Raw genomic sequence first — 57,671 nt, 5'->3', positions numbered from 1 at the left:
CCGCATCCTGCGAGCCGGGCAGGTCGTGGGGCTGGCACCGCTCCACGGCGGCCTGCCAGTCGGCCAGGTCCGCGACCACGGGCCGCGCCCTCGCGGCGCGGAACCGATCGACGACCACCCGGCGGGCGATGGACAGCACCCAGGCTCTGGCCGACGATCTTCCGGCGAAGCGCGGCAGGCCGCCCAGGACCCGGACGAACGTCTCCTGGGTCAGGTCGTCGGCCGACTGCACGTCGGTCAGGTAGGCCAGGAAACGGCGTACGTCGCCGTACACCGCCTCGGTGAAGGCCGCGACGTCCGCCGGCGCGCCATCGCGGGCGGCCAGGGCGAGCGCGGTCAGGCGCTGGTCATCGTCTGAGCGTTCATCGGTGACAACAGGACTCGGCTCCATCGCTCCCCGCGTCCGGTGCGTCTGCGGAGGAGGAGGAACGGGGGGATGCGGCCGAGCCGCGGGGACAGGGTCCGGCATGAAGGGCTCCCGTTTCGGGCGTACAACGGCCACCGGGCGGAGCGCATCCGTCCGGCGAAGGGAAGAAGCAGGGGGGTTCAGGCAGCCGGTGGAGCGCGCCCGCTCAGCGAGTGCTCCAGCAACACGGAGCGAAGCGGCGCGGGCTCGACGGTGCGTACGACCAGCAGCGGGCATGACTCCGGCTGTCATCTCAAGGGGCGGCGAGCCGGCACCGTCATGCCGGCTGTGCATCGTGTCGGACCGAGTGCCGCAACAGCGGCATGTCCTTCCTGGCCACGTTGGATGCCCGCGGAAGGTCCGCCCAGGCGGACAGGCGGGGCGGCCGTCAGTGAGCGGGCGACGCCACGGGCGGCCCGCGCCGTCGTATCGCCCGCACGAGCTCGGGCCCGCGCCGCATCCTCGCCTCGGCCACGAGCACGACCCGGACCGGTGCGGCGAACGGCTCGACCGCGCCGACGAGCAGCCGCCGCGGCTTCGGCAGCGGAGCCGTCCCCCACAGCCGGACCATCAGCCAGAACGCGCTCTCCCCGCGATACAGCCACCATCCGCCCAGCACCGCGACCACGAGATGAGCCACGGTCATGCCGGCGCCCGGCGTGCCCGCGTGCACGTGCTCGGCATACGCCACGGTGCCGGCGGCGCTCCTGGTGAACAGTTCATGCAGCAGGAGCTGAGCCGCCGCCGTCGCCGCCACGACGGCCTCGGGGCCGCGCTCGCGTCCGCTGAGCACGAAGGCGAGGACGAAGCTCCCCAGCACGCCGATCAGCAACGCCGGCACCGCGACCGGAGCGCCTCCGGCCAGGACGTGCCCGCCCGCCGACATGACGACGCACACCGCGGCGAAGACAGCGGCGCGTGCCAGGCGCGAGACCCGTTCCAGGGCGGACACGGCACTCATCCTTCCAGCCCGGCGTCCCGGTGAGAAGTCCGCCCGCCGGCGAGGCTTCCCTCTCCCGGCCGGGTGGCCTTGCCTCCGGCAAGCTCCCCGGGCTCCCGCTCTACCGGGCGGATCAGGCCGCGCCGGGCGTACCCGGCGTCACGGCGTCGGCACGCCGGGCCTCACCCGGAGGTTTCGCCGGGGCGGACCGTCGCGGCGGTCTGGCGGATGAGCTCGGCGAACGCGCGGACCCGAGCCGTCTCGCGGCTGACCGGCCACAGCAGTCCGTACTCGATCGGGGGCGCGTCATCGAAGGGGATCATCATGACGCCCGGATGCGAGTAATACCGCGCGGCCCTGAGGGACGCGGGCGAGACGCCCTTGCCCGCGCCGACCAGCGAGACCGCCTCCTGCCAGTAGGCCGCGCCAGGGCCGTGCGGGATGGGGAGCCCGGACGGGGTGCGGCGCGGGTACAGGGCGTCCAGCCAGTACTGCGGGATGCGCTCCCCCGCCATGGGGATCAGCGTGGCTCCGGCCAGGTCCTCGACCGATACCGAGGGGCGTTCGGCGAACGGATGCCGTGCGGGGACCATGAGCCCGCGCGGCTCGGCGAACACCACGGCTCCCACGGCGATGTCGGGCTCGCGGATGGGGAACTCGGTGAGTTGCAGATCGATCTCGCCGGCGCGCATCGGGCCCAGGGGGTCGTTGAGCTGGACTTCCCTGATGTGCACCTCAGCGTCGGGGTGGCGGCCCTGGAAGAGGTCGGCGGCCTGGATGACGGCCTCGCCCGACCAGGAGGCCGAGAAACCCACCCGGATCGGGCCGGCGAACCCGCGCGCGAGAGTGCGTGCCTGGTCGACCGCCCGCTGGATCTGCCGGTGGGCGGGGAGCAGGCCGTCGTGGAGCTGCCGGCCGATCGGGGTGAGCGCGACGCGGCGGCTGGTGCGATCGAAGAGAGAAGCGCCGATCTGGCGTTCCAGCTTCTTGATGATCTGGCTGACGCGGCCTTGGGCGAGCCCCAGCCGTTCGGCGGTGCGCCGGAAGTGCAGTTCCTCGGCCAGCGTCAGGAACGTTTCGATCTCATAGCGTTCCATGACGCCCGCTCCTCATCGGTGAGCCAGGCTCACCGGACCTGGACGACTTCTGTCTTGATTCGGACATTCTCCGGCACCGATTCTGGACACGTCCAATCACGCACCATCCACCCAGGAGACGATCATGACGGAGATCCTTGGGTTCCTGTCTGCCGTGGAGCCCGCCGCTGTGGGCGTCGGTGCCGCGAGCCCGCGGTGAGCCCGCCCGCACAGGTCGCGGCGCTGCTGCGGCACTTCGCCGACCTGCGCGACCGCACCCACGGACACGCCCCCGCCCCGGCGGCGCGCGATCGGCCCGGCAAGGACGTGCTCTTCGTGCGGACGGTGCCGCTGCTGGATCCGTTCGCCCGCCAGGCGCTGGAGGAGTTGAACGGTCCCCTGCTCCTGAACACCGGCCACGTCACCGCCTCCGGGGTGCGCCGCACCGGCGAGCGGGGACTGGAGGCGCTGTGGGAGCTGTCCTGGCCCGAGCAGCGCCTGGCCGGCATCGGAGCCGTCCGCCTGCACGCCTTCTACGGTGCCGGGTTCCATCACCCGCACCTGCAGGGCGGGACGGTCGGCCGATGGCCGCTGAACGTTTTCACCCCCGAGCAGGCGGCGGCCGAGCTGCACACGCTGCGTGCGATCGCGGCCGCCGACCTGCACAACCTGGTCGCCCAGCGCGATCACCGCGTCATTCCCGCGATGAAGCGGTGATGGGCGGTCCCGGGATCACCTTGTCCGACCCGTTCTGATGCATCCCGCCGCGAGCGGGCCTTCGCCCGCAGCGGCCCCACCACTGGAGTGACCATGACTTTCTTCACCGTGCAACGCAACGGCCGGCCGGCGACGGCCGGGGACCTGGCGCCGCTGGCCTTCGCCGGCTACGCCCACTTCACCGCGATGCAGGTGCGCCAGGGCCGGGTCCGGGGCCTCGACCTGCACCTGGAGCGCCTTCGCGGCGCCTCGAAGGAGCTGTTCGGCCGGGCGCTGCCGGACGACCGGATCCGGCACCTGCTGCGGGCCGCGATCGAGGCCGGCCCCGCCGACGTCTCGCTGACGGCGACGATCTCCTCACCGGCCGGCGAGTTCACCGCCGCCGGGGACGACCTCGAACTCGACGTGCTGATCCGTACCGGGCCCGCCTCGACCGGCCCTGCGGGACCGCTGGCGCTGGCCGTGGTCGAGCACGAGCGGACGCTCCCGGCCCTCAAGCACGTCGGCGAGGTGGCGAAGACGTACTACCTGCGTCAGGCCGTCGGCCATGGCTATGACGACGCCGCTTTCATCGATCGCGCGGGCCGGTTCAGCGAGGCCTCGATCTGGAATCTGGCCTTCTGGGACGGCACCTCGGTGGTGTGGCCGCAGGCCGAGATGCTGGGCGGAACGATGATGGGCATCGTCAGGAGGCAGCTGGACCGCCTCGGCGTCCCCCAGCTTGCCCGGACGGTCACGCTCGCCGACCTTCCGGAGCTGTCGGGCGCCGTGGTCATGAACTCGTGGACGCCGGGCATCGCGGTGCACCGGATCGGCACGGCGCCGCTGCCCGAGGCGCCGTCCTTCGTGGAGCTGCTGCACGACGCGCACCGGGCCGAACCGCTCGTCGCACCCTAGCGACGGGTTAGAGCGACGGTCGCGCCGGTTCGTGCCGGCCTGCCGCAGCCTTGACGATCGTTCCCTTTGATCCCTACTCTCCTGAAATGAGAATGGTTATCACTGCAACAAAGGGGTGAAGGTGGCCGGCGAATACGAACGGTCCGCGAAGTCCGTCGATGCGGTGCGGTCCGTCCTGCCGGCCCGGGTGAGCGAGTCCGCGGAGCTGCGCGATCGGGTGACGGTGCTCCCGGAGCCCCTTCTTGAAGCGGTGTCACCCGCCCCGGCCGGGTGCCGTCGTGATGAACGTCATCGGTCAGTTCGACGTGGCCGGACGAGCGGCGGCTCAAGGAGGAACTCGGCCGGCACGGCCTGGTGCGTCACCGCACCAGGCCCGGCCGGCTCGGCAGGCATGTGATCGGCAGAGGAGGCACTTGATGTACGAGGTGATCGTGGTCGGCGGCGGTCCCGCCGGGCTCAGCGCGGCACTGGTGCTGGGACGGCAGCGGCGCCGGGTCCTGGTGGTGGACGCCGGCAGGCCGCGTAACGCGCCGGCCGCGGAGATGCACATGTTCCTCGGCCGGGACGGCGGTTCCCCCGCGCAGTTGCTGGCCGACGGCCGTGCGGAGGTGAGCGCCTATCCGACGGTGGAGCTGAGGCAGGGGCGCGTCAGCTCGGCGGAGGGCGAGTCCGGCCGGTTCACGCTGACCCTGGAGGACGGCGGGCGGGTGGAGGCGTCCCGGCTGGTGCTGGCAAGCGGGCTGACCGACGTGCCCGTCGCGATTCCCGGGCTGGCCGAGCGGTGGGGCACGAGCGTGTTCCACTGTCCGTTCTGCCATGGATACGAGACGAACGGGAAGGTGCTCGCCGTCATCGGCAACGGCTTCGAGGCGATGCTGGCCGCCTACGTCGCCGACCGGTACAGCGATGACGTGGTGCTGTGCACGAACGGCCCGGGTGCCCTGCCCGAGCCGGTGGCCGCGGCGGTCAAGGCTCGCGGTGTTCAGGTGGTTGAGACGCCGCTGGCGGGTGTCGAGGGTGAGCTGGACGCGCTGACCTTGAGCTTCGCGGACGGGACGACCCTGGCGCGCGAGGCCGTCTTCCACCGCGCGCCCACCCGCCCCAACACCGACCTGGCGGTCCAGCTCGGCTGCGGACTGCTGCCCGACGGCTGCGTGGAGGTGGACGAGTACGGCAGGACCAGCGTGCCGGGTGTCTACGCGGCCGGGGACGCGGCCCATCTGAAGGCGGTGCCGGATCCGGTGACGCTGGTGGGGCCGAGCGCGGCCGATGGAGTACGGGCGGCGGTCTGGCTGGAGCAGGAACTGTTCCGTGCCGGGTTGCCCGTGGCGCTGGGCTGACCCCTGCCGCCCGGTACGGCGGGCCCGCGCGCCCGCCGTACCGGTGTCTCAGGATCTCGTCGCGACGAACAGGTGCTGGGCGGGCGAGGCCAGCGGGGAATCGGCCCGCGGCAGCTCCAGGATCGGGCGCAGCCCGGCCTCGGCCAGCTCCGCCGGAAGCTCCCTTCCGGTGAGGAACACCCGGCCCGTGCCGCCGCGACGGTCGCCGGCGCCGAGGCCCGGCTCCCCCTCCCTGGGGGACAGCAGGAACTGCATGGTGGCGAGCACCAGGTAGTGCTCGCGGATCGCTTCGGTGACCACCAGCAGCCCGCCGGGGGCCAGCAGCTCCCCGATCCAGCGCAGGGATCGTCCGGCATGGCGGGCGCAGTGCAGCACATTGGCGGCGATCACCACGTCGGCGCCGCCTCGGACGGCTCCCTGGGCGACGAGGTCGGCGTTGATGTCCAGCAGGGCGTAGCGGAGCCGGTCGCCGTACCGGTCCTCCGCCGCCATGGTGAAGAATCTGGACACGTCGGTGAAGAGGTAGTCCGCCTGCGCGTCGCCGAGCCCGTCCAGCGCCGCGGCGGTGCTGCCGCCCGCGCCGCCGCCGAGTTCCACCACGCGCAAGGGCCCGGTACGGGTGGCCGCGGCCCGCGCCACCAGGTGTCCCATGGCGGCGTTCAGGTAGGTGTTGCTGACGTTGTTCTGGTCCTTGCTGAGCGAGGTGAGCAGATCCCCGTCCGGGAACAGCAGTGCCTGCGCCATGATCTCGTCCCGGAGCAGCTCGGGAAGGCGGGCGAGAGCGGTGCGATAGAAGGTCGCCATCTGCGCGGGGTAGCCCAGATCGGCGCAGGCGCGATCCAGGCCGGCCGCGTCGTCCTGCGCCGCGTCGCCCGAGGTCACGGTGTCGAACCGGCCGCCGTGGTCGCGGCGGGCGGCTCCTTCGGCGGTCAGCACCTCCAGCCAGCGCCGCACGATCCATTCGTGCCGGGGAGCCACGCCGAGGGCCGCCATGATCTGCTCGGCCGTCCGAGGCGTGCCGGGGGGCGCGACGCCGGCGATCAGCCGGGTCAGCGCCCGCAGCGCGATCTCGTCGAAACGCCGGACGGCGTGCGGCAGGTGGGTGAGCGCGGAGTCGGGCACCGGTTCTGGTGTCCGCCCGATCAGGCGTGCCAGGGCGAGGCGGCCGGCCCGGTCGGCATCGGCCGCCTCGCGTGCCGCGCTGATGGCATCGTGTCCGGGGCCGCTGGGTATCCGTGCCGTCAATCGCTCCGGGATCGGCAGCCCGGCACGCCTGAGCTCCCGGCGGGCCACCTCCGCCAGCCGGGCCCGCGCGAACGCGCCGAGCGGCTCGTGCGGCCGGCCCACTCCCGCCAGCGCGTCAGGGGGCGTGGCGGCCGCCGCGGCCGGAATCGCGACCTGCAGCCGCATGGGGTCGTCCGGGTCGAGCAGCACCGCGCCGTCCCTCCCCCGCAGCGCGGCCCGCAGGCCGGCTCCCGTCGGTGCGCCGGGCTCGAACAGGCCGTTGGGGATCCCGGCCACCCGGACGGGACCGCTCTGCCGGGCCAGGGCGGCCATCGGTTCGGGCCCGAGATCGTCCCACCGGCGGATGGCGGCGGGCGGGCTCTGCGGCGGCTCGACGTGCAGCACGGCGTCGAACCGGTACCGGGTCAGCTCGGTGCCGGCCGTGAGCGTCTTGGCGAACAGGCTGATGGTGACCCGCCGGCCCGCGCTCGCGGCCACCGCCGCGAGGGTGGCGGGATCGAACAGCAGCTCGGTGTCGGCGGCGGCCCGCTGCGCGGCCCGGTCCGCCGATCCGGGTTCGAGCCGGCGGTAGTGCTCGTCGAGCAGCCCCGAGTGGCGTACGTCCCCGACGACGACGGTCCCGCCCGGGGTCACCAGGCCGATGGCGTCGTGGAGCACGGCCGCCAGGTAGTCCACGCTGGGGAAGCACTGGGTGACGGAGTTGAGGAGCACGCAGTCGGGCCGGTCACCGAGCCTGGACAGGGCGGCGCGCACGGCGCCGCCGTTGATCTCATGGGCGGCCGCCCGTACGACGGTGACACCGTCCAGGCCGAGCCCGTTCAGCCGGGTCACGACGTGTTCGGCGAGGTCGGTCCCGACATAGCCCTTGAGGTGCGGGTGGAGGCGGTGCAGCAGCATGCCGGTGCCGCAGCCGAGTTCGAGCAGGCGGGACGGCCGGTGCCGCAGGACCAGTTCGGCGGTGCGGTCGGCCCACTCGGCCATGTGGTCGGCGGGCAGCGGGCGGCCGGTGTCGGTGGCGCGCCAGCCGGACAGGTCGAGGTCGGGACGGTGTGCGCCCTGACCGGTGCGGTAGGTCCAGTCGTAGACCTCTCCCCAGTGTTCGAGGTGCTCCGTCACCAGGTCGCCGAGGACGGGCGGCCGTCCAGGCTCGTGCCGCACCGCCAGCGCCGCGGGGCCGGCCGTGACGGTGAGCCCGCTCGTTCCCGCCGCATCCACGCGGGCGATCCAGGGATGAGCGAGCAGGGGTTCATAGGACGTCAAGGGATGGCCTCCGGTGGTGAGAGCAGGGATGGGGACGCAACCGGCCTCCTTCTATCCGCAGCACGCGGCCGGCGCGGGCGGCGACGGCCGGGTCGTGGGTGACCGCGAGGACGGCGAGGCCGGTTTCGTGGCGCAGCGTGTCGATGAGGTCGAGGACCTGGGCGGCGGTCCGGGTGTCGAGGGCTGCGGTGATCTCGTCGGCCAGCAGCACGGCGGGATCCCCGGCCAGCGCCCGGGCGAGCGCGACCCGCTGGCGTTGCCCTCCGGAGAGGGTGGCCGGGTAGCGGTGCGCCAGCTCCTCCGGCAACCCGACGATGGCCAGCAGGTGACGGACGTGCGCGCGGGCGGCCCGGCGCGGGAGCCCGCGCAGGGTGCGCAGGGGGCGGGCGAGCGCCGCACCGACGGTGCGGGCCGGGTTGAGCACGTCGAGGGGGTTCTGCCCGACCAGGGCGAGGGCCCGGAGCGCGGCCGGGCTCCGCTCGGTCACGGGCCAGGGCAGCGCTTGTCCGGCCACGGTGGCCCGTCCTCGCTCGGCGGGGTGCAGGCCGGCGAGCACGCGCAGCAACGTGCTCTTGCCCGAGCCGGACGCCCCCAGCACGGCCACGCTCTCCCCCGCCGAGATCGTGAGGTCGACGTCCGACAGCAGCGGCGCCCCGCCGGGCGGCTGCGCGATGGTGAGCCCGTGCGCGTCCAGCACCACTCTGCCGCCCGGCACCGCTCTGCCGCCCGGCACCGCTCTGCCGCCCGGCGCCGGCTTTCCGCCCGGCGAGAGGATCGGCGCCTGCGGTACGCCGTCGTCCCTCCCGTCGGGGCCGAGCCGTACGACATGGTCGGCCAGTTCGCGCACCACAGCCAGGTCATGGGAGACGATGAGGGTCACCGAGCGGCTGTCGCCGCGCCGCCGCCGTACCTGCTCCAGGGCGAGGAGGAGCGCGGCCGGGTCGAGCGCGCTGGTGGGCTCGTCCAGCACGAGCAGCTCGGGATTCGCCGCCAGCGCGCGGGCGAGCGCCACGCGCTGCGCCTGCCCGCCCGAGAGCTGGTGCGGGCGGCGACGGCCGATCTCGGCGGGGTCCAGGCCCACCTCGGCGAGCGCCCGCTCCTCCGCTCCCGCGCCGCGCGCGGCTCTGGGCAGCGCCTCGCGCACGGCCGCCCGCGCGTCCAGCAGGGGATGCAGCGCTGAGGCCGGATCCTGGCCGAGGAAGCCGACGGTGCGCCGCCGCCAGCGACGCGGGGCCCGTACCGGGGCGCCGTGCCATTCGATCTGGCCGCTGACCCGCGTCAGACCGGCGGGCAGCGCTCCCAGTACGGCCCGTAGCACGGTCGTCTTGCCCGCCCCCGACGGGCCCGTCAGGGCGAGCACCTCGCCGGGCGCGATCCGCAGGCTCAGCCGATCGACGATCGACGTTCCCGCCCGGTCGGCGACCGTGAGCCCGCGAACGGTCAGCCCGTCCCGCCTCATGACCGGCCGTCCCAGAGGGAGTGCGAAAGCGCCGCCACGCTGCCGGCCAGGACCGCCAGGGCTGCCGCCGGCGCGATCGTCGCCGCGGCGTTCAGCCCCAGGCCCTGGAGGTTCTCGCGGAGCATGGCGGCCCAGTCCGGCGCGGGCGGCGCCGGCCCGAATCCGAGGACGTTGAGCGCGGCGGCGAGCTGCACGGCCAGCACCAGCCGCTGGCCGAGGTCCGCGCCGACGAGCCCGGCATGCGCGGGAAGGACCTCGCGCAGGAGTACGGCGCCGCCCCGCTCGCCCCGGGACAGCGCCGCCTCCACGTAGCCGGCGCGCCTGGCCGTGGCCGTGGCGTCGGCGACCACCCGCAGGGTCAGCGGCGTGCCACCGAGCACGGTGCCGGCGACCACCGCCGCGGGCCCCGGCAGCGTCACCACCGCGAGCAGGGCGAGCAACAGCAAGGGCAGGGCCAGCAGCAGGTCGGCGGCGCTTGCGGCGGCCCGCCCGAGCCGGCCGCGGCTCCATCCCGCCCACAGCCCGCCCGCCACCCCCAGAGCCGAGGCCGTCAGCGCGGCCGCGATCGCGGTCAGGGTCAGGTCCCGGCCGCCGGCCAGGACCCTGGCGAGCACGTCCCTGCCGAGCGCGTCGGCGCCGAGCGGCAGCCCGGGGCCGGGTCCGGACCACGGTGGCGCGACGATCGCGACCGGGTCGCGCCCGGCCACCGCCGCGCCGCCGAGCGCCACCAGGAGCATGCTCCCGGACACGGCCCCGAGGATCAGCGCAGCACGCGAACGGTGCCCGGCACGGACCTGCGGAATCGGCTCGACGGAGCCGTTCATCCGCTTCATCGGCGCTCCGTCGCCGGGCGGGAGGCGTCGGCGGCGGCGAGGCCGGCCACCACGACGGCGGCGGCCAGCAGGGCGACACTCTGCACGACCGGCACATCCCTCGTGGAGATGGCGGTGACCAGCAACTCTCCCAGCCCGGCCAATCCGAACAGGGTCTCCGCCACGGCCGTGCCCGCGACCAGGCCGCCGAGGGTGACGGCGAGGAGCCGGGTGGCGGGCGCCGCGACCATCGGCAGCACGTACCGGAGCGCGATCGCGGCCGGCGGAAGGCCGCGCAGCTCGGCGTCACGCACGTAGGGCCGGGCCATCACGTCCGCGATCGCCCCGCGGAGCAGGGCGGCGCCGTACGCGGCGATCGGGAGCGCGAGCGTGAGCACGGGCAGCGCGAGCAGATCGGGCCGGCTCCAGGCCGGCTCTCCGGCGGGCAGCATCGAGACCGGCGGGAACAGCCCCCACGCCGCCGACAGCCAGGCCACCAGCGCTGCGGCCACCACGGCCTGAGGCAGCGCCGCGCCTGCCACGATGACGGCGTTCGCCGTTTGCCGCAGCCACCGAGGGCCGCGCACGGCGGCCCAGGCCAGGGCCGCCGTGAGGGGCACGCCGACCGCCAGTGCCGCCACGGCCAGAGCGAGCGTCACGCCGGCCCGCTGCGCGACCAATTCACCGATCGGCCGGCCGGTGATGAGCGACACTCCCGGATCGCCACTCAGCACGTCCGTCAGCCAGTCCAGGTAGCGGACGTGCGGAGGGCGGTCCAGCCCCTGCTCCGCCCGCAACCGGGCCAGCTCCCCGGGAGCGGCCCGGCCGCCGCCGAGGACGTCCGCCGCGTCACCCGGCAGCGCCGCCGTGCACAGGAAGATCACTATCGAGGCGGCGGCCATCAGCAGGACACCCCTGGCCAGCGCGCGGGCGGGCCACGGCAGTCGGGCCATCTCAGCCGTCCAGGCTCACCTGGTCGATGAAGGCCGAGGCGAAGCCGATCCCCTCGGGCACGCCGCTGAGCCCGGCCTTGGCCAGGTCGAGGCGGTCGCTGAGCGCCCAGATCGCGTAACCGCCCTGGTCGCGGAGGTCGGCCTGCAGATCGCCCAGGAGCCGGCGCCTGATGGTGTCGTCCGGCTCGGCCAGGGCCTTGTCGAGCCCCGCCGACCAGGTGCGGTCCTGCCACGCCGTCTCGTTGGTCGGGGAGCCGGGCGTGAGGGCCACCCGTGCCACGTCGAGGAACGGGATGCCGCCCAGGTAGCTGACGTAGAAGGGCTTGCGGGCGTAGACGGCGGAGAAATAGGTGTCGGCCGGCTCGACGGCGACCTTCACCCGCATCCCGATCTCGGCGAGCTGCTGGGCGATCAGCGTGGCGGCGCCGTCCATGCCCGGGTAGGCGGTGGTGGTGTGCAGCGTGAGGTCGGCGCCGTCCGCGAGGCCCGCCTCTGCCATCAGCTTCTTGGCCTGGGCGAGGTCGCGGGTGCGCTGTGGCAGGGTCGCCGGGCTGGTCGGGTCCTTGGGGGTGATGAGGTCGTTGCCGACCTCGCCGTAGCCGAGGAAGACGGTGTCCAGCAGCTGCTGCCGGTCGAGGGCGAGCCGGACGGCCCGGCGTACCCGCGGGTCGTCGAAGGGCTCGGTGTCCGTGCGCATGACCAGCGGGTACAGCGTGGCGCCCGGCCGGCGCAGCAGTCGTACCGCGCTGTTGCCCTCCTGCTGCCTGGCCAGCGTGGCGGGCACTCCCCCGGCCAGGTCGACCTGGCCGGACAGCAGTGCCTGGGCGCGTGCCTGCGGGTCGGGCACCGCGCGCACCTCGATGGTCTCGGCCGGCGGCTTGGGACCCCACCAGTCGTCGTTGCGCTCGTACACCACGGCTTGGGCGCCGCCCTTGCCGGTGGGGCGGAACGGGCCGGAGCCCGGCACCGGCTTGCTGAAGTCGTCGCTGCCCTCCGGCACGACGAACGTCGCGCCCTCCAGTGCCTTGCCGACCTCGGCGTAGGGCTTCGTGGTGACCAGCTCGAAGGTGGTGTCGTCGATCACCTTGGCGGCTTCGAGGTCGAACATGGCCATGCGGCCGAAGTTCTCCGCCGCCTTCTTGCCCATCCGTCGCAGCGAGAACAGCGCGTCTGCCGCCTTGACCGGGCGACCGTCGGAGAAGGTGGCGTCGCCGCGGATGGTGATGCGCCACTTGGTCAGGGTGGCGTCGGGCCGCCACTCGGTGGCCAGGCGCGGCTTGGTGGCGCCGTCGGCGCCGGGAACGGTGAGGACGTCGTAGGTCAGGGCCATCCTGACCACGTCGCTCTCACCGGGCAGCAGACCGTGCGGGTCGGTGACGGCGTTGGACGGCGAGCCCGGCGCGGCATAGCGCACGGTGGCAGCCGCTGTGGTGGCCGATGGAGAGGCGGTGGTGGCAGGTGCGGTGCCGGGCGCGGTCCCGGAACAGCCCGCCAGGAGGGCGACCGCGGTGACGACCGCCGCTGACCGGCGGCGGAGCTGGGTGTGCATGGTTACCTTTCGCGAAGTCGCGCCAGCGCCCTGTCGAGCGCGGCGTTGATCAACCGGGCCACGGCGGGCAGCACGGGAGGATGCAGCAGGCCGTAGTGATGGGCCTCGACGCCGGCGGCCTCGACCGGGCCGGCCAGGTAGCGTCCCCAGCCGAGGTCGGGCCGGTCCGGCGGGGTGTCATCGACGCCCATCCCGATGCCCGAGTTGCGAGGTGCGGGCCGCTCCGCACGGATCAGCAGGGTGACCGTGTCCGGGTCGGCCAGCCGCCGCGGGGTGTGGGCGGCCAGCGCGCGCAGGTGCCTGGCGAACACGGCCACCCGCCCCGCCAGGTCCTCGCCGCGGCCGAGCAGCCGGTGCTCGCGCAGCCGGTCGGCGACCGCGGCCATGCGCCGCTCCTGCGGCACGTCACCGATGCTCAGGTCGATGCCGAGGTACGCCTCCAGGGCATGCAGGTGCCGGAGCGTCACCTCCCACTCGATCTCGGCGGCGTCGCGGCCGGGAACCTCGCGGATGAGCGCGGGGTCGTTGGAGTCGAGCAGCGCCAGCAGCGCGGTGCGCCGGCCGCCGGCGTGCAGGTGCCGGGCCATCTCCTGGGCCACGGTGCCGCCCATCGACCAGCCGCCCAGCAGCCAGGGGCCCTGTCCCGGGCCGCCGGAGGCGTCGATCGCGCGCACGTACTGCTCGGCGATGCCCTCGACGGTCTCCGGTCCCGGCCCGTACGCGCCGGCCAGCTCGGGGTCGGCGAGCGCCACGACGTCCACGCGGGGATCCAGCAGCCGCGACAGCTCGGCGTAGCACAGCACGTCGCCGCCCGAGGGGTGGGCGAGGTACAGAGTGGGGCGGGCCGGGCCGCCCGGCTCGGCCCGCAGCGGCAGGACGATGTCGCGCACCGGACTCGCTTCGGCCACCGCCGCTCGGGGAGCGGGCTCGTGGCCCGGAGGTGGTGAGGCCGCGCCGGGTGACGGTGTGACGCGGCCGGACGAGGGAACGGCGTGCCCGGGCTCGCCGTGGGTCCAGGCAGCGGGAGATCCGGCCAGCTCACGCACCCGGGCCACGTGCCCGGCGATCGCCGCCTCCAGCTCGTCGCCGGGCAGGACGCCGTCCAGCGCGTCCCATTGCAGGCGCAGCTCGCCGTCGTGTTCGAGCACCTGGTGGTCGAGCCAGGTCTGCGGGGTCTGCGAGAGCGCGTACACCTGCTCGCCCGCCCACTCCAGGTGGCCGCCGCCGTCCACCATGTCCGTGATGCCGAGCGCGCTGGTGAACACCACGGGCACCGGCCGCACCCGTCCCGTCCTGGCGGCCTGCTCGGCGAGCACGTCCAGTGCGGAGAAGCCGCGGTGGTCCAGGTCGTCGAACATCCTCTCCTGGGTGGCGGCCGCCCGGTCGGCGAAGGTGGCGGCGGGCTCGGCGGGCACCTCGTGCAACAGCAGGGAGGTGAAGTCGCCGACGACCCGGTTGACGTGCGGGTGGATGGCCGGGCGGTCGAAGAGGGTCAGGGTCACGCAGAACCCGGCCGAGCCCGACCAGCGCGCCAGGACGTCGGCGTAGACGGTCAGCAGCGCCGCCGCCGGAGTGACCCGGTGCCGGGCGGCGGCCTCGCGGAAGGCCGCCCATTCCTCGTCGCCGAGCCGTGCGGACCGGCGTACGAACCGGGGAGGCTTCCCGTCCGGGTCGCGGACCGGCAGGCGGGGCGGGCCGGGAAGCGTTTCGAGGCGTTCGCGCCAGTAGCGGGCGGCGCGCTCGTCGCCCCGGCGCTCCAGGGCGGCGGAGCAGGCCGCCGGATGCAGGTCCAGCGGGGGCAACGGGACGCCGGGGCCGGTGTAGAGGGCGTGCAGCTCGGACTCGATGATCCACCAGCTGGCGGCGTCGCAGATGAGTACGTCCACCCCGATGAACAGCCTGATCACGTCGCCGGGCAGCCGGGCCGCCTGGATCTGCGCCAGCGGCCAGCGGTCGGGCGGGCCGGGCTTGGTGGACAGCCGCTCGCGCAGGACCGCCAGCCGTTGCGCCCGGCGCTCCGGGGGCATGGCGGTCAGGTCGTGCGCCCGGATTCGATAGCGCGGGAGGTCGTCCAGCACGCGCAGCCGTCCCTCGGGGGTGGCCACGGCGCGGAGCATGGGGTGGCGGTTCACGACCTGGTTCCACGCCTCCTCGAAACGGGCGAGGTCCAGGCCATGGCAGTCGTACTCCAGGTAGAAGTGGCAGGGCAGGTCTCCCCACTGATAGCCGCCGTCCCGTCCGATCCAGTAGGCGTGCTGGACGCGGGTCATGGCAAAGGTGCCGTCGCCGTCGAGAACGTCCTCCTCCAGCGTGGCCTCCTGCTCCGGCCGGGTGCCCGCCGACTCGATCAGCTTGGCGATGCCGGCCACCGTGGGCGCGCTCAGCAGGTCCCGCATTCCCGGCCGTACACCGAAGCGTTCGCCCAGCGCGGCCAGCATCCGCACGCCCAGCAGGGAGTGGCCGCCGAGCGCGAAGAAGTCGGCGTCGCGGTCGGTCACCGAGACGCCGAACAGCTCCGACCACAGCCCGGCCACCACCCGCTCGGCCGGGGACAGACGCGCCACGTCGCCGCCGGTGGCCGCGACCGTCCTGGGCCGGGCCGCCTCGGCGATGCGCGGGTTGAGATCGGTCGCGGCGACCGACACGATCGGGGGCAGCGTGCCGTGCTCGCGCGCGGCCAGCAGCCGGTCCAGCGCCTTGGCGCCGGTGGCGGCGTCCAGCGCGCCGGCGAGGACGACGGTCGCCTCGGCGCCGTCCTCGGCCACCCGCCATCCGTCCCAGACCGCGCTCACCCATCGGGTGGGGCCGGGCGCGGCGAGGCCGAGCGCGTCCATCGCGGCGTTGGCGGCCGCGTAGGGGCCCATGCCGACGCCACCGACCAGCGTGGTGACCGAGGACATGAGCAGCACCGTCCGGGGACGGCGCTCCGCCGGCAGCGCGGCGATCGCGTCCCGGAGCGCGAGCACTCCCCCGGCCTTGGCCCGTACGTGCTCGGTGGCCTGCTCGGCGTCGAGCGCTCGCAGCGGGTCCAGCCTCGCCCCGGCGACCACGCCTGCCGCGTGAACGACGAGCTCGATCGGCCCGTCCGCGGAAAGCTCCTCGATCAGGGCCGCAGTCGCTTCGGGATCGGTGGCGTCGCAGACCCGTACGTCCGCCCGCGCGGTTCCGCGGCGATCCGCCGTACGTGACGTGACGACCACACGATGCCCGCGGGCGGCGAGGTGTCCGGCGAACAGCTGACCGACCGCCCCGAGGCCGCCGGTGATCAGCACGGTGCCCGGCGGTGTGGCGCCGTCTTCGGTGACGGGCGGGGCCCACGGTGCCAGGTGTCGCCGCCACCTGGAGGCGCCCCGCAGGACGGTCTCCGTTCCCGCGCCTTCCCCGCTCACGAGGGCGGCGAGCTCACCCAGCACGGTGCCTGCGTCGGCGGCGGGATCGGCCGGCGTGCCCAGGTCGAGCGTGGCCCACCGGAGGCCGGGCTGCTCCTGGCCCAGCACCCGCGGGAGCACGCGGACGGCCGCCTGGACCGGGTGGGGTGGTGGGTCGCCCCCCACCTGTTCGCCGTGGCGGGTGACCAGGAGCAGGCACGGCCCGCCGGGCTGCTCCGCCGCCGTGGCGGCGACCTCGCCGAACGTCAGTACGGCGGCGGAGAGGGCGTCGACGTCCGGCTCGGCGGCCGCGGCCACCACGACCAGCCCGGCCAGGGGACCCGGGGGATCGGCCGCTTCCAGGCGGTCACGCAGCTCGTCCGCCAGCGCGCCGGCGCCGATCACCGCCCAGCGCCCGGCCGGGATCGGGGCCGGCCCGGTGGGGACGATCTGGGTCCAGACCGGGACCTGCAGCGGCTCGTCCGCATCGATCTCCGACGACGTGTCCGGGGAAGGCGGGTCGATCCACAGGCGGCGGCGCTGGAAGGCGTACCCCGGCGCGTGCACCCGCCGCCGTCCGGCACCGGGCAGTGCGGCCAGGTCCACCGGCCGGCCATGGGCCCAGAGCGTGCCGGCGACCGCCCGCAGGCCGGTCGACTCCGGCTCGTCGGCCGGCAGGGTGGTGGCCACCGACCGCACGCCGGGCAGGGCGTTCCTGCGGGTGAGAGCGGACAGGGCGCTTCCCGGTCCGACCTCCAGGACCACGGTTTCGTCCGCGCGGCCGAGGGCCGCCCGCAGGGCCCGCGCGAACCGTACGGGCTCGCGCAGCTGCCGCGTCCAGTGGCCGGCGTCCGCCAGCTCGGCGCCGATCGAGGCGCCGGTGACCGTGCTGAACACGGGCACGGTGGGGGCGCCGCCCGTCAGCCCGGCCAGCGCCGCGCCCAGGCCGGGCAGCTCCGGCTCCATCAGCCGGGAGTGCATCGCCGCGTCCACCCGCAGCCGCGTGCCCCTGATGCGACGTCCGCGCAGCTCGTCCGCCAGCCGGTCGATGGCCGCCGCGGGCCCGGACACCACGCACGCGGCCGGGGCGTTGACGGCGGCGAGATCGAGGTCGCGGTGGTGCGACAGCAGCTCGCCCACCTCGTCCTCGCCGAGCGGCACCGCGAGCATCGCGCCGCCGCCGGCGGCTCTGGCCGCGGCGGCGCACCGGGCGGCGACCAGCCTGGCGGCTTCGGAGAGCGGCAGCGCGCCGCTCACGGCCGCGGCCGTGCACTCGCCGAGACTGTGCCCGACGAGGGCGTCGGGCACGATGCCCCACGACGCCAGCAACCGTGCCGTCCCGTACGACACGGCGAAGACGGCCGGCAACCCGAATCCGGCGTCGCGCAGGCGTGACTCGGCGATCGCCGGATCCATGGCGTCGCGGACGTCGGCGCCGAGCAGCGGGCGCAGCAGCTCCGCGCACTCGTCCACGGCCTGGGCGAAGACCTGCTCGTCCCGGTAGAGCTCGCCGCCCATCCCCGGATAGGCGCTGCCCGCGCCGGGGAAGGTGAACACCAGGCGCGGGGCGGCGGCCCTGACGGGGGCCGCCGCGGCCAGGCCGGCCCGGCCCACGCCCGCCACCCGGTAGGCCAGCTCCACTCGTCCCGTGGCCAGCGTGTACGCGAGATCGGCCGCGTCGGGCTCGTGCCGGGACGCGACGGCGCGGGCGGTGGCGAGCGCCGCTTCAGGGGTGGCGGCCGAGACGGCCAGCAGCTGGGGCCGCCGATCGGCGGGGGCGGGCGGACGCTGAGGGGCCGGCCCGAGCACGGCGTGGCAGTTGGTGCCGCCGATGCCGAACGAGCTGACCCCTGCCAGGGAAGGCGTGTCCCAGTCCCGGGTCTCGGTGACGACGTCGAACGGCGAGTCCTCCAGGCCGAGCAGCGGGTTGAGCGGCTGAGCGTGCAGCGACGCGGGCAGCACCCGGTGCCGTACGGCCAGGACGGCCTTGATGAACGAGGCGATGCCCGCGGCCGAGTTGGCGTGCCCGATGTTGCCCTTCACCGAGCCGAGCCCGCACCAGGCCGGCCCGGCTTCGCCGAACACCCGCCGCAGCGCGGCCACCTCGATGGGATCGCCGAGCGCGGTGGCGGTGCCGTGCGCCTCGACGAGACCGATCTCGCGCGGTGAGGCTCCGGCCACCGCGAGCGCTTCGGCCACCGCCCGGGCCTGCCCGCGCATGGACGGCGCGGTGAACCCCGCCTTGTCGGCCCCGTCGTTGTTGACCGCCGAGCCGTGCAGCACCGCGAGCACGGGGTCGCCGTCGGCCAGCGCGTCGTCCAGGCGGCGCAGCACCACCACGCCCACACCCTGGCTGTAGACGATGCCGGTGCCGTCCGCGCTGAAGGGCCTGGTCGTCCCGTCCGCGGCGTACACGCCGCCGGCGACGTGCACGTATCCCTGGCCCTGCGGCACGATCAGCGACACCCCGCCCGCGAGCGCCGTGTCGCACTCGCCGGACAGCAGCGACTGCGCGGCCAGGTGCACGGCGACCAGCGAGGTCGAGCAGCTCGACGCCACCGCCACCGCGGGGCCCGTCAGGTTCAGCCGGTAGGCCGTCTGCAGCGGCAGGTAGTCGGCCTGGGTGGAGATCGCCGTCTGCAGGCTGCCGAGCGGGTCCCGTCCCGCGCCGGTCGGGTTCCAGCGGCCGGCGAGGTTGCTCGCCAGGTAGGCGCTCTGCATGGCGCCGGCGAAGACGCCGACCGCGCCGGCTCCGCGTCCGCCGCCGTGACCGGCGTGTTCCAGCGCGTGCCAGGCGCATTCGAGGAACAGACGGTGCTGGGGGTCGAGCAGGGCCGCCTCGGCGTCGGTGAATCCGAACGGCTCGGGGTCGAAGTCCGCCTGCCCCTCGATGAGCCCGCCCACCGGGACGAAGCCCGGGTGCGCCCGTAGCCTGCCCGGCACGCCCCTGGCGGCCAGCTCGTCGTCGGTGAACCTGGTCAGCCCTTCGCGGCCGTCCCGGAGCAGCTCCCAGTACGCTTCGGCGTCGGGCGCGCCGGGGAAGCGGCAGGCCAGGCCGACGACGGCGATGCGATGGTGCGCGGCGGTCATCCGGCGAGCTCCGCCGCACGCGCCCGGGCCGCGCGGCGGGCGGCGGCCTGGTCAGAGGCCGGCCCGGATGCCGGCGGCGACATGTCCGGCCGCGACATGTCCGGCGGCGAGGTGTCCGGCGGCGGAGGGGCGGCGTCGCGGGAGGCCTCTTTGCGGGCGGTGATGAAGGTGGCCAGTTCCCTGACCGTGGGCCGGGCGAACATGTCCACCACCGTCAGTTCCTCGTCGAGCTCGGCTCTGAGGGTGCGGTGGGCGAGCACCATGGTCAGGGACGAGGCTCCCAGCCGGAAGAAGGGCGTGTTCACGTCGACCGGCGTCTTGAGCAGCTCGCTGAAAACCCTGGCCACGGCCCGCTCCACCTGCGGATCGGAGCCCGCCTGCGGCGCGGCCGGGGCGGGAGCCGGCGGTTTCCGCCGGGACGCGGGCCGTGAGCCGGCGCCGGGTGTGGCGGGCGGCATCGTCGTGGCGAGATCACGCGTGAGCGGCTTGCCGGCGCCACCCCCGGCGTCAGGGGCGGGCTGCCCCTCTGCGCCACCCTCGGCGTCAGGGGTGGGCTGCCCCTCTGTGCCACCCTCGACGACGAGCTCCATCACCCCGTCGGGCGACACGGTGAGGCTGATCCGCAGCCCATGGGTGACCGTGGCACTGATCGTCTTCGGCTGCGGCGGCGTCGCAGGAGGCTCCTGCGCATGGAGCCCGCCATCCGGCACGAGAACCTCAGCCGGGCTCCCGGAGGGCCGGTAGGGGTTGGCGAGCGCCGCGTAGTCGATCTTGCCGTTGTCGGTGATCGGCAGGGTGTCCATGAGCAGGAATCGGTTGGGCACCATGAAGCCGGGCAGGCTCGCCCGCAGGGTCTCGGCCAGTTCGTCGTCCGACGGCGGCGCCGCGGGGTCGGCGGGCACCACGTAGCAGACCAGCCTGGGCCGGTCGTCGGGCCCGGGCACCGCGCGGGCCACCGCCTGCCGCACGGCGGGGTGCCGGTCGAGCGTGGCCTCGATCTCGCCCAGCTCGATCCGGTGGCCCCGGATCTTGACCTGCCGGTCCAGCCGGCCGAGGAACTCGATCGTCCCGTCGTACCGCCAGCGGCCGAGGTCGCCGGTGCGGTAGAGGCGGCGGCGCAGGATCGGGTGCGTGATGAACCGCTCGGCCGTCTGCCCGGGATCACCGACGTAGCCGCGGGCCAGCCCGTCTCCGCCGATGTGCAGCTCGCCGGGCTCGCCCACGGGGCAGGGCCGGCCGTGCTCGTCGAGGATGTGGAAGGACTGGCCACCCAGCGCCCTGCCGTACGGGATGCTCGGCCAGGACGGATCGACCTGTCCGATGGGGTGGCAGATGGACCAGATCGACGCCTCGGTCGCCCCGCCCAGGCTGACCACCTCGGCGTCCGGCGCGAGCGCCCGCAGCCGGTCGGGCAGCGTCACCGGGATCCAGTCGGCCGACAGGAACACCAGCCGCAGCGTGGCCAGCGCCTCGCGCACCGCCTCCGGTTCCAGCTCGGCGTACTCCACCAGCATCTCCAGCAGGGCGGGAGCGGTGTTCCACACGGTCACGCGGTGGCGGGCCATCAGCTCCAGCCAGTGGCCGGGGTCGCGCTGACGGTGGGCGTCGGGCAGGACGACGGCGCCGCCGGAGCCGAGCACCGAGAAGATGTCGTAGACCGACAGGTCGAAGCTGTACGCCGACAGTGCCAGCACCCGGTCGTCGGGGCCGAGGGGGAAGCGGCCGTCGAGGTCGTCGAGGGTGGTGCGGGCGGCGCGGTGTTCGATGGCCACGCCCTTGGGCCGCCCGGTCGAGCCCGAGGTGAAGATGGCGTAGGCGAGGTCGTCGGGCGCGGGCCGGCGCGGCTCCGCGGAGCCGGGGTGCCGGAGCACGCCGTCGGGATCGAGCCGGTGCACGCTGATGTGTTCCGGCCAGGCGGTGTCGTCGGCGTCCGCCGCCAGCAGCGCCGTCCGGATCGACGCCTGCTCGCTCAGGGAAGCCACCCGGCCGGCGGGCCAGGACGGTTCGACGGGCACGTACCCCGCTCCGCTGGCCAGCACCCCGAGCAGCGCGGTGACCTGGGCGACGCCCTTGTCCGCCACGACCGCCACCAGGTCGCCCGGCCCGATCCCGAGCGCGGCCAGCGCGCGGCCGGTGCGCAGGGCTCGCCCGGCGAGATCTCCCGCTGTCACTTCGCGGGCCGGATCGAGCAGGGCGGGCGCGGAGGGGGCCCGTTCGGCGGCGGCGCGCAGCGGGTCGTCCAGGAGTGGACCGGCCCCGTCGAACGCCCCGCCCGCCACGTCCTCGTCGGCGCGGAACGACGGGTCCCAGCCGAGCGCGGGGTCGGTCCACAGTTCCGGCTCCGTGGCCAGCCGCCGCAGGAGGCGGACGTGCGCGGCCAGCATGCCGTCGACGAACCCGGCCGGCAGCGCGCCGTCCACGGCGTCCCACGCGATGCGGAGCCGGCCGTCCTCGTCCCAGACGATGTGGTCCAGCATGACCTGGGGCGTCTGCGAGACACCGAAGACCTCGGTGCCGAGCCAGGCGGCCGGCGGCTCGCCCGGGCCTGCCAGGCCGATGCCGCTGGTGAAGACGACGGTGTGGGTGGGCACGGGCAGGCCCGTGGCCGGGTCGGTGACGCGGGGGCGCTCCCCCGCCTCGATCGCGGCGCGCAGCGCTTCCATCCCGGAGACCGCCCGGTGGTCGAGATCGGTCCAGAACTGGCGGTTGACGGCCGCGGCGTAGCCGGCGAAGCCGTACCAGCGGCCGGGGTCGGCGACGGGGATCTCCACCAGGACGGTGCTGGTGAAGTCGCCGACGATGCCGTCCAGGCCGGGGGTGTCATCGCCGCGGGCGAGGTCGTCGCGGTCGAAGAGGGTGGTGTTGAGGCAGAAGGGGTCGCGGGCGCCCCAGCGCTGCAGCACCAGGCCGAAGGCGGCCAGCAGCAGGCCGGTGGGGCTCAGCCCGTGCGCCGCGCCCTGCTTGCGCAGCTGCGCCCACTCCTCGGCGGGCAGCTCCGCGGCGTGCCGGACGAGGCGGTGGCCGCTGAACTCGGCCGGACCTCGGGTCCACGGCAGGGCGGGGCCGTCAGGCAGGCCGGGAGCGCGGCGGGCCCAGTAGGCGGAGTCCAGCTCGCGGCGCCGCAGCGCGGCCGGGTCCGTCAGCCGGCGCCGTACGAGGTCGGCGAAGCCGAGAGGCGGCGGGGGCAGTTCCAGCTCGGGATCGGCCGTGTACCGGCCCCACTCCCTCATCAGCCGCATCCAGCTCATGAGGTCCAGGGCCAGCACGTCCACCCCGACGAACAGCCGGGTACGGCCGTCCGGCAGGAACGCCGCCCGCAGGTCGAACAACGGCCACCGGTCGGCGGGCAGCACCTGATGCGAGCACTCCGCGCGCAACGCCTCCAACGCCTGCCCGGCCCGTTCCGGGCTCTCACCGCGCAGGTCGGTACGGGCGATGACGTAGTCCGGCACCTGGTCGAGCACGGTCTGCCTGGCCTCGGCGGCCACGACCATGCGCAGCATCGGATGCCGCCGGACGAGCCGGTTCCACGCGCTCTGCAAACGGTCGAGGTCGGCTTCCTGGGAGCCCGGTGGCACGCGGTCGTACTCGAAGTAGTAGAAGGTCGCCACTCCCCCGAGCGGGAACGCGGGATCCCGGCCGACCAGGTAGGCGGTCTGGATCGGAGTCAGCGGGAAGGACTCGCCGCCCTCGGCGGGCTCGTCCGCGACGATGCCGGCGGCGACCGTCCGCGCGGTCGCGGAGCCGAGGAAGGCCGTCAGCGGGAGTTCGAGCCCGGACTCCTCCAGCAGCCGCCGGCGCAGGCGCACAGCGGTGAAGGACTCCAGCCCCAAGGCGGTGAGCGGGGTGTCAGGGTCCAGGTCGGAGGGCCGGAGTTCCAGTACGTCGGCCAGGCAGGCGAGCACGTCTTCGACGGTGGCGGAACCCAAGGGTGATCCCTTCCCCAAGTACGGCAATGGAAACGGTTTTCATTGCGACACATCTTCGCCGATTTGTCTAGATCTTGAAAATGATTACCGTTATTTCGTACGATCTCGCCTCATGTCGCCGTTGAACGACCGTGCCGACGGCGCGGGGCACGCTGCCATCGCCGGTGCCGACCTGAGCGGCACGGCCGGAGCCGTCGCTGACCTGGATCGATTGATCCTGCTCGGCCTCTCGGCCCACCTGCACCGGCACAGCCGTCTGGGCCGGAGCGCGGCCGGCCTGCCCGCCGGGCCGGGCCAGGACCCGGCGCACGAGGCCGACACCATCGCGGGCGATCTCGGAGCCGCACCGCGGCACCGCTGGATCGCCGGCCACTGGCTGGGCGCGCTCCACGAAGCCGGCCTGGTCGGCAGGGACGCCGCAGGCCGCTTCCACGACCTGCACGCCCCCCGCCGCGCCGAGCTCGTCACCGCCCGCACCCGCATGGAAGCCGCGCGGCTGGCGCTCGGCTATCCAGCCGAGCTGGCCGAACTCATGCTGCGCTCCCTGCGCCTGCTGCCGTCCCTGCTGAGCGACGAGGTCGGCGTGCAGGCACTGCTCTACCCGGACGGCGAGCCCGCCACCGCCGAGGCCGTCTACCGCGGCAACCTGATCAGCCGCTACCTCAATGCCGCCGCGGCCGAGGTGATCAGGGATCTGGCCGGGCGTTCCACCCGGCCGCTGCGCATCCTGGAGCTGGGCGCCGGCATCGGCGCCACCACCGCCGACCTGCTGCCGGCGCTGGCGGGCAGGCCGGTCGAGTTCTACCTGTTCACCGACCTGTCACCGTTCTTCCTCGACACCGCGCGCCGCCGCTTCGACGCCGGATTCCTGCGCTACGCCCTGCTCGACATCGCCCACGACCTGCCACGCCGCCCGGACGAGCTGGACCTGATCGTCGCGGCGACCATGGCGCACAACGCCCCGCACGTCGGCCGCCTGCTCGGCCGGGCCGCCGCGTTGCTGGCCCCCGGCGGCCGGGTGCTGCTCATCGAGACCGTCCGCGAGCACCCCCAGTCGCTCACCTCGATGCCGTTCGCCCTGTCCACTCACGACGGGCCGCCGCGCCGGCTCGACGGCCGGGCCGGCACCACCCGTACCTACCTCAGCCGCGAGGAATGGCTGAGCGCGCTGGAAGGCGGCGGGCTGCGGGTCGAGGTGGACCTGCCCCGCCCCGCGGACCCGCTGACCGCGCTGTCGCAGCGCCTGTTCGTCGCCACCCGCTGATCACTCGACCATGGGAGTACACGTATGAAGGAACTGGCCGAGATCTGGTCGGAGCTGCTCGGCCTGCCGCCCGGCGAGATCCCGCACGACGTCGGGTTCCTGCGCCTGGGCGGCGACTCCGTGCTGGCCGTCCGCATGTCGGCGCTGGTCCGCAAGCGGCTCGGCGTCGCGCTCGCCCTGTCGGACGTGCGGGTCGAGACCACGCTGGACGACCTGGCCGAGCTCGTACGCCGGCACACCTCCGGCGGCGCGCCCGCGACCAGGGCGCTGCCGCTCACCGTCACGCCGCGCCCCGACCCGCACGCCGAGTTCCCCCTGCTCCCCCTCCAGCAGGGCTACTTCGTCGGCCAGCAGGACGGCTGGGAACTGTCCTACGACTCGGCCCACTACTACCTCGACTACGCGCTGACCGGCGTGGACGGCGACGAGGCCGCCGACGCCCTGGCGGACGCGGTCGGACGGCTCGCCACTCACCAGCCCACGCTGCGGGCCCGGGTCACCCCCGACGGCCGCCAGCACGTCCTGCCCGCCGACGCGCCCGGCGCGGTGCCCCAGGTCCGGGTGTACGACCTGCGCGAGGCCGGCCCGGCCGAGATCGCCACCGCGCTGCGCGACGTACGGCAGGAGATGAGCACCAGCGGTCCCGACCCCACCCGCGGCCCCGGCATCGACGTCCGGCTCACGCTGCTGCCCGGGGACGAGGGCCGGTTGCACCTCGGCCTGAGCCTGCTGATCTTCGACGGCTGGTCGTCCAGCGTGCTCAGCCGCGACCTGCTCGCCTTCGTCGCCGACTGGAACGCCGCCCTGCCGCCCCTGGACATCCACTTCGGCGACTACGTCACCTCGCTCGCCGACCTGCCCGCCACCGAGGCATGGCAGGCCGACCGGGACTGGTGGTGGTCCCGGCTCGACACGCTGCCGGGACCGCCGGCGCTGCCGCTGGCCGCCGACCCGCAGGAGGTGCGGCCGGTCACCATGGGCAACCGTGAACACCGCTGGCGCGCCGAGAGCTGGGCGGCGCTGCGCCGGCAGTGCACCGACCGGGGCGTGACCCCGTCCACCGCCATGCTGACGGCGTTCGGCGTGGTGCTGGCCCGCTGGGCCGGGCACCGCCGGATGTTGCTGAACTCCCTCCAGCTCAACCGGCTGCCGATCCACCCCGAGGTGCAACGCGTGGTGGGCGCCTTCGCCGCGACCATGCTGCTCCCCCTCGACCTGGCCGCCGAGGCCACGTTCGCCGAACTCGCCGCCACCGTGCAGGCGACCTCCGGCGAGCACGCCGCCCACAACCTGATCACCGGGGTCGAGGTCGGGCGCGAGGTGGCCCGCCGCCGCGGAAGCTGGCGGCCGGTCGGGCCGGTCGTCTTCCAGAGCGTGCTCGGCGTGGACGCGGCCATGGGCGGCGGGCCGCCGGAGGAGGCGGGACCGCTTGGCCGGGTGGTCGCCTCCGACTACTTCCACCAGCTGCGCACGCCGCAGGTGGCGATCGAAGTCCGCTGCTTCGAGCTGGGCCCGGAGATGGTGGCGGTCTTCTCCCTGGTCGAGGAGCTGTTCGACACCGATCAGGTGACGGCGGCGTTCGCCGAGTTCGTGGCGCTGGTCGACGCCCTCGCCGACGGGAGCGGCTGGGACCGGCTGCCCGGGCTGCCGGAGGAGACCGAGCCCGGCCCGGCGTCCGGTCTGCGGCTCGGCCTGCTGCCCGAGCCGGCCGTCCGCCACCGGGAAGGGCCACCGGCCGACGATATGGAGCAGGCGGTCGCCGACGTGTTCGAGGAGCTCCTGGAGGTGCCGGTACTCGACCGGGCCGCCGACTTCTTCGGCCTCGGCGGGGACTCCCTGCTCGCGGTGCGGGCGGTCGTGCGGCTCGCCAAGGAGGCCGGCGTCTCCGTGCCCGTGCGCGAGTTCCTGTCCGACTCCACGGTGGCAGGGGTGGCCGCCGTCGTCCGCTCCCGCCTCGGTGACCAGCGGTGATCGGGATCCTGGGCGCCACCGGCGCGGTCGGCCGCACGGCCGCGCAGCGTATCGCCGCCTACGGCCTCGGGCCGCTCCGCGTCGGTGGCAGGAACCTGACGAGGGCCGCGGACCTCGCCTCCTCGCTTCCCGCGCCCGCGCACGCGGTCCGGGCGGACCTGAACGACCCGGCCGAGCTGGCCGCCTTCTGCGACGGCTGCCGGATCGTGGTCAGCTGCGCGGGGCCCACGTACCAGGTGCTGGACACGGTCGCCCGCGCCGCCTTCGCCGCCGGCGCCGACTACGTGGACATCGGCGGCGAGCTGGCCGCCAAGGACGCGCTCACCGGCGAGGGCGTCGCCGGTGACCGGACCGCGGTGTTCTCCGCCGGGGTCATGCCCGGCCTTTCCGGCCTGCTGCCCCGGCTGCTGGCCAAGGGACGCCCGCTGCGCCGCCTGGACGTGTACGTGGGCGGTGCCGCCGTCTTCACCCCGCTGTCCGCCGTGGACGCGTTGCTGACCAGGGGGCCGAGGTTCGGCGAGCCCATGGCGGCCTGGCGGGAGGGCCGGGTGGCCCCCGGCACGCTGGCCCCCCTGCACCAGGTGCGGCTGCCGGGCTTCCCGGTGCCCGTGCACGCCTGGCCGTACCTCACCACCGAGGCGCAGACCCTGGCCACCGACACCGGGGCCGACGAGGTGCGCTCCTACAACGTCTTCGTCTCCAACCGCCTCCCCGAGGCTCTGGCCGCGACGTGGGCCGAGGTGCCGGACGCCCGCCCCGAGACACTGGCACCACACGCGGAGACCGTGGTACGCGCCTCCCTGCGGGACAACGCCGACTTCGGCGCCTTCTACGTCATGCTGTTCACCGCGCGCCCCCGTCCGGGCGCCCCGCCCGGGCCGACGAGAGTGCTGCTCACAGCGGTGGACTCCTACGCGTTGAGCGGGGTGGTGATGGCGCTGGCCACCCGCGCGGTGCTGTCCGGCTCCGTACCGGCCGGCGTCCACCTGGCGGCCGAAGTGCTGGACCCCGACGCCACCGCGTCCGCTCTGCGGAAGGACGTGCTGGTGGAAGGTCTTACTGTCGAATAGGGACACCTGCGCCTCCGGCCTGCCGTTCACCACGAATGGCTCACCGCCGGGGGCGCAGGTGTGGAGACCATCCGGTCAGGCTGCCGCCGCGGACCTGCGTGCGGTTGAGGAGAGAGTGAGGTCGCGGCCGAGCACGGCGGATCGATCGGCCCCGGAGAGCGGTCCGGCTCCGGAGCCAGAGCCGCAACGGGGCTTGGGCGGCTTCCGGCCGCCCTGGGCGTTCATCGTTCTCGTGGCCCTGCTCGCGGCGGGCCGGTTCCCGCTGGTCGCGAGCGGCCTCAGAACCGGTCGCGAGCGGCCTCAGCCGCGACCGGCGGGGCGGCCCGGTGCTTCTTGGCCTGGCGCCGGGTGCGTCAGGAGGTGGCGCCAGCGGTCGGCGGACTCGATGATGTCCAGGCTGACGCGTTCCAGGAACGCCGCCGTCTTGGCCAGCCGTTGCCCGACGGGGCCGTCGAGCCCGTAGGTCTCGGCCACCGCCCTCGTGGCACGTACCGTCTCCAGGGTCTGCTGCCTGCTGATCACGACGGCGTGGTACCAGGCGCCGTCGTCGATCGCGTAGATGGCGCGCCGGCGCCGGAGATCGCGCTCGCGACGGGCGTATCCCTGCTGGACCAGGAAGTTCACGGCCACGGAGACGGAGGCCGGGCTGACGTTCAGCCGGCGGGCCAGCTCGGCCGCGGTGCGCCTGCCGTCCTCGGCCAGCGCCAGGTCGTGGTGCACGCGCGCGGCCGTCCTCGGCATCCCCGCTCTGACCGCCATCTCGATGATCTCCTGCTCCATCGCGGCGAGCGGCGGCGTGGCCCTGTGCGGGGATGCCGGCGTGCCGCGCCTGGCCCGCTGGATCGTCGCCTGGTGCGCCTGCTGGGGCAGGTATGCGGCGGGGCCGCCGTTGCGGGCGATCTCCCGGGCGATCGTCGAGGCCGGCCGCTCCAGCCGCCTGGCGATCTCGCGGTAGGAGAGCCCGTCGGCGAGTCCGGCCGCGATGCGCCGGCGCTCCTGGTGGGTCAATCGTCGTCGTGGCATGCCGCCAGTGTTGCCTTAGCCGTCATTCATTGCAACACGGTGTCGCTTTCGGAGACAGCGTCGTTGCGCCAATTTATCCACCTCTACCTGCGATAACGCATTTCTTGAGATTGACGCTCTGCCGAATGCAACGTAGCTTTCGGGATGCACAGAACACGTACTATCGCGAAGCGAGGATCCCCTATGAGCGCATCCCCCCGCAGGGTCACGAACAACCCGGGCCGGACGCCGAAGGCGTTCCGGCCGGTGGCGGTCACGGCGCTGGCGGCCGCGCTGCTGACCGGGACGGCCGCACCCGCCGTGGCCACCGCGGACGGCGGGGCCGTGCCGACGGCCGCCGCCGGGCAGAACCGCCCGGAGCTGCAGAAGGCCGTCCAGGCGATCGTCGATGCCGGGTTCCTCGGCGTGCAGGCGCGCGTGCACGATGAGCGTGGCGAGTGGGCCGGCAGCGCCGGACGGCGCAAGCTCGGCACGAAGGCCGAACCGCCGGCGAACGGGCACTTCCGCATCGGCAGCAGCACCAAGCCCTTCGTCGCGACCCTGGTGCTGCAACTGGTGGCCGACGGCAAGATCAAGCTGGACGCCCCGGTGGCCGACTACCTGCCCGAGTTCGAGCTGGACCGGCGGATCACGTCGCGGATGCTGCTGCAGCACACCAGCGGGCTGTACAACTACACCGGCGAGTTCCGCCCTGACGGGTCGGTCGAGCCGGGCATCCCGGCGACGGGCAAGGAGTGGGCGGACGCCCGGTTCAAGACCTACCAGCCGGAGGAGCTGGTGCGGTTCGGGCTGTCCAAGGAGCTGCGGTTCACGCCGGGCGAGAAGTGGAGCTACTCCAACACCGGCTACACGCTGGCCCAGCTGCTGATCGAGAAGGTCAGCGGCCACTCGATGGCCGAGGAGATGAAGCGGCGGATCCTGGGCCCGCTCAAGCTGCGGGGCACCGTGCTGCCGGGCGCCTCGCCGGAGCTGCCCAGGCCGCACCCCCACGGCTACTTCCGCTACCAAGACGACGCCGGCCAGTGGAAGGTGATCGACGTCACCCGCCAGAACCCCTCCATGACGGCCGCCGCCGGTGACATGATCTCGACCACGCAGGACCTGGCCACGTTCTACTCCGCTCTGAACGGCGGCAAGCTCCTGCCGGCCAGGCTGCTGGCCGAGATGCGCAAGACGCACCCGAAGAGCGCCGGCCCCTTCGGCGGCTACGGCCTCGGGACATACGTGCAGGACCTGGGCCCGGGCTGCGGCACCGTCCTCCACCACAACGGCAGCACCGCGGGAGGCTACGTGTCGGTGCTGTACGGCACGCCCGACGGCAAGACGACCCTGACGGCCTCGATCACTTACGGCGACACCGCCCCCGACCTGGCAGAGGCGTTCCCCCAGGCGCGGGACGACCTGCTCAAGCAGGTCTTCTGCGACGGGCCGGCCGGCAGGGCCAAGCCGGCCCGGTAGCCGAGCACCGGACCCGTACCCCTCGAAGACAGACCCCTTGCGGCCGTGCGCCGGCGTGAGAAGGGCCACGCCGAGCTCATTGAGCACGGCGTGGCCGGCCCGAGAGGCACGGACGCCGAAAGATCCGCAGGACACGCTTCAGTGATGCCGACCCGGCCCGCGACGGCCGGACGGTCAAGGCACGGCCGGACGGTCAAGGCACGGCCGGACGGTCAAGGGACAGTGGTGCGAGGCGTCCGGGCGAACGGAGTCAGAGCCGGATCCCCTTAATGATCTTCGCTAGTTCGGGGACGAGAGGCCGGCCGGCCATCACGGTGACCACGACGCCCTTGCGCTCGACCCAGCCCGCGTACCGCCCGTTCCCCAGCGCGCCGTCGCCCTCCTGGGTCAGCACCTGACGGGAGCCGATCCGCACGGTCCTCGTCTCGCCGGAGAACGTCCCCAGCTCGAACGGCGCGTTCTTGAGCTGGGCCAGCCTGCTCGCCTTGGGCCAGCACACCACCCGCACCCACAACGACCGCTGCTTGGGGTCGACCTCGCTGCGGTCGTCGAGCCACTGGTAGCCGTACTCGGTGAGGCCGTCGTGCCTGTTGACGACGACGCCACCGTAGGTGAACCCCTTCGGCAGGTACGTGACGCGAACCCCCTTGATCGCGCCGGCGCCTCGGGGCGGCCTGTCGGTCTTGGCGGCCTGTGACCGCTTCTCCTCCGCCGGGGCCGGGACCGGGCAACCGGGCCGCTGGGCGGCCTGCGCCGGCAGCGCGATCAGCGCCGCGGCGACGGGCAGCACGGACAGAGCGGCGAATCGCTGGATCTTGTGCATGCCGGGTTGGATGCCACAAACTCGCAAAAGGTTCATTCCGCTGCCCAGCCACGCGAAGCTTCGCTCCACCGGCGACCGCCTGCGCGCTCTCGCCGTGCGCCTCGCGGACGGGTTCAGAACGCTGCGGGGCGGCTTGCGGCTCCCACGCCTTTCGACCATCCGCCTGCGCCCTGTGTACGGGTGAGGCCCGGGCGCCCTCCGGCCTGGCTCCAGAGGTGTCATCCGGCGATTAGGCTCGCCCTGAAGAAGGGGGCGTTTGTGCGGATTTCTGAGGTGCAGCGGCGGGCGCGGATCGGGGTGCGGCACCGGCTGGCGAGCAAGGCCGCCACCCCCGAGGAGGCGGCGGCGGCCGTGGTGGCGCTGCACGGCACGGACCCGGCGACGGTGTTCCTGTCAGCGGGCGCCCGCCTGGCGGCGCCCGGCCCCGAGCCGGTCGAGCGGGCCCTGTACGCGGACCGCACGCTGGTGCGCATGACCGGCATGCGTCGCACGGTGTTCGTGGTGCCGGCGGAGCTGGTGCCGGTCGTGCACCACTCCTCGGCGCTGGCCATCGCCCGCAGGGAGCGCGCGTCGGTGCTGAAGACGTTCGGCGAGGGCGGCTGGGACGAGGCCCGGCTGAAGGACGTGGAGGCGTCCGTGCTGCGGCTGCTGGCGGACTCGGGCGACGCGACGGCGGCCGAGCTGGGCAGGCTGGAGCCGCGGCTGCGCGAGCAGGTCAGGGTGGCCGTGGGCAAGCCGTACGAGGGCGTGGTGAGCGTCGGCTCGCGGCTGCTGGCGCTGATGGCGATGGACGGCCTGCTGGTACGGCGGGCCCGCGCCGGCGGCACCTGGGTCAGCGGCACGCACTACTGGGGCCTGGCGCCGGAGATGGCCGAACTGGCCGTGCACGAGGCGCAGGCGGAGCTGGTGACCCGGTGGCTGGCGGCGTTCGGTCCCGGCACGGAGGCGGACCTGAAGTGGTGGACCGGCTGGACGCTCAAGGACGTGCGCCGGGCGCTGTCGGCCGCCGGCGCGGTGGCCGTGGAACTGGACGAGGGCGTGGGTTACGTGCTGCCCGGCGACGAGGAGCCGGTCGCGGCGCCCGAGCCGTGGGCGGCGCTGCTGCCCGCGCTCGACCCGACGCCGATGGGCTGGCAGGCGCGCGACTGGTACCTGCCGCGTGAGCACCGGGCCGAGCTGTTCGACCGCAGCGGCAACGTGGGGCCGACCGTCTGGTGGGACGGCCGGGTCGTGGGCGGCTGGGCGCAGCGGCCGGACGGCGAGATCGTCTGGCGCCTGCTGGAGGACGTGGGCGCGCAGGCCAGGGCCGCGATCGAGGCCGAGGCGGCCGGGCTGGCCGCCTGGCTCGGCGAGGTCAGGGTGACTCCCCGCTTCCGCACCCCGCTGGAACGCGCGCTGGCATCCTCGTGAGAACGGCTTCGGCCGGGCCCGCCGTGTCCACCTCGGCCGGGCCCGCCGTGTCCACCTCGGCCGGGCCCGCCGTGTCCACCTCGGCCGGGCCCGCCGTGTCTACCTCGCCCGAACAGTGCGGCCGGTCGCGCGAAGGGCGCGCTTGAACTCGGGGCATTCGACGACAGGGTCGTGGGTGCAGGTGGCGGCGTGGCCGAGGCTGTCGCGCATGCGGGTGAGCCGGGCGATGCGCTCGTCCAGGTCGGCGGCCCGCGCGGCCATGCGCTCGCGGAGGCCGGGGTCGTCCTGGCGGGCGTCGAGGAAGCGGCGGATCTCGGCGACGCCGAAACCGGCCGTGCGGGCGCACATGATGAGGTCCAGGCGGTCCATGACGTCGGGGCGGTAGGTGCGGCGCAGGCCGTTGCGGCCGGTGGAGGCGATCAGGCCCTGCTTCTCGTAGTAGCGCAGCGCCGACGGCGCCAGCCCGGACCGTTGCGCCACCTCCGCGATGTCGAGCAGCTCCTCGGGCATCGACGCCTCCTTGACTTGAATCGCGCTTCAAGTAGCAGTCTAGACGCCATGAAGATCCACCACTTGAACTGCGGATCCGTACGGCGCATCGAGGCGACCTACGACGGCCCGCCGCCGTCCCACGCGGTCAACCACTGCCTGCTGATCGAGACCGACTCCGCCGGGCTGGTCCTCGTCGAGACCGGGCTCGGGCTCGACGACGTACGGAACCCGGACGACACCCTCGGCGCCGACTGGGTCCAGCTGGCGCAGCCCGTGCTCGACGAGGACGAGACGGCGGTGCGCCGGCTCGCCGCGCTCGGCTACTCGCCCGGCGACGTGCGCCACGTCATCGTGACCCACCTCGACGTGGACCACTGCGGCGGCCTGCCCGACTTCCCCGGCGCGCGCGTCCACGTGCTCGCCGCCGAACTGGAGGCCGCGACGGCCGAGGCGCCCAGTTTCCGCTACCGCCCCGCCCACTGGGCTCACGGCCCCGACTGGGTCACGTACGCCGGCGGCGACGGCCACTGGTTCGGATTCGGCGCGATCCAGCCGCAGGGGCTGCCGCCGGAGATCCGGATGATCCCGCTCGGCGGTCACACGGCGGGCCACGCCGGCGTCGCCGTGCACGACGGGCAGCGGTGGCTGCTGCACTGCGGCGACGCCTACTACTATCACCGGGAACTCCAGGACCGACCCGAGCCGCACCCGCTGCTGGACGTCGTGCAGACCGGTTCGGAGGTCCACCGCGACCTGCGCCTCGGCACCCAGGCCCGCCTGCGGGAACTCATCCGCGACCACGGCGACGAGGTGACCGTCTTCTCCGCCCACGACCCGTGGGAGCTGGCCCGCCTGACCGGCGCCCGGACGTGACCGAGCGCCGGCCGCCCCGGGGACGACCGGCGCTCAGCGCCCCTGACCGACCCACCTGCGGGCCATGCTGCGGGCCTGAGCGGGCGTTCCTCCGCGGTTCATGGTGATGGGCCGATAGTGAAGCCGTCTCCACCGGATCAGCTCGACCGCCGGCCGGATGGCCCGCAACCCGGTTCCAGCTCGGCGATGCGGCGTTTCCCGGCCGTCCACCAAGGGGCTCGGCGCGATTCGTTCAGACAGTGGTCTTCTGCGGTGAAGGCGTCTTCTCGCGCAGGGGCACCTCCCGGACGAGCCAGGCGGCGGCGAAGGCGAGCGCCGCGAGCACCACCGCCCCGGCCGCCACGCCCTGCATGCCCGAGCTGACCCCGGCCCGCACGGCCTCGCGCAGTGCTCCGCTCATCGCGGGCATCGCCTCGGGAGTCAGCTCGCCGGACGTCAGATGGCCGGCCGCCCCGGACCCGAGCCCCTGGGAGGCGAGCGCGGAGGCCAGCCCGGCCTCCATCCGCCCGGTGTAGACGGCGCCCAGCAGGGCGATCCCCAGGGAGCCGCCGATGGTGCGCATCAGCGTGACGGTCCCGCTGGCCGCGCCCATGTCGCGCGGCTCGGCGCTGTTGAGGGTGAGCAGCATGGTGCTCTGCATCAGCAGCCCGGTGCCCACCCCGGCGATCACCGTCAGCCCGGAGGCGAGTGTCGTGCCCGTGCTCACGTCCAGTCGTGTCAGGGCGAGCGCGCCGGCGACCAGCACCGCGCCGCCGAGGATCGGGTAGCGCCGGTAGCGGCCGTCGCGGCTGATCAGGCGGCCGGTGGCGAGCTGCGCCGCGAGCATGCCGAACATCAGCGGCAGCAGCAACATCCCTCCGGCGGACGGCGTGACGCCCTGGACGAACTGCATGTACAGCGGCAGGTACGACGTCACCGCCATCATCACGGCCCCCGACAGGAAGCTGAGCACCTGGGCCAGGGTGAAGTTCCGGTCGCGGAAGAGCCGGGGCGGGATGATCGGCTCCTCGGCCCGCCGCTCGGTCACGACGAAGGCCGCCAGGCACGCGGCCGCCACCGCCCCGAGGCCCACAACCATCGGTGACGTCCACGCGTAGGTCACTCCGCCCCAGCTCGCGACCAGCGTCAGGGCCACGATGGCGGCGGTCAGCAGCACGGCGCCGGGATAGTCGATCCGGGCCTTGGCCCGCTCGCTCCTCAGCCGGACCCCGAACCCCACCACGAGCAGCGCCACGGCGCCGACGGGCACGTTCACGTAGAAGGTCCACCGCCAGCTCAGCTGGTCCGTCAGCAGGCCGCCGAGCAGCGGCCCGCCGATGAAGGCGACCGGCATCATGACCCCGACCATCGACTGGACCCGGCCGCTCTCGCGGGGCGGGACCAGCACGCCGATGATCGACAGCGCGCCCACCATGAGTCCGCCGGCCCCGAGCCCCTGCAGCGCGCGGAAGGCGATGAGCTGGCCGATGTCCCCCGACAGCCCGGCCAGCATGGAGCCGGCCAGGAAGATCGCGATCGAGGTCATGAACATGCCCTTGCGGCCGTAGAGGTCGCCCAGCTTGCCCCAGAGCGGGGTGGTGGCGGCCATGGCCAGCAGGTAAGCGGTGACCACCCACGACAGGTGGCTCAGCCCGCCCAGCCCGCCGGCGATGGTGGGCAGCGCGGTGCCCACGATGAGGCCGTCCAGCATGGCCAGGAACATGCCGAGCATCAGCCCGAACACGCCCACGTAGAGGGACCGGTTCATGACGGGGCGGCTCATCATGCGCCGTACGGGCGTGCGGCCCTGGCCTCGCGCAGCGCGAAGCCCCACCAGGAGAGCTGGTCGAGCATGGCCTTGGCGGCCGCGTCGGCGCCGGGGCTGGACGCGGCGCCGTCCGCGCCGATCTGGGCCCAGGGCGCCTGCAGGCCGACGGCATCCCGGACGGTCACGGCGTGCAGCTCGGCCAGGACGAGGCGGAGTTGCTCGACCGCCCGCAACCCGGCCGAGAAGCCGCCGTAACCCACGAAGCCGACCGGCTTGGCGTGCCACTCGCGGTTGTGCCAGTCGATGGCGTTCTTCAGCGCGGCGGGGAAGCTGCGGTTGTACTCAGGGGTGACGATCACGAACGCGTCGGCCCTGGCCAGCCTCGGGGACACGGCCGACAGCAAGGTGAGCGCATCGGGATCCCGCGGCGGCTCTCCCAGGACCGGGAGAACGGTGGGCAGCGGCGTCTCGACCAGGTCGATGAGGTCGGCGGTCATGTCGTCGCGGCGGTCGAGGCGGGCCCGGATCCAGTTCGCCACGCCGGGGCCGAAACGGCCGTCGCGGGTGCTGCCGAGCAGGACCGCGACCCGCAGTGGGGTGCTCATCAGGAATTCCCTTCAAGGTATACAACGTATCGATGGGGATACAACGTACACATCGCTGTGTACGTTGTCTACTACTGATACGTTGTATACAAGATGAGAGGAGGCGGTCCCATGGCCGCACGGAAGGACGGGCCCTCGCTGTGGGAGCGCCTCGAACGCCCCACGCCCACACCCCGCCAGACGCTGTCCCCGCGGCGGATCGCCGCCACGGCCGTGGCCGTCGCCGACGCCGAGGGGCTCGACGCCATCACGATGCGCCGCCTGGCAACCGAGCTGGGGGTGGCGCCGATGGCCGCGTACCGGTACGTGTCGGGCAAGGATGATCTGCTCGAACTGATGGTCGACCACGTCTACGCCGAGCTGGAGCTGCCGTCCGGCACGGCGGGCTGGCGGGAGACGCTGCGCGAGATCGCCCTGAGCACGCGCAGGCTCATGCTCAGGCACCTGTGGCTCGCGCAACTGCCGGCGGGCGCGACGCTCGCGCTCACCCCGAACCGCACGGCGGTCTCGGAACGCTCCCTGGCCGCCCTGGCCGAGCAGGGCGTGGACCCCGACACCGCGATGGCCGTCGCCGCCACGGTCAGCTCGTACACAGGCGGCATGACAGGGGCGGAGATCGCGATGCGGCAGGTCATGGCCGGGCAGGGATGGTCGGACGAGGAGGAGGTGTACACGAGCCTGGCGCCGCAGCTCACGTACCTGCTCGACACCGGGCGCTACCCGGCGTTCAAGCGCTACATCTTCGAGGGCCGGCGCAAGAAGGATCCAGATTGGCAGTTCGAGACCGGACTCGAATACGTCCTGGACGGCATCGCCGCCCGGATGACCTCCTCCCCGCCCATGTCGCCCCGGGACGATGCCGTTCGGCGCGAGGATGAGACCGGGCGCCAGGACCGGCATGAGACCGAGGGCTCGTGATCGCGGGCAAAGCCGGCCGGCCATGACGCCCGGCCCGGGGCATGGCCCGTCGTTGAGCGACCCGGCCCGGCGCCAGAACCTCCGCGCCACCAACCCGCCTGGGGTGAAGCCGGCCGCAGCTCGATCACGGCTGCCGAACAAGGCGGCCGCGCCATGGAGGCGCTGATCTCGCTGATCAGTGAGGCGCCGGTCTCGCCCCTCGACGCCGGCTCAGCGTCGGCCGCGGCGCAGGAGCGAGAAGTACCCGTACGAGGGGTCGTCCTCCCCGGCGGCGCCGATGTGGCTGCCGGCGACGAAGGGGTGGTCGAGCCGTACGGCCGACGGTTCGGCGACATACATCCAGTCGGCGACGAGCGCGCGGCGGCTGAACTTCCAGACCCCGTCACGCCTGCTGTACTTGTCCAGGTAGCGGCCGTGGACCACATAGTCGCTCCTGGCGCCGTCCTGATCGACCTGGTGGAACGCGATGACGTAGACCTCGCCCTCGGCCTCGTCTCCCACCACCTTCAGGTTCACCGTGGTGATGTGGTGCTGCAGGATCGCCATGTGCTTCTGGATCTCCGGCAGCCGGTCGATGAACTCCATGGCGGACCCCTGGGAGAACCGCCCATGCTCGTCGACGGCGTCGTCGTGGTAGAGCAGCCGCAGCTTGTCGAGATCCCGCCGGTCGGCGGCCTGGGCGTAGGCGTGGATCAGTTCACGGAGCGCTTCCCTGTCGAGCAGCCGGCGGAGCTCCGGGTGAAGGGCGTCGGACATGTGAGGGCCTCTCTGATCGGCGGAATGACCCGTTCAGAGTCCGATTTCCAAATTGGACCAGCAAGTCCGGTTTCGCCGTAGGGTGGATCCGTGCCGCAGGGGACCACGCGCAAGGGCGAGGCGACGCGGGCGCGCATCGTCGCCGGCGCCGCCGAGGCGCTGCTCAGCCTGGGGATCGCCGAGGCGACCCTGGACGACCTGCGCGCGCCCTCGGGGGCGAGCAAGAGCCAGATCTTCCACTACTTCCCGGGAGGCCGCGACGAGCTCCTCACCGCCGTCGCCCGGTTCGAGGCCGCGCGGGCGGTGTCGGCCCTCCAGCTCAAGATGCCCCCGCTGACCACCTGGGCGGCCTGGGCCGCGTGGCGCCATCAGGTGCTCGGAGAGTACGACCGGGCAGGCGTCGCCTGCCCGCTCCGCGTCCTGGTGAACGACCTGGCCCCGGCGACCCCCGGGGCCCGGCTGCTGGTCGCCGAGGTGCTCCGCCGATGGCACGACCACCTCGTCCGCGGGATCACCGAGATGCGCGCCAAGGGCGAGATCCGCGACACGCTCGACCCGGACGAGGCCGCCGCCGCCATCATCGCGGCCGTCCACGGCGGCGCCGCGATCTCCGTCGTCTTCCCGGCCGGCGGATACCTGGCCGCCGCCCTCGACACCGCCCTCGCCGCCCTCGGCCCCGGTTACCGTACCGCCCTCGGCCCCGGCGAGGAATGAGCGCCTGAGGACGGCCCCGCCACCGGCCACGACGCCCCCTTCGCCACCGGCCTGCGGCGGCCGTCACGTTCGTCGGAGGCTGAGACAGTGGCGTTGCGAGTCCCGCCTGTTCCGGGCGCGTCTTGGCAAGGTGCGCAGGCGCGTCTTCGCAAGGCTCAGTCGGTGGCGCGCAGTGCCCTCTGGGTGTCCCGGGCGATCCGCCACGCGTCGCCGACCGGGCCCATGTGCCGGAGCTTGTCCGGATTGACCACCGCCCGGATCGTCTGGACGCGCCCGCCGTAGATGTCCAGCGACAACGTGTTGATGACCTTGCCGTCCTGGTCGCGGAAGATGGCGCCGGGCTGCCCGTTCACCTGGCGGGTCTCCATGGTGCCGCCGATCGAGAACAGCGCCGGCACCATGGAACCGAACACCCGTGCCACCTTGTCGACGCCGACGATCGGCCGCTCGAAGACCGGGGCCTTGCCGCCGCCGTCCCCGACCGCCTGCACATCGGCCGCCAGCACCTCGCGCAGCGCCGCGACGTCACCCTTGATCAGCGCCTCGAAGAAGCGTTCGGCGAGTTCCGCGCGCTCGCGCCGGTCGGCCTCGAACCGGGGACGGCCCTCGTTCATGTGACGGCGCGCCCGCACCACGAGCTGGCGGCACGCCGTCTCCGAACGCCCGACCGTGGCGGCGATCTCGGCGAACTCGAAGGCGAACACGTCGCGCAGCACGAAGACCGCCCGCTCCAGCGGGCTCAGCCGTTCCAGCATCAGCAGCGCCGTCATCGAGATCGAGTCGGCCAGCTCCGCGGAGCGCTCGGGGTCTTCGTAGGGGTCTTCGAGCAGCGGCTCGGGGAACCACTCGCCGACGTACGCCTCCCGCCGCACCCGTGCCGAGCGCAGCATGTCGATCGCGATCCGGGTGACGACCGTGGACAGGTAAGCATGGGCCGATGCGGGCTCGGCCTCGGCGGTCACGTAACGCAGCCAGGTGTCCTGGACGGCGTCCTCGGCGTCGTCCACGCTCCCCAAGATCCGGTACGCGATCGAGAACAGCAGGGGCCGCAGCCGCTCGAACTCCTCTGCCCGGGTCATGATGCCGGCCTTCCCCTGCGACCCTCGCCGTCGATGCCGGCCTTGTCACTCATTGTCGGTGTTTCCGTTCCATGATGCCGTGGCGGGTTCCCCATACCAGGGGATCAACGCCGGGTCGCCGGCGTGCCGCCGGAACGGCCCTGCAGAACCCGTGCCGTTCGCTTGTCGTCCTTGGGCCAGGTGTATCCCCCGGGCTTGCGGGCCTCGGACGTGAGATGCCCGAACCCGGCCTTGCAGGCCATCTCTTTGGCCACCGCGCCCAACCGGCCGCTGACGTAGTAGCTCTTCGCGGTGTCGTCCCGGTTGGCGAACTGGAAAAGGCCGGACCGGCGGCCCAGGCTCAGGCACTGGCCGACGAACCCGGAGTCGACCGGCTCAGGCACGCTCCCGGCGATCCGGCTGAGCACCGTTTCGGCGGCCTGCGCACCCAGCGGGAACGCGATCTGGCCGCTCATCCGGAACGGCCGATCGGAGGGCGACACCGCGTCGCCGGCTCCGACGATGCGCTCGTCGTCCAGGCTCGTGAGCGTCTCGTCGCTCAACAGCCGCCCCACCGCGTCCGTGGTCAGGCCGCTTTCGCGGGCCAGTCCGGGGACGGTGAAACCGGTTGCCCAGATGGTCACGTCGCTGGGCAACCGGCGGCCGTCCGCGAGCTCGACGGCCTCGGCGGACACGGCGGCCACCTTGGCCCCGTCGCCCTGGAGCACCGTGACTCCCATCCGGGCCAGCCGCCTGGCGACCGAGCGCCGCGCCTTGGGGTGGAGGTAGGGGCCGAGGATGCCGCCGCACGCCAGCGTCACCTGCCGGCCCGCCTCGGCCAGCTCGGCGGCGGTCTCGATACCGGTCGGGCCACCGCCGACCACGGTGATCGCGGCCGAGGCCGGAGCGGCGCCGAGCACCGACCGCAGCCGCTCCGCCTGCTCCAGACCCGCGATGGGGTGAGCGTGCTCCGCCCCGGGAACCATCGGATCGGCGGCGGCGCTGCCCACCGCGTAGATCAGGTAGTCGTAGCCGACGGTCTCCCCCGAAGCCAGGTGAACAACCCGCCCGGCGGCGTCGATCCGGGTCACCGTGCCGACGACGAGACGTACACCGTCGGCCAGAACGTCACCGTAGTCGGCGACCGCGTCATGCGAGCCCCCCACGAGCTGATGCAGCCGCACCCGATCGACGAAAACCCGGCGCGAGTTGACCAAGGTCACGCTCACGTCCGCGCGCCGCCTGAGCCGGTTCGCCGCCATCACGCCGGCGTATCCCCCGCCGATCACCACCACATCGGTCTGCACTGTTCGCCACCCTTCAGTCCCGCGGCCGACGATCTGCCTCGCGCCGCCGTCTCGTACTGGAGACGAGGCAGCCCGCTCGCCAGTGACATGGGTGAGGACAAGCGCTGCTCTCGCACCTCTCGGCGTGGCTACGCATCGCGCCGCTACCGGCCGTCATCCGTTCAGGTCACAGCCGCATGCGGCTGATCTGCCGAAGAGCGGCGGCGTTGCGCGGCTTCGCCGGGTCGGGCCCAGCGGCGAAGGAGCTGCATGGCGGCTTCGGTCGCGCTTTGTTCTTCCGGGATCAGGGTGACCAGGCGCTGGCGTGGTGCGTCCACCGGCACGAAGTTCTGGTACCGCAGGCGCAACACGCCGAGGGCTGGATGGCGCAGGCTCTTGGCGCCGGAGGAGCGCTGCTGAACGTTTCCAGCGTGTCGCTCGCCCGGTCAGCGGGACGGGCCCCGACGCCGCGGGGTAGGCCGACGCTCTGCGGAGTCACCCGGGCACGTCTCGACCGTGGGAATGCCCCGAGATCCTCTCGATCTTTCACATCCGTCAGTATGCCCGCCTGCCGCACAGGAAGGGTGGCCCACTCCTGGCGGCAGGCCGCCACCGGCCTGGACCTGGCCGGGGCGATCGGCTTCTACGGGCCTCCCCGCTTCTTCGGCGATGCCACCGCGGCGCTGTCCGCGCCGTTGCTGATGCTGCTGGCCGGCGATGACGTCGCCACCCCGCCGGCCGAATTCCAGGCGCTCGCGGCCGGCTTCGACAGGGCCGGCAAGGAGTATGAGCTGCACGTCTATGACGGAGCCCCGCATTCGTTCTTCGATGTGGCCTTCGGTGACTGGGCACGGGAGTGCGCCGACGCCTGGCACCGCATCCTGAGCTTCACCTCTCGCCACGGCGGCGAGGCGGCCTGAGCGCACGCTATGACCGTTCCCACGCGTGTTCGCCGCCATGACCATCGCCCGCCGCGTCTTCGCAGGCCGTGACCTGCTCCCCACCGAGCCAGGGCTGCCCACCACCCCGGACGAGCGCCGCAAAACAGAGGAGACCTTACAAAGGCGGCCCGGATCTTCAGGGCCGGCACGTTGATCATCCGGCGATCATCGTGCTACTAATGAAGGAGACCTTCGTAAGAGAGGAATGCCTATGCCGGCCGCGACCGCGTTACGGTGGCCCGGATGTGAGAATGCCCGTGACCTGGGCGGCCTGCCCACCTCCGGCGGCGGGCGCATCAGGCAGGGCGTCCTGTTCCGCTCCGACCGCCCGCGGCCGGCCGGCGTCGAGGCGGTGCTGGCCTCTGGCGTACGGCTCCTCATCGACCTGCGGCTGGCCGCCGAGTGCGCGGCCGACCCGAGCCCGCTCGCCGGCCACCCCGTCTACCGCAACCTGCCGGTGCTGCGCGAGGAGGACACCGTCCTGGAGGCCATGGCCGAGACGCTGCCGGGCATCTACCGGGCGATCCTCGACCGGGGCGCCGACCGGATGGCCCGCGTCCTCGCCGCCATCGCCCTCGCCCCGCCGGGCGGCGTGCTCGTGCACTGCCACGCCGGCCGCGACCGTACGGGGCTCGTCGTCGCCCTGGCCCTGACCCTGGCCGGCGTCCCCGACGAGGAGATCGCCCGCGACTACGCCCGCACCGCCGCCTGCCTGACCCCGGACCCCGGCGAGCGGGCCCGCCGGCTGGCCGCGCAGATCACCGCCGAGAGCATGCTGGAAACCCTGGCCTACCTGCGCGAACGGTACGGCGGCGCGGCGGCGTACCTCGGGCTCGACGAGTCACTCACGACCCGGCTCAGAACCCGCCTGACCGAGGCACCACCGGCCGGAGCACCACCGGCCGGAGCACCACTGACCGAAACACCGTCGACCTAAGCCACCGCCGACCCAAGCCACCGCCGACCCAAGCACCGCCGCTCGTGGCACCACCGGTCGAAGCGCGCCGGCAGCACCCTCAGGAGACGCATCGTGCTCACGCGATTGGCCGCCCTGTTCCTCCTCCTCGCCGCCCTCCTCGCCGCCCCCGCCCCAGCCCCCGCCGAGGCCGCGACCGGCCGCGCGCTGACCGCCTCGGAGCTGGCCCAGGTACGCCCGCTGGCCTTCACCTCCACCCTCGCCGCCCGCGACGCCGTGGCCGCCACGCTCCCGGTGACCAAGGTGAGCATGAGCACCGTGATCGGCGGCGGCCACACCACCCGCGCCATCTGCCACCCCACCAACCTCCGGCTTCCGGTCACGGTCACCGGCTTCTGCTGGAACGCCACCGACGACACCACCGCGAACTGGTTCCCGCAGGGCATCACCGGCAGCGGCGACGGCATGAACGGCTCGGTGCTCCACCCGCCCTGCGAGGGCTGCCCCGGCCGCAAGATCGTCGCGGTGAGCTGGCGCAGCGGCGCCTCCCACGAGTACGGGGCCAACCGGCTGGCCAGGGTCACGTTCGTGGACGTCACCGGGGGGCCCGTGGGCGCGCCGTACCGGCACGCCCTGCTGGTGGAGCCCGACGGCGGCGCCGGCGGCTTCCGGGAGATCGCCAGCCACGCCGACGGCATCTCCTGGTACGGCAACAAGCTCTTCCTCGTCACGGGCGGCGACCCGGACGTGGCCGGCGGCGACCGGCTGGTCCGCGTCTTCGACCTCACCCATTTCTGGCGGATGAACTCCACCGCGTCCGGGAACGTCGGCTGCGTCGGCGGCACCTGCTCGGCCGCGTACTCGGGCTTCGCCCTGCCGCAGATCGGCTACTACCGGCTCGGCCCGGCGGCGGTGTGCGCGAGCCTCGACCTGGCCAGGCCGTGCCTGAACGGCGTCTCGCTCGACCGCTCCGGCGCCGACCACCTCACCACCGTCGAGTACCGCAAGGGCGGCTCCGGCGGCAAGATCCTGCGCTGGCCGCTGGACGCGAGCACGGCCCTGCTCAGGACCGGCTCCGACGGGCTCGTACGCCCGGCCGAGGGATGGTTCAGCCCGGTCTGGGACGTCCAAGGCGGCGTGTTCACCGGCGGCCGGGGCGTCCTGGTCGGGCTGTGCCCGGAAGGCTCGCCGTCCGTCACGTACATGCCGGGCGGGACGGCCAGCGTGTACGGGGAGTTCAGGAAGTCGTGCCTGCACCGCGTCACGCTCTCCGCCGACCGTGCCACGCTCGACGTGCACTACATGACGACCGCTCCGGGCAACGCCCAGAACGTCTCCTACTGGCCGGCCAGCGGGGAGATGTGGCTGGTCAACGAGTTCCGCGGCGACTACGACGGCGTCTACGGCAGCGACCGCCTGGTCCTGGCGCTGACCTGCCCCGGCCTCGACTGCTGAGCGCGCGACGGTTGAGGGGTGGCCGCGGCGTACCGGGAAATCCACGAGAACGGTGGATGGTGAAGCGCCCGCGCCGCCCATAATGCGGGGAGACGCATCACAACGGGAGGCCGCATGGCAACCCCCGCTTCCGGAGTGGGCTCCAGGCTGGGCCGCGCGCTCCTGCTGGCGCTGGCCGTCGCGCCGCCGGCGGCGCTGGGCTTCGTCCTGTGGGAGTGGGTGCGGCAGAACCTCACCGCGGCGGTGCTGCTCTCCGTCGGGTACGAGCTGGTGCTGCTGGCGGGCGGCTTCGCCGGGAAGGTCTTCGGCGACCTGCAGGACCGGTGGGTGAAGACCGCGGCCGACCGTACGGACGAGCTGCTGCGGCGTACCTCGTCGCGGTTCGAACGCGACTACCGCCGGCAGGTGCGGGAGACGGTCAGGTTCGTCGACCAGAAGGGCCTGATCATCCGGGGCGACGCCCCGGAGCTGGAGCAGATCTACGTCGACGTGAGCCTCGAATCCCGCCCGCCCCGCGAGACCGCCGGCGGCGCGCTGGTCGCCGACCTGCCGGCGATCTCCCACGAGCGCCGCTCGCTCGGGGACTTTCTGCAGCAGGGCCGCCCCGCCGTGCTGGCGCTGATCGGCGCGCCCGGCACGGGCAAGACCACGTTGCTGCGGCACACCACCCTGCGCCTGTGCTCGCACGACCGTACCCTGCCTGTCCTGCTCTACCTGCGTGACCACGCCCCGGCCATCGTCGAGCAGCCGGACCTCGGCCTGCCCGAGGTCATCGCCGCCCGGCTGGGACGCCTGCGCGAGCAGGAACCGGCCGGCTGGTTCGACGGCCGGCTGGAGCGCGGCCGGTGCGTGGTCATGCTCGACGGCCTGGACGAGGTGACCCTCGAGGAACACCGCCGCCTGGTGGTGGACTGGGTGGAGCGCCAGATCGCCCAGTACGCGCAGAACGACTTCGTGATCACCAGCCGGCCCTACGGCTACCGCGAATACCCGCTCGACAGCGCGGCCGTGCTGCTCGTCCGGCGTTTCACCGCCCGGCAGATAGCGATGTTCGTGCACGCCTGGTACCGTGCGGCCGACCGGGCCCATGGCCCCGCCAAGGGCAGCCCCGAGGACCTGCTGGCGGAGCTGCGGCGCAACACGCAGCTCTACGACCTGGCCGCCAACCCGCTGCTCCTCACCATGATCGTCAACGTGCACCGCATCTGCGGCGACCTGCCCGGCACCCGCGCCGAGCTGTACGCGGAGATCTGCCGCGTCGTGCTCTGGCGGCACGACGTCCGGCGCCCCGGGACCTCGCTGGACGGCGAGCTCAAGGAGCGGATCCTGCGTGAGCTGGCCTACACCATGATGGAGCGCGGCACCCGCGACCTGCCCCGCGCCGAGGCCACGGCCCTGATCGAGGCGTCACTCGCCCGCCTGGCCCCGGACGACCCGCCGTCCCCCGCCGCCCTGCTCACCGACCTGGAGAACAGCGGCCTGCTGCTCGAACGCGAGGCCGGCGCCTACTCCTTCTCCCACCAGACCTTCCAGGAATACCTGGCCGCCGCACACGTCCACGACCACCCCGACCTGCAGCCCGGGCTGCCCGCCGCCGTGGACGATCCGTGGTGGCGCGAGACGATCCTGCTGTACGCGGCGCGCGCCGACCCCACCGCCATCGTGCGGGCGTGCCTGCTCTCCCGTACGGTGCCCGCCCTGGCGCTGGCCTTCGACTGCGTGGACGAGGGCCGCCCGATCGCCCCCCAGGTCCGCGCCGAGCTGGAAGAGCTGCTCGACACCCCGCAGGACGGCGACCCCGCGCGGGATCGGCTCCTGTCGGCGGTCGTGGTCACCCGCCACCTGCGCGCCGTGATCCGCATCAGTGACCAGGTGGCGGTGTGCTCCCGCCCCGTCACCCCCGACCTGCACCGCCGCCTCGGCCTTGCCTCGCTGATCTGGCCCGAGGACGTCGCGTCCTTCCTCTCCTTGGTCAACGACCTGTTCCCCGGCGGCCCCGCCTACCGGCTCCCCACGCGCGACCTGGCCGCCGATCCGGCCTTCGCCGTCATCGCCGACCCGGCCGCGCGTCCCGTCTGGGTCGCCGAGCCGAGCGAGCCACCGGACCTGCACGCGGCCGACCCGCTCACGCACCCGTTCACCGCCACGCCGCAGGAGGTGGCCGACCGGGTGCAGGAAGATCTCAAGGACGCCAAGGTGCGCGACACCGCGCTGATCGCCTGCCTCCTCTACCGGGTGTACATGTGCAAGGCCCTGAACAGCAACGTTCCCTACCAGGAGCAGTTCGGCAACCTGTTCCAGCTCGCCGAGTTCGCCGGCGATCCGCGGCGGGCGCGCGAGCGCGAGCTGGTCAAGGCCGACCTGGACGACTCCGGGCCGTACCATGACCGGGTCCTGCGCTTCGTCTACGACCGCACCGACCATCTCAAGTCCGACCTCGACCAGGTCCAGAGCCTCGTACGCGGCCTCACCCGCGACCGCCGGCCGGCCGACGCCGCCGGCGTCGACCTGGCCGGAGCCCGGCGCGCCTGCCTGGTCGGCGGCATGGCGATCTTCCTGTGCCGCCGACTCGCCACCCACAAGCCGGCCCCCGACCTGGAGATCCGGGCCTCCTCGTCCGCCTCGATCCTGCAGCCCGGCCGGGGCCGGCCGCTCAGGCTCTTCCAGCTCGTACGGACGTACCTGCTCAAGTCCGGGGCCCCGCCGCGGCCTCCGCAGGCCCTGCTGGCCGCCGTACGCGACGGCGTCGCCGAGCTGTCCCGGCTGACCGGCCTGGGCGGGGACCAGGTGAACCCGGAGGAGGCGGGCACGGAGGCGCGCATGGCCTACGACGTGGCCACGTCGCTGCGGACCGTCGCCGAGGAGGGCCTGGCCGGGCCGGGAGCGTTCGACGCCGACTTCGTCCGCTGCGTGCGGCTGGGCGCGCTGGCGGTGGCCGCCGGGATCACGCACAAGCCGGCGCTGAAGCCGGTGGCCAGGAGCTTCTGGGAGATCGCGGTCGGGATCACGGCGCTCGAACGCCGCGCCACGAACCCCTCCGCGGACGCGCTCATCCTGGTCCGCTCCTGACCTCACCAGCGGCACCCGACCACCACGGCGGCGGCCGCCACGCGCCGCCGCTGTGACGGCAGGGACGCCCCTCGCGACCCCACGACCCCACGGCTCCGGGGCTCCGGGGCTCCACAGCTTCGCGGCTCACCCCGCCGTCCGGCCACGTGCGTCCGCCCGGCCGAACGCCCAGGTGAACCCGGCCTCGGCGGCCGCTCCCCTGGGCCTCCCCTCATGACGTAGAGACCGAACCGGTGGCGGTAAGGGTGAGGGCTGCGGCGGCCAGGATGGCGAGCCGTCTGTGGGCCGGACCGGGCACGGGTTCCTCCGTGGGGGTTGTTCGCCTGGAGCCACCGGTCGTTCTCATGATCCAGGCGATGCCGGCGAGCTCGTCACGGAGGTCGGTGGCGAGCTCGCCGAGGCCGGGGAAGCCGTCGGGGCCGGCGATGAGGGTGATGGCGCTGCTGCCCGGTACACCAGGTAGGCGCTCCAGAAGCCGGCGAGTCCGATCGCGACCATGACGGCGATCACCGGCCACTGCCACGGCTCGGGTACGTGCAGCGCGAGGAACCACACCTTGGCCGGTGAGCCGCTGAGCTTGATGCCCAGCGGCACCAGGCCCTGCGGGAACAGCCCGAGAACGCCCACGGCCATGGCGGACCACATGAGGGCCTGGTGTTTGCCCGACATCGTCTCGAACGGGGACGTGCCGGCCTCCTCGCCCGTCTCCTCGGCAGCGGCGGCCGGCTTGCCCGACCGCATCAGGTGCAGCAGTTCGGGCCCCTTGTCCCGCAGGGTCCTGGCCGCCGCCGAGCCGAGCGCCACATGGCAGAGCACGCCGGCGAGCAGGGCGACCGGGACGCTCGCCCACAGCAGGGCGGGCAGGTCCAGGGCGTGGCCCGCCCAGGCGACCCCGAGCGCGGGGCTGATCGCGAGGGTGACCAGGAAGAACATCAGGAAGGACTGCCCGGTGACATCACCGTGGTCCATCGGCGAGTTCTTGCTCTTGTGCGGGTCCGGGCCGGGCACCAGGGCGGTGACGGAGACCCAGGCCAGCAGGCCGGAACCGCCGCCGAGCGCGGCGAGGGTGGCGGCCAGCGCCCATGGCACCAGGGTGGCGTCGCCGTGCAGCAGGCATCCGGCGAGCGTCAGCGCCAGCGTCAGCGGGCCGAAGACGGTCAGCCAGGCCAGCTGGCGGGCCCGTACGTCGGCCTTCTCCTTGCCCGGCACCGTCAGGGTCAGCCAGAGCGCGGTGCCGTCCTGGCCGTAGGAGTTGGCGCACGTCGCGGCGGCCATCAGGGCGCCGGCCGCGCCGACGAACGGCAGGAAGGCGGTGAAGCCGAAGATCAGCGGGAACAGCGCGGTGATGACGGCGAAGGCGGGGCCCATCACGATGGCCTGGGTGCGTACCGGGTCGCGCCACCAGGTACGCAGCTCCTTGAGGTAGATCGCCCCCTGGTCGCCCTGGAACAGCGGGCCCCGCCGGGCCGCCCGCCGCGCGGAGGAGCCGCGGACCACCGGGCGGTCCATCCGCTGTGGCCCGAGCAGGGCGCTCCAGGCCAGGAACAGCGCGGCCACGACCACGGCCAGGGCGAGCAGCGGTCCCGCCGTCCCCGCCCAGTCGCCGCGACCGGCGGCCTCCACGGCGATCAGGCTCCAGCTGGACGGCAGCGCCCGTACCACGGTGGAGAAGGCGGGCGGGAACCCGTACTCCAGCAGCAGGGACACCCCGATGACCAGGATCCAGGAGAAGGAGGCCAGCGAGACCATCGCGGCCGTGACGGTCGCGGTGACGACCCCTCCCAGCCGGGACTTGGACAGCATGCGGAACAGCAGCGTGACCACCCGGGACAGCAGCACCACCAGGAGCAGGAGCAGCACCACCGCGGGGACCGACACCACGACGGCCACCCAGCTCAGCCGGGCGGCGAAGACGACCAGCGCGCAGAAGGCCAGCAGGGTGATGGCGGTGGTGACGGCCACCAGGGCGGCGGCGAGCAGGCCCGTGGCCAACGTCCGGCGCGGTACGGGCTGCCGGTGGAAGTGCTCCCCGTTGAGCGGCGGTTCGCCCGCGAAGATGGGGCCGGCCATCCAGCCCAGCGCCCACAGCGCGAACGTCACCGCGAGCAGGTCCATCAGCAGGCGCGGATGGGAGAAGTCCAGGAAGGCCAGGACGAGGGTGGCGACGGCGAGGCAGATGCCGGCGCTGTAGCCCAGGCCGTTGAGTGCCCTCTTGGCGTCGGTCGTGCTGTGGCGCAGCACGGCCAGTTTCATCTGGATCAGGACGCCAACCACGACAGCCCCTCCCCGCCGCCGACCGTGACGCCGACCAGGCCGACGAAGGTCTCCTCCAGCGAACGGTCACCGCGGACCGCGCCGAGAGGACCCTCCGCGACCACGCGTCCCCTGGCCATGACGGCGACGGTGTCGCACAGCTCCTCCACCAGCGCCATGACGTGGCTGGAGAGCAGCACCGAGCCGCCGTGGCCCACGAACCTCTTCAGGATCGTCTTGATGGTCGCCGCCGACACCGGGTCCACGGCCTCCAGAGGTTCGTCGAGCACCAGGAGCCTGGGGGCGTGCAGCAGCGCGGTCGCCAGGCCGATCTTCTTGCGCATGCCGGTGGAGTAGTCCACGACCAGGGTGCGTTCGGCGGAGCCGTCGAGCTCCATGACGGCGAGCAGTTCGTCCGCCCGCCGGTCGGCCTCCCCGGCGCTCAGGCCGTGCAGCTGTCCCAGGTAGGTGAGGAGCTCACGGCCGGTGAGCCGCTCCGGCATGGCCAGGCCGTCGGGCAGGACGCCCATCAGCCGCCGCGCCCGCAGCGGCTCCTGCCACACATCCACGCCATCGACCAGCGCGCGCCCCGCATCCGGCCGGAGCAGACCGACGGCCATGGACAGCGCGGTGGTCTTGCCCGCGCCGTTCGGTCCGACCAGGCCGTAGAAGGAGCCTCGGGGGACGGTGAGCTCGACGTGATCGACGGCGATCTTCTCACCGAACGTCTTGGCAAGGCCGTCGAGCCGTAGCGCCGGCGCTGTGGTTGGCGATCTCATGGAAGTCTCCCAATATCAGTACGGCACGTGCCGTGCCGGTTCAGGAGCATGCCAATGCGGAGGTGAACTGTCAATACGGCACGTGCCGTACCGCTATCGTGATGTCATGACCGACAAGCGCAGCCAACGCGCCGCCGACCGGACCGAGGCCATCATGCGGACCACGCTGGAGCTGGGCCAGGAGATCGGCTACGCCAAACTCAGCATCGAAGCCGTCGCGGCCCGCGCCGGGGCCGGGAAGCACACCATCTACCGGCGGTGGCCGTCCAAGGGCGCGCTGCTGCTGGACTCACTGCTGTCGCTGAACGAGGCGGGCCTGGACTATCCCGACACCGGGGACATCGTCACCGACCTGCGGGTGCAGATTCACGCGGCCGTCGATCTGCTGGCCAGGCCGCCCTTCGGGCCCCTGTTCCAGGCTCTGATCGGCGAGGCCCAGCACGAGCCGCAGGTCGCCGCGGCGCTCAACGAGCGGTTCATCGCGCCGCAGGCGGACAAGACCGTCGCCCGGTTGAGGGCGGCCCGGGATCAGGGGCAGTTGTCGCCGCAGTTCGATCTGGAGCTGGCGATGGCGATCCTGTCGGGGCCGCTGTACTTCCAGCTCCTGATCACGCAGGAGCCACTGACTCATGAGTACGTCGACCGGATTCTCGACGCCCTCTTCACCGGGCTCGGCCCCACCCACGCATATTGACGAAGGTCGCCGTCCGGTGCCACACCGCCCCGGCGGCGCCTCGCGGGAGGACATCGGAGACGTCCCGGAGGTCACCCGGCAGTCCGCCCACGCCACGTTCCGCCAGGCCGTCGAGGAGTGGGAGGGGGCGATCAAGCGCCCGATCGTGCCGATGAGATCCACGGGATCGACGGGCTGCGGCCGCGCACCTGCAACCGGACGCCGGCGGGCACCTCCCGGCCCGACGAGACGGCCGCCCCCTGGCCAAGTGGGCCCTGGCACACGCCCAGGCCCACGGCCGCGACATCGAGGAGCGGCCCGTCTCCGGCGGCCTGGTCCGGATGGACCCACCGACCGAGCTGCTGACCCTGCACAACCGCACCGCCGCCGTCCTGGACGAGTTCGCCGCGCCGCCACCGCACCTGCTTGCCGAGATCCGCGAGCGCGAGGCCGTGCCGCTGGACCGGATCGCCGCCGGCGGCCGATCGGCCCGCGACACCAGGAAACGCGCGGCTGAGGCCCGCGAGCGCGCCGCCACCCATCGCGCCCAGGACGCCCACCTCAAAGAGATCGCCGAAACCCAGACCCCGGCCGAGCACGCCGCCGAGCTCGAGCGGCGCTGGCCCAAAAAGATTGGGGCCCTACCGCACCTTCCCCGACACGGCCGGCGCCCGCGACTGGTGCGCCCACTGCAACGTGTGGATCGGGACCGAAACGAGCCGCTCATGACCGACGACCACCCGGCCGATCATCCGGCCGACCGGCCACGCATCATCGCCACCGCCGCTGGGTATCGGCGTGGAGTACCAGGCTGCCGCCGAGGGAGGGCAGAAACCCTGGCCCAGCCAAGGCAGCATCGTCGATCTCGGTGACCACGCGCAGGGCGCCCGCCTCGACCGCCTCGACCGCCTCGACCGCCTCGAAGACCGCAACACGCACCAGCGCGTTGCGCACCTCTGGTGGAATGCCGGGCAGGACCTGCACCAGGTCGGGTCGGACGGTGGTGCGCTCCTCGTTCTCCCAGGACGCGGCCGCCTGGCCGACGACGGTCATGCGGCGCTCGTTGTAGACGTAGCCGGGCATTCGCGCGCTCACCGGGGCCGCGGAGCCGGGCGTGGGAGCGGTTGGCCTGCTTCTGGGACCCGGGCTTGTTCTTGCCCTTGTACGGTGCGCACCGGGCCTTCGGCACCCTGGCAGGCCTTGTCGGCCAGCGTGGTGATCCCGGCTCTGTCCAGCGCGCGCAGGATGCCCCAGATGCGGGCGGCGCTCAGATCGTGGGTCTTGCCCGGCAGCGCGCCCGAGGTCCACAGGATCGTGCCGTCCGGTGCGGCGATGACCTGGATGTTCATGCCGTGCACGCGGTGCTTGCCGGAGAAGTACGGACGGTCGGCGGCGATCCGGTCGATGCGGATCAGCGTGCCGTCCAGCACCAGGTGGTGCAGGCCGTCGCGCTTGGCTTTGCGCAGTACCTGGCCGAGCTTGGGCGAGCGCGCCGACAGCAGCATCACGGTCTCCGCCACATACCGCCACGCCGTCGTCGTCGAGATCCCGAATCCGGCGCCGAGTTCGGGGAACGTCTCTCCCTTGCGCAGGTGGACCAGCACGAGCAGGGCCTGCCGTCCAGGGTTGAGCAGCCGGCGGATGGAGCCGATCGTCTTGCGGTGCCGGCGGATGAGGCCGGCGACGTAGTTCAGGGTTGAGCGCGACAAATCGACGGCAGCACGGTAAAACAGCATGCGAGGCCCCTGGTCGTGGCGGACGTGATTGTGGTGATCAACCCGTCTGCCAGGGTTTGGCATGCCATCAGGCGAACGACACTCTTGCGATCATGTTGTGATCAGCGGCCCGCCGCCGAGGATGAAAACGGCTCGTTCTCTCGGACAACGCACCACCTCTACCTGCCGTACCGGACGAAACCGGAACGAACATGGCGGCACTGATCAGCATCCCGTCAAACGCAACCGTTTCTCCAGGTCAGGCCGTGCTTTGTTGGAAATTTCCTCGTTGCCGCCGGGACCCCGCACCGCTCCTCCGACTTGACTCTGACATGGATGTCAGAGCTTAGCCTTGCCGCGATGAAACGGACAGTTCTCGCTCTGACCTGCCTGTGCCTCAGCGTCTTCGTCGTCGGCACCGCCGAGTTCCTGATCGCGGGCCTCCTGCCGCAGATCGGTACTGACCTGCGGGTCTCCATCCCGGTGCCCGAACAGGCGGTGGCCGGCTTACGCGCGCTCGGCGCGGTGATCGCCGGCCCTGTCGTCGCCTTGGCGACCGTACGCCTGCTCCGCATACCGGCTCAGCCCGCCGGGTCCTCCGCCGAGTGGCCGAAGTCGCCGGAATCCTCCAACCAGACCTTCTCGGAACTATGGGCTACCGCTACCTTTCAGCGATCTTCCGGGCCCCCGGTTAGCCCCGAGTGCCGTCCAAACTGACCGACAAACACTGCTGCCACTTCACTCAAGAAAATTTTCCCATACGGGCGGCGCAGACAATGGACCGTCCACACCAAAGTTAGAGTCCAAAGACAGACATAAAGAAAGAAAGAAATGAGTATGAAAAGAATATTAAGGCCTCTTACTCGTGCCTCCGCGCCGGCTGCCATCTCACTTCTCGTAAGCGGCACGGCTGCCCACGCCACTGCTGGGTCCCCGAGTGATCGAAAGCGCGGTGGCGCGGTGAACCTTCCAAGATCCAGAAATCGACGCCGATGTCTCGCCGAGTTCGCCGCCGCAGCCGTACTGCTGGGCGGACTTGCCGCGCCGGCTCCGGCGGCAGCGGCGGAAGAAGGCTCCGTGAGCGTGCTCGCGCACCAGCTACGGTGGGCCCTCGACAGGTTGCAGTTCGAGCAGGTCCTGGACACCAACCCGCCGGCCGGCGCGGCCGAGCTGAAGGCGCTGCAGCTGGCCGGGGCCGAAAAGGCGGCGCAGCCGCCGGAGAAGGACGAGCTGCGCGCGGCCGTCGCAGCGGCCGAGCCGATCTCGCAGCAGCCGCAGATCGACCTGACCGTCATCGAGCTGAACGAGTTCGGCCGCCCCGTCTCCTCCGGCACCGTGCTGATGAGCCCGCAGTATCCGGACGGGAAGGTCGTGCCGGTCGACCGCAACCTGCACACCACCGACGTCCGCTGGCGGCAGTGGGACGACGCCGGCTGGTACGCCAACCGCGGCCAGGGCACCATCGACATCGTGCCGGGCCGCGAGAACGCCTCCATCGACTTCATGAGCCCCTACCCCGCGTCGGTGCTGAAGCTGATGGTGGCCTTCGGGGTGCTGCGCCTGGTGGATCAGGGCCAGATCTCGCTCGACGACACCTACCACTACGAGCCGGTCGCGCCGATCAGCTCACTGTGCGGCCCGGCCAGCAGCAACACGATCCGTGGCTACCTGGACGCGGCGCTCACCTGGTCGTCCAACAACGGCGCCTGCGCCATGGTCAAGCTCCTGCACGACCGCGGCGCGATCGACGGCCTCAACCAGACCTTTCAGGACCTGGGCCTGGAGACGCTACAGCTGAAGAACACCAACCCCGGCACCGGAGGCCGCTGGGGCAACCCGGTCACCATGAGCTCGCTCGACACGGCCAAGCTGCTGATGCTGGTCAACGGGGGCCTGGGTACCCTGTGGACGGCCCCCGACGGCACCCGCGTCACCGCCGCCGTCCTCAGCGGCGCCTCCCGCGCGTTCTTCAAGGGCAAGCTGGGCGAGCAGGCCATGAACGTCACCCTGTCGACCACCAACTGGTGCGGCGCCGCCTATCCCGCGCGGGGCATCCCGCAGCTCACGTCCTCGCGCTGGATCGGCGCCGACGGCACCGTGACCGTCCCCGGCCAGGGCATTGCCTACGGCCACGACGTGCGGCCCTGCAACGAGGCGGCCGAGGTGACGTACGCGCACAAGAACGGCTGGGTGAACAACTCCGGCGCCGACGCGGGCATCGTCAAGGCCCTGCCCGGCAAGGGCGGCCGCACCTACATCGTCGCCATGTTCTCCAACCTCGGCTACCAGTACGTGGACGCCAACCGCCCGCCGACGGGCGCCGAGAACGTCTGGTTCACCGAGAAGCTCGCCAAGCTGGGCAAGATCGTCGACGAGTACGAGAAGCGCCGCTACCCGTGATCAGCGAGTAGTCCTAGGGAGCCGGGCGCGCCGCGCCCGGCTCCCTCCGCCCATGAAAAGCCGATCATGACCAGGCCCGCTCCTCTTGAGATGAGCGAGTGCGAGTACTTCTCCCTCGTCAGAGCCGGCTGGGGATGTTCGTCCTCGGCGGCCGGCCGGCGGTCTCAAGGCATTCCTGAACGGTGATGACACTGGTTATCTGGGGTTCTTGATCTCTTCTCGCAGCGCAGAGCGAAATGATCTTGTTTGGCACATCAGTACGTTGGCCGGTCCTAAACGTCTGCAAAGACCGGTGCAACGCAGATCGGTTGCGCCCGCCGGCCATGTGGCCGCGGGAGAACGTTGACCTCAAGGGGGCCGGTTTTGAGAGGGCGGGAGTCCGACACCGTCATCGAGAGCCTCCAGGCCGCACCGTGCAGACCGGAGGAAATGAGGCGTACCCCTTATCGAGACTGGGCGGCGACACTGGCGGATCACCGTGGCTCTGGCCGTGCTCGTGGTCGGCGTCGCCTTGATCGCCATAGCCGCGTCTACGGTGATCGATTGGGCAATGGGCTCAAACCCCCGGAGTTTCTGGCCATGCTGGGGACCGGTGCCACCGTGGCCGGAGCCGTGATCGCCCTGACCACGTGGGCTCCGCGCCGGCGACCGCCTCCCGCCGCCCCGACCGACACCATGATCACCACTGCCAAGGCGGCGCTCGCATGCCTGGTGCAGCAGCAGTGGAAGGAAGAGGCGCGCATCCGCGCACTGGGCGATCCCCACCCGGTCCCGGTCGTCTGGCAGTTGTCCGGCAAACGCGCGCTGATGGACCACCGCAGCTGATCGCAGGCCCCGGCCCGACCCTCAGCGGCACCGCCGACGACATCGGCACCCTCGCCGGGCAGCGCCGTCATCGCCCCCACCGCGCTTATCCCGCCCGTCGCCGCCACCTATCTGCGCACCTGCCTACCACCCGAACCCAGCCACGACTGGCAACCCGTCCTGGCCGCCATCAGCGCAGGAACCATCCCCGCGCTGGCCGCGGTGACCGCCACCCCGCTCGGGCTGTGGCTGATCCGCATGGTCTACATCCTGCCCAAGGCCGACCCCGCACCACTGCTCGGCCCACTCAGCCACGATCTCCACTCCCTGCGCCGACATCTGCTGGACCGGCTCATTGACGCCCTCATCGGCGCCCGGCCACCCGCCACCGAGCGCGACGATCCCTTCCGCCCCCGCCGCTCCTGGGATGCCGACCAGGCGCGCACATGGCTCAGCCGCCTAGCTAGGCACGCACCATCCTCGGCACCAGCCGCTGGAACGGCGCGGCCTGGGACCGCCAGGAGGTCAACGACCAGCTCGCCGAGCTCGGCAAGCAGTGGACCTGGTGGCCGCCCGGCACGGGCACGGCAACGCCGTAGAAGAAGCGCGGCCCCCGCGCCACCCTCGGCAGATCCGTCAGACCTTCACCGGATCTGGCCAAGCGTCGCCCCGCCCCGGTGGAGGGAACGGTAGGTCAGCGCGCAGCATGGACACCGTGACACGGGGCTGCGGAAGTCATCTGGACCTGCCGCCGCGGCCGTCGCACGGCACCCTCCAGGCCACGCCTTCAAGGCCGGCAGAGCTCCAGGGCGATGGACCACCAGTTGTCCGGCTGCTCGAAGGAGAACGGGTCCAGGGCCCTCAGCCGGCTCGACAGCTGGCGGAAGGACTCGTCGCGAACAGCCGGGTCGTCGGCCGAACGGACTTCGTGGAGCTTGATCTGGTAGAGGAATTCGAGGAACTCGCCCAGGTTGTTGTTCACGATCTCGCCTTTCGGGCGAGGTCCGTCGAACTGGATCAGCATGATGAAGCCTTCATACGCGCTCACCGAGAACCGCATGCCGCGATCGCCGGGCGGACCTCCGATGATCACCTCTCGATGGTCCACGCCGTTGGAGGTGGTGACGTCGAAGACGGTCAGGAACGTCGGTCTCCCCACAACCTCGGTGGTGAAGAACGGAGAGCTGTCGACGGGAAGCCCGACGACCCCCAGCGCTTCGGCGTCCTTCGGAGTGAGCTCGAACTTCTCGAGCTCCGCCGCCGACGCCGTGAAGATGTTCGCACGACCGTAGAGCGCTGCCATTTCCTCGTGTGTGGGCACGTCATTCCTTCATGTTCTGTCGGACGTCGAGCAGGTTTCCGACCAAGATCCAATCAAGACCGTCGGCGCCCGTCCACTTGACCCGTGACCGAGCGCGCCTGTGATCGCCCGTGCCGAGGCCGGCCGGCTGCGCGAGGACCTGTCCGCCGCGCGTGAGCAGCTCGGCGAGGCGCGGGGACCTCACGGCCGTCCAGGTGAGGGTGTCGGCAAGGCCGCGCCACCAGGTACGCGCGTTCGTGTTTCGGCTGGTCAGAGTGTCACCGGAGTGCGGCCGGAACGGACGGCGCAGACAAGGGCCCGGGCTCGACCATCGTGGGACGGTCCGGCGAAGGCTCGCGGTCCCCGATGTTTCCGCAGGTCGAAGTGCTCGTCCCAGCGCCGCTGGGGAGCCGTGGTGTTGCCCGCGCCCGGCCACGCGAACCGGGCGCGGGCGATCAGAGGCGCTCGGTCACGGGTCGTAGGGGTCGGGCCCGTGGTGGTCGTTCACCCCCACCGAGCCGTCCACCTGCAGCGCCGTGCTGAGCGCCTTCTCCGCGAGTCAATGCCGTGCTTTCCCCTGCCGAGTTCAGCGCCAGGACGCAGTACGACTGTTGACGTGAAGGCCGCCGGGATTCCGATCAGGCCGATCTTGTGCGGCTTGTGGCGGGCTGTGGTGTCTCCTTCGCCTCCTCTTGCAGGGCCGCGTCGAGGATCGAGTCCAGCATCCCCTGTGAGCTCTGCAACTGGCTGATCATGTCGGCGATGTGCGCGCGTTCGCGTCGTAGGTCGTTGATGAAGGTCGGGCAGCCGGACGGCACGACCAGTTTGTCGGTTCCGTGCACGCAGTGCAGGACCCG

The 57,671-nt window shown here is 72.9% G+C and carries 42 protein-coding genes and 3 pseudogenes (1 of these 45 running past the window's edge); 19 read left to right on the top strand and 26 right to left on the bottom strand.

Annotation, left to right across the window (positions count from 1 at the left end; translation table 11 throughout):
- The 3 genes from IO39_RS36850 to IO39_RS36840 all read right to left on the bottom strand — a co-directional run.
- A protein-coding gene (locus IO39_RS36850) for a sigma-70 family RNA polymerase sigma factor (protein WP_043633729.1) crosses the window boundary here: on the bottom strand, positions 1-391 show its 5' portion. It extends 182 nt beyond the left edge of the window; only the first 391 of its 573 coding nucleotides appear in the window; its start codon is at positions 389-391; the stop codon falls past the left edge of the window.
- A gap of 403 nt (positions 392-794) precedes the next feature.
- Positions 795-1,358, bottom strand: a complete 564-nt coding sequence (locus IO39_RS36845) for a hypothetical protein (RefSeq protein WP_052423841.1) — start codon at positions 1,356-1,358, stop codon at positions 795-797.
- 170 nt (positions 1,359-1,528) lie between these two features.
- Complete coding sequence (locus IO39_RS36840; protein WP_043633723.1) at positions 1,529-2,443, bottom strand: LysR family transcriptional regulator; 915 nt, start codon at positions 2,441-2,443, stop codon at positions 1,529-1,531.
- A gap of 195 nt (positions 2,444-2,638) precedes the next feature.
- On the opposite strand from IO39_RS36840, the gene IO39_RS36835 reads away from it, so the two are divergent.
- The 3 genes from IO39_RS36835 (at position 2,639) to IO39_RS36825 (ending at position 5,376) form a co-directional block, all read left to right on the top strand.
- Positions 2,639-3,139, top strand: coding sequence for a hypothetical protein (locus IO39_RS36835; RefSeq protein WP_043633720.1), 501 nt, complete (start codon positions 2,639-2,641; stop codon positions 3,137-3,139).
- A gap of 93 nt (positions 3,140-3,232) precedes the next feature.
- Positions 3,233-4,036 (top strand): aminotransferase class IV family protein, encoded by an 804-nt coding sequence (locus tag IO39_RS36830; RefSeq protein WP_043633718.1) that lies wholly within the window; start codon positions 3,233-3,235, stop codon positions 4,034-4,036.
- Between the two features lie 416 nt (positions 4,037-4,452).
- Positions 4,453-5,376: an NAD(P)/FAD-dependent oxidoreductase gene (locus IO39_RS36825; protein WP_043633715.1), complete on the top strand. Its 924-nt coding sequence runs from the start codon at positions 4,453-4,455 to the stop codon at positions 5,374-5,376.
- Positions 5,377-5,424: 48 nt separating this feature from the next.
- On the opposite strand, the gene IO39_RS53365 is transcribed toward IO39_RS36825, so the two are convergent.
- From IO39_RS53365 to IO39_RS36785, 7 genes are read right to left on the bottom strand one after another with little or no spacing between them, the layout of a single operon-like run.
- Positions 5,425-7,836, bottom strand: coding sequence for a class I SAM-dependent methyltransferase (locus IO39_RS53365; protein ID WP_084774113.1), 2,412 nt, complete (start codon positions 7,834-7,836; stop codon positions 5,425-5,427).
- A gap of 31 nt (positions 7,837-7,867) precedes the next feature.
- Positions 7,868-9,340 (bottom strand): ABC transporter ATP-binding protein, encoded by a 1,473-nt coding sequence (locus IO39_RS36810; RefSeq protein ID WP_052423840.1) that lies wholly within the window; start codon positions 9,338-9,340, stop codon positions 7,868-7,870.
- Entirely contained in the window at positions 9,337-10,173 is an 837-nt protein-coding gene (locus tag IO39_RS36805; protein WP_245642502.1) for an ABC transporter permease subunit, read from the bottom strand. The genes IO39_RS36810 and IO39_RS36805 overlap by 4 nt, the downstream gene beginning before the upstream one ends.
- Positions 10,170-11,105, bottom strand: coding sequence for an ABC transporter permease (locus tag IO39_RS36800; RefSeq protein ID WP_043633713.1), 936 nt, complete (start codon positions 11,103-11,105; stop codon positions 10,170-10,172). The genes IO39_RS36805 and IO39_RS36800 overlap by 4 nt, the downstream gene beginning before the upstream one ends.
- A gap of 1 nt (position 11,106) precedes the next feature.
- Entirely contained in the window at positions 11,107-12,654 is a 1,548-nt protein-coding gene (locus IO39_RS36795; RefSeq protein WP_043633710.1) for an ABC transporter substrate-binding protein, read from the bottom strand.
- A gap of 2 nt (positions 12,655-12,656) precedes the next feature.
- Entirely contained in the window at positions 12,657-19,112 is a 6,456-nt protein-coding gene (locus IO39_RS36790) for a type I polyketide synthase (protein ID WP_052423839.1), read from the bottom strand.
- Positions 19,109-23,041, bottom strand: coding sequence for a non-ribosomal peptide synthetase (locus IO39_RS36785; protein ID WP_157549439.1), 3,933 nt, complete (start codon positions 23,039-23,041; stop codon positions 19,109-19,111). The genes IO39_RS36790 and IO39_RS36785 overlap by 4 nt, the downstream gene beginning before the upstream one ends.
- Before the next feature lie 112 nt (positions 23,042-23,153).
- Between IO39_RS36785 and IO39_RS36780 the strand changes: the two genes are divergently transcribed.
- The 3 genes from IO39_RS36780 to IO39_RS36770 are packed head-to-tail and all read left to right on the top strand — an operon-like array spanning position 23,154 to position 27,346.
- Positions 23,154-24,305, top strand: a complete 1,152-nt coding sequence (locus IO39_RS36780) for a class I SAM-dependent methyltransferase (RefSeq protein ID WP_052423838.1) — start codon at positions 23,154-23,156, stop codon at positions 24,303-24,305.
- 24 nt (positions 24,306-24,329) lie between these two features.
- A complete protein-coding gene (locus tag IO39_RS36775) occupies positions 24,330-26,276 on the top strand; it encodes a phosphopantetheine-binding protein (RefSeq protein ID WP_043633707.1) in 1,947 nt (648 codons plus the stop codon).
- Positions 26,273-27,346 carry a saccharopine dehydrogenase NADP-binding domain-containing protein gene (locus IO39_RS36770; RefSeq protein WP_043633704.1) on the top strand — a complete coding sequence of 358 codons (1,074 nt, stop codon included), beginning with the start codon at positions 26,273-26,275 and terminating at the stop codon, positions 27,344-27,346. Before IO39_RS36775 ends, IO39_RS36770 begins: the two co-directional genes overlap by 4 nt.
- Positions 27,347-27,646: 300 nt before the next feature.
- On the opposite strand, the gene IO39_RS58225 is transcribed toward IO39_RS36770, so the two are convergent.
- A complete protein-coding gene (locus IO39_RS58225) occupies positions 27,647-28,369 on the bottom strand; it encodes a GbsR/MarR family transcriptional regulator (protein ID WP_043633701.1) in 723 nt (240 codons plus the stop codon).
- A gap of 183 nt (positions 28,370-28,552) precedes the next feature.
- Here IO39_RS58225 and IO39_RS36760 point away from each other — a divergent pair, with 183 nt between their 5' ends.
- A complete protein-coding gene (locus IO39_RS36760) occupies positions 28,553-29,827 on the top strand; it encodes a serine hydrolase domain-containing protein (RefSeq protein WP_052423836.1) in 1,275 nt (424 codons plus the stop codon).
- Positions 29,828-30,077: 250 nt separating this feature from the next.
- On the opposite strand, the gene IO39_RS36755 is transcribed toward IO39_RS36760, so the two are convergent.
- Positions 30,078-30,650: a hypothetical protein gene (locus tag IO39_RS36755; protein WP_043633699.1), complete on the bottom strand. Its 573-nt coding sequence runs from the start codon at positions 30,648-30,650 to the stop codon at positions 30,078-30,080.
- A gap of 258 nt (positions 30,651-30,908) precedes the next feature.
- Between IO39_RS36755 and IO39_RS36750 the strand changes: the two genes are divergently transcribed.
- Positions 30,909-32,060 (top strand): winged helix DNA-binding domain-containing protein, encoded by a 1,152-nt coding sequence (locus IO39_RS36750; protein WP_043633697.1) that lies wholly within the window; start codon positions 30,909-30,911, stop codon positions 32,058-32,060.
- A 99-nt stretch (positions 32,061-32,159) separates the two neighbouring features.
- Here IO39_RS36750 and IO39_RS36745 read toward each other — a convergent pair whose 3' ends face one another.
- Positions 32,160-32,570, bottom strand: a complete 411-nt coding sequence (locus IO39_RS36745) for a MerR family transcriptional regulator (protein WP_043633695.1) — start codon at positions 32,568-32,570, stop codon at positions 32,160-32,162.
- Positions 32,571-32,618: 48 nt separating this feature from the next.
- On the opposite strand from IO39_RS36745, the gene IO39_RS36740 reads away from it, so the two are divergent.
- On the top strand, positions 32,619-33,425 hold the full coding sequence (locus IO39_RS36740; RefSeq protein WP_043633693.1) for an MBL fold metallo-hydrolase: 807 nt from the start codon (positions 32,619-32,621) through the stop codon (positions 33,423-33,425).
- Between the two features lie 232 nt (positions 33,426-33,657).
- On the opposite strand, the gene IO39_RS36735 is transcribed toward IO39_RS36740, so the two are convergent.
- Positions 33,658-35,172 carry an MDR family MFS transporter gene (locus IO39_RS36735; RefSeq protein ID WP_245642501.1) on the bottom strand — a complete coding sequence of 505 codons (1,515 nt, stop codon included), beginning with the start codon at positions 35,170-35,172 and terminating at the stop codon, positions 33,658-33,660.
- A 14-nt stretch (positions 35,173-35,186) separates the two neighbouring features.
- A complete protein-coding gene (locus IO39_RS36730; RefSeq protein ID WP_043633689.1) occupies positions 35,187-35,777 on the bottom strand; it encodes an NADPH-dependent FMN reductase in 591 nt (196 codons plus the stop codon).
- 111 nt (positions 35,778-35,888) lie between these two features.
- On the opposite strand from IO39_RS36730, the gene IO39_RS36725 reads away from it, so the two are divergent.
- Complete coding sequence (locus IO39_RS36725) at positions 35,889-36,695, top strand: TetR/AcrR family transcriptional regulator (protein WP_063765417.1); 807 nt, start codon at positions 35,889-35,891, stop codon at positions 36,693-36,695.
- Positions 36,696-36,905: 210 nt separating this feature from the next.
- On the opposite strand, the gene IO39_RS36720 is transcribed toward IO39_RS36725, so the two are convergent.
- The gene (locus IO39_RS36720) at positions 36,906-37,451 is read right to left on the bottom strand and encodes a nuclear transport factor 2 family protein (RefSeq protein WP_043633687.1); all 546 of its coding nucleotides are present in this window, start codon (positions 37,449-37,451) and stop codon (positions 36,906-36,908) included.
- Positions 37,452-37,541: 90 nt separating this feature from the next.
- On the opposite strand from IO39_RS36720, the gene IO39_RS36715 reads away from it, so the two are divergent.
- Positions 37,542-38,165, top strand: a complete 624-nt coding sequence (locus IO39_RS36715) for a TetR/AcrR family transcriptional regulator (RefSeq protein ID WP_052423835.1) — start codon at positions 37,542-37,544, stop codon at positions 38,163-38,165.
- A 155-nt stretch (positions 38,166-38,320) separates the two neighbouring features.
- Here IO39_RS36715 and IO39_RS36710 read toward each other — a convergent pair whose 3' ends face one another.
- The 3 genes and pseudogenes from IO39_RS36710 to IO39_RS59755 form a co-directional block, all read right to left on the bottom strand.
- Positions 38,321-39,244 carry an RNA polymerase sigma-70 factor gene (locus IO39_RS36710; protein WP_043633685.1) on the bottom strand — a complete coding sequence of 308 codons (924 nt, stop codon included), beginning with the start codon at positions 39,242-39,244 and terminating at the stop codon, positions 38,321-38,323.
- A gap of 104 nt (positions 39,245-39,348) precedes the next feature.
- Entirely contained in the window at positions 39,349-40,530 is a 1,182-nt protein-coding gene (locus IO39_RS36705; RefSeq protein ID WP_043633683.1) for an NAD(P)/FAD-dependent oxidoreductase, read from the bottom strand.
- Positions 40,531-40,691: 161 nt separating this feature from the next.
- A pseudogene (locus IO39_RS59755) lies at positions 40,692-40,928 on the bottom strand (MmyB family transcriptional regulator); the annotation flags it as partial.
- A 165-nt stretch (positions 40,929-41,093) separates the two neighbouring features.
- On the opposite strand from IO39_RS59755, the gene IO39_RS56260 reads away from it, so the two are divergent.
- The 4 genes from IO39_RS56260 (at position 41,094) to IO39_RS51325 (ending at position 46,890) form a co-directional block, all read left to right on the top strand.
- Positions 41,094-41,429: a dienelactone hydrolase family protein gene (locus tag IO39_RS56260; RefSeq protein ID WP_052423834.1), complete on the top strand. Its 336-nt coding sequence runs from the start codon at positions 41,094-41,096 to the stop codon at positions 41,427-41,429.
- A gap of 232 nt (positions 41,430-41,661) precedes the next feature.
- Positions 41,662-42,387 carry a tyrosine-protein phosphatase gene (locus IO39_RS36695; protein ID WP_052423833.1) on the top strand — a complete coding sequence of 242 codons (726 nt, stop codon included), beginning with the start codon at positions 41,662-41,664 and terminating at the stop codon, positions 42,385-42,387.
- A gap of 93 nt (positions 42,388-42,480) precedes the next feature.
- Positions 42,481-43,821 carry a hypothetical protein gene (locus IO39_RS36690; protein ID WP_157549433.1) on the top strand — a complete coding sequence of 447 codons (1,341 nt, stop codon included), beginning with the start codon at positions 42,481-42,483 and terminating at the stop codon, positions 43,819-43,821.
- Between the two features lie 114 nt (positions 43,822-43,935).
- The gene (locus IO39_RS51325; RefSeq protein WP_157549430.1) at positions 43,936-46,890 is read left to right on the top strand and encodes an NACHT domain-containing protein; all 2,955 of its coding nucleotides are present in this window, start codon (positions 43,936-43,938) and stop codon (positions 46,888-46,890) included.
- Positions 46,891-47,232: 342 nt separating this feature from the next.
- On the opposite strand, the gene IO39_RS36680 is transcribed toward IO39_RS51325, so the two are convergent.
- Together IO39_RS36680 and IO39_RS36675 are read right to left on the bottom strand one after the other, a co-directional pair.
- Positions 47,233-49,164: a hypothetical protein gene (locus IO39_RS36680; protein ID WP_043633677.1), complete on the bottom strand. Its 1,932-nt coding sequence runs from the start codon at positions 49,162-49,164 to the stop codon at positions 47,233-47,235.
- Complete coding sequence (locus IO39_RS36675) at positions 49,149-49,922, bottom strand: ABC transporter ATP-binding protein (protein ID WP_043633675.1); 774 nt, start codon at positions 49,920-49,922, stop codon at positions 49,149-49,151. Before IO39_RS36675 ends, IO39_RS36680 begins: the two co-directional genes overlap by 16 nt.
- A gap of 106 nt (positions 49,923-50,028) precedes the next feature.
- Between IO39_RS36675 and IO39_RS36670 the strand changes: the two genes are divergently transcribed.
- Positions 50,029-50,616, top strand: a complete 588-nt coding sequence (locus IO39_RS36670) for a TetR/AcrR family transcriptional regulator (RefSeq protein WP_043633672.1) — start codon at positions 50,029-50,031, stop codon at positions 50,614-50,616.
- 131 nt (positions 50,617-50,747) lie between these two features.
- Here IO39_RS36670 and IO39_RS36665 read toward each other — a convergent pair whose 3' ends face one another.
- The 3 genes and pseudogenes from IO39_RS36665 to IO39_RS36655 form a co-directional block, all read right to left on the bottom strand.
- Positions 50,748-51,194 (bottom strand): hypothetical protein, encoded by a 447-nt coding sequence (locus IO39_RS36665; protein ID WP_043633669.1) that lies wholly within the window; start codon positions 51,192-51,194, stop codon positions 50,748-50,750.
- Positions 51,195-51,366: 172 nt separating this feature from the next.
- Complete coding sequence (locus IO39_RS36660) at positions 51,367-51,678, bottom strand: hypothetical protein (protein WP_052423831.1); 312 nt, start codon at positions 51,676-51,678, stop codon at positions 51,367-51,369.
- A pseudogene (locus tag IO39_RS36655) lies at positions 51,656-52,331 on the bottom strand (transposase family protein); the annotation flags it as partial. The pseudogene IO39_RS36655 and the gene IO39_RS36660, both read right to left, overlap by 23 nt.
- Before the next feature lie 339 nt (positions 52,332-52,670).
- Here IO39_RS36655 and IO39_RS36650 point away from each other — a divergent pair.
- From IO39_RS36650 to IO39_RS36640, 3 genes are all read left to right on the top strand, one after another.
- Positions 52,671-53,027, top strand: coding sequence for a hypothetical protein (locus tag IO39_RS36650; protein ID WP_157549427.1), 357 nt, complete (start codon positions 52,671-52,673; stop codon positions 53,025-53,027).
- Between the two features lie 360 nt (positions 53,028-53,387).
- Positions 53,388-54,710, top strand: a complete 1,323-nt coding sequence (locus IO39_RS36645; RefSeq protein WP_211267299.1) for a serine hydrolase — start codon at positions 53,388-53,390, stop codon at positions 54,708-54,710.
- 543 nt (positions 54,711-55,253) lie between these two features.
- The gene (locus IO39_RS36640; protein WP_157549424.1) at positions 55,254-55,535 is read left to right on the top strand and encodes a hypothetical protein; all 282 of its coding nucleotides are present in this window, start codon (positions 55,254-55,256) and stop codon (positions 55,533-55,535) included.
- Between the two features lie 766 nt (positions 55,536-56,301).
- Here the strand turns inward: IO39_RS36640 and IO39_RS36630 are convergent.
- A complete protein-coding gene (locus IO39_RS36630) occupies positions 56,302-56,817 on the bottom strand; it encodes an SUKH-4 family immunity protein (RefSeq protein ID WP_043633655.1) in 516 nt (171 codons plus the stop codon).
- 635 nt (positions 56,818-57,452) lie between these two features.
- A pseudogene (locus IO39_RS36620) lies at positions 57,453-57,671 on the bottom strand (hypothetical protein); the annotation flags it as partial.

Source organism: Nonomuraea candida (assembly GCF_000725485.1).
Taxonomy (GTDB): domain Bacteria; phylum Actinomycetota; class Actinomycetes; order Streptosporangiales; family Streptosporangiaceae; genus Nonomuraea; species Nonomuraea candida.
Note: the sequence above shows the minus strand (reverse complement) of the source record. Positions and strands in the feature narration are given on the sequence as shown.

Excerpts from the sequence above, each read along its gene's own strand:
- IO39_RS36840 (WP_043633723.1), bottom strand. The coding sequence starts at position 2,443 with ATGGAACGCTATGAGATCGAAACGTTCCTGACGCTGGCCGAGGAACTG.
- IO39_RS36670 (WP_043633672.1), top strand. The coding sequence starts at position 50,029 with ATGACCGACAAGCGCAGCCAACGCGCCGCCGACCGGACCGAGGCCATC.
- IO39_RS36810 (WP_052423840.1), bottom strand. The coding sequence starts at position 9,340 with ATGAGGCGGGACGGGCTGACCGTTCGCGGGCTCACGGTCGCCGACCGG.
- IO39_RS36630 (WP_043633655.1), bottom strand. The coding sequence starts at position 56,817 with ATGGCAGCGCTCTACGGTCGTGCGAACATCTTCACGGCGTCGGCGGCG.
- IO39_RS36755 (WP_043633699.1), bottom strand. The coding sequence starts at position 30,650 with ATGCACAAGATCCAGCGATTCGCCGCTCTGTCCGTGCTGCCCGTCGCC.
- IO39_RS36720 (WP_043633687.1), bottom strand. The coding sequence starts at position 37,451 with ATGTCCGACGCCCTTCACCCGGAGCTCCGCCGGCTGCTCGACAGGGAA.
- IO39_RS36745 (WP_043633695.1), bottom strand. The coding sequence starts at position 32,570 with ATGCCCGAGGAGCTGCTCGACATCGCGGAGGTGGCGCAACGGTCCGGG.
- IO39_RS36660 (WP_052423831.1), bottom strand. The coding sequence starts at position 51,678 with ATGCCCGGCTACGTCTACAACGAGCGCCGCATGACCGTCGTCGGCCAG.
- IO39_RS36675 (WP_043633675.1), bottom strand. The coding sequence starts at position 49,922 with ATGAGATCGCCAACCACAGCGCCGGCGCTACGGCTCGACGGCCTTGCC.
- IO39_RS36730 (WP_043633689.1), bottom strand. The coding sequence starts at position 35,777 with ATGAGCACCCCACTGCGGGTCGCGGTCCTGCTCGGCAGCACCCGCGAC.
- IO39_RS36805 (WP_245642502.1), bottom strand. The coding sequence starts at position 10,173 with ATGAAGCGGATGAACGGCTCCGTCGAGCCGATTCCGCAGGTCCGTGCC.
- IO39_RS58225 (WP_043633701.1), bottom strand. The coding sequence starts at position 28,369 with ATGCCACGACGACGATTGACCCACCAGGAGCGCCGGCGCATCGCGGCC.
- IO39_RS51325 (WP_157549430.1), top strand. The coding sequence starts at position 43,936 with ATGGCAACCCCCGCTTCCGGAGTGGGCTCCAGGCTGGGCCGCGCGCTC.
- IO39_RS36695 (WP_052423833.1), top strand. The coding sequence starts at position 41,662 with ATGCCGGCCGCGACCGCGTTACGGTGGCCCGGATGTGAGAATGCCCGT.
- IO39_RS36725 (WP_063765417.1), top strand. The coding sequence starts at position 35,889 with ATGGCCGCACGGAAGGACGGGCCCTCGCTGTGGGAGCGCCTCGAACGC.
- IO39_RS36790 (WP_052423839.1), bottom strand. The coding sequence starts at position 19,112 with ATGACCGCCGCGCACCATCGCATCGCCGTCGTCGGCCTGGCCTGCCGC.
- IO39_RS36800 (WP_043633713.1), bottom strand. The coding sequence starts at position 11,105 with ATGGCCCGACTGCCGTGGCCCGCCCGCGCGCTGGCCAGGGGTGTCCTG.
- IO39_RS36650 (WP_157549427.1), top strand. The coding sequence starts at position 52,671 with ATGAAACGGACAGTTCTCGCTCTGACCTGCCTGTGCCTCAGCGTCTTC.
- IO39_RS36795 (WP_043633710.1), bottom strand. The coding sequence starts at position 12,654 with ATGCACACCCAGCTCCGCCGCCGGTCAGCGGCGGTCGTCACCGCGGTC.
- IO39_RS36830 (WP_043633718.1), top strand. The coding sequence starts at position 3,233 with ATGACTTTCTTCACCGTGCAACGCAACGGCCGGCCGGCGACGGCCGGG.
- IO39_RS36740 (WP_043633693.1), top strand. The coding sequence starts at position 32,619 with ATGAAGATCCACCACTTGAACTGCGGATCCGTACGGCGCATCGAGGCG.
- IO39_RS36825 (WP_043633715.1), top strand. The coding sequence starts at position 4,453 with ATGTACGAGGTGATCGTGGTCGGCGGCGGTCCCGCCGGGCTCAGCGCG.
- IO39_RS36775 (WP_043633707.1), top strand. The coding sequence starts at position 24,330 with ATGAAGGAACTGGCCGAGATCTGGTCGGAGCTGCTCGGCCTGCCGCCC.
- IO39_RS36760 (WP_052423836.1), top strand. The coding sequence starts at position 28,553 with ATGAGCGCATCCCCCCGCAGGGTCACGAACAACCCGGGCCGGACGCCG.
- IO39_RS36780 (WP_052423838.1), top strand. The coding sequence starts at position 23,154 with ATGTCGCCGTTGAACGACCGTGCCGACGGCGCGGGGCACGCTGCCATC.
- IO39_RS36710 (WP_043633685.1), bottom strand. The coding sequence starts at position 39,244 with ATGACCCGGGCAGAGGAGTTCGAGCGGCTGCGGCCCCTGCTGTTCTCG.
- IO39_RS36735 (WP_245642501.1), bottom strand. The coding sequence starts at position 35,172 with ATGAACCGGTCCCTCTACGTGGGCGTGTTCGGGCTGATGCTCGGCATG.